Source organism: Mycobacterium paraseoulense (genome assembly GCF_010731655.1).
In the GTDB taxonomy this organism is placed as follows: domain Bacteria; phylum Actinomycetota; class Actinomycetes; order Mycobacteriales; family Mycobacteriaceae; genus Mycobacterium; species Mycobacterium paraseoulense.
This window is the reverse complement of the sequence record NZ_AP022619.1, coordinates 5937161-5992739: the sequence shown is the minus strand read 5'-3', so window position 1 is coordinate 5992739 and position 55579 is coordinate 5937161. Positions and strand designations below refer to the sequence as shown.

Annotated in this window: 56 protein-coding genes (2 of these 56 cut by a window edge); 14 read left to right on the top strand and 42 right to left on the bottom strand. The window is 70.0% G+C overall.

All coding sequences use genetic code 11. The annotated features are described in order from the left end of the window. On the bottom strand, positions 1-652 hold the 5' portion of the coding sequence (locus G6N51_RS28205) for a trypsin-like serine peptidase (protein ID WP_083173735.1). 188 nt of this gene lie to the left of the window's left edge; only the first 652 of its 840 coding nucleotides appear in the window; the start codon lies at positions 650-652; its stop codon lies beyond the left edge, outside the window. A 198-nt stretch (positions 653-850) separates the two neighbouring features. Here G6N51_RS28205 and G6N51_RS28200 point away from each other — a divergent pair, with 198 nt between their 5' ends. Genes G6N51_RS28200 through G6N51_RS28190 form a run of 3 tightly spaced genes read left to right on the top strand, consistent with a single transcriptional unit; the run spans position 851 to position 3635 of the window. Further along, positions 851-1825, top strand: coding sequence for a proteasome assembly chaperone family protein (locus G6N51_RS28200; RefSeq protein ID WP_083173734.1), 975 nt, complete (start codon positions 851-853; stop codon positions 1823-1825). Positions 1826-1870: 45 nt separating this feature from the next. Further along, the gene (locus G6N51_RS28195; protein ID WP_083173733.1) at positions 1871-2902 is read left to right on the top strand and encodes an alpha/beta fold hydrolase; all 1032 of its coding nucleotides are present in this window, start codon (positions 1871-1873) and stop codon (positions 2900-2902) included. 46 nt (positions 2903-2948) lie between these two features. Next, positions 2949-3635 (top strand): PhzF family phenazine biosynthesis protein, encoded by a 687-nt coding sequence (locus G6N51_RS28190; protein WP_083173732.1) that lies wholly within the window; start codon positions 2949-2951, stop codon positions 3633-3635. Positions 3636-3661: 26 nt separating this feature from the next. Here the strand turns inward: G6N51_RS28190 and G6N51_RS28185 are convergent, their stop codons facing one another. The 3 genes from G6N51_RS28185 to G6N51_RS28175 form a co-directional block, all read right to left on the bottom strand. After that, the gene (locus tag G6N51_RS28185; protein ID WP_083173731.1) at positions 3662-4147 is read right to left on the bottom strand and encodes a peroxynitrite isomerase; all 486 of its coding nucleotides are present in this window, start codon (positions 4145-4147) and stop codon (positions 3662-3664) included. A 38-nt stretch (positions 4148-4185) separates the two neighbouring features. Next, the gene (nrdR, locus tag G6N51_RS28180; protein WP_083173730.1) at positions 4186-4650 is read right to left on the bottom strand and encodes a transcriptional regulator NrdR; all 465 of its coding nucleotides are present in this window, start codon (positions 4648-4650) and stop codon (positions 4186-4188) included. Between the two features lie 110 nt (positions 4651-4760). Beyond that, positions 4761-5255, bottom strand: coding sequence for a LysM peptidoglycan-binding domain-containing protein (locus G6N51_RS28175; protein WP_083173729.1), 495 nt, complete (start codon positions 5253-5255; stop codon positions 4761-4763). A gap of 288 nt (positions 5256-5543) precedes the next feature. Here G6N51_RS28175 and lexA point away from each other — a divergent pair, with 288 nt between their 5' ends. Next, a complete protein-coding gene (gene lexA / locus G6N51_RS28170; RefSeq protein ID WP_083173728.1) occupies positions 5544-6242 on the top strand; it encodes a transcriptional repressor LexA in 699 nt (232 codons plus the stop codon). A gap of 24 nt (positions 6243-6266) precedes the next feature. Here the strand turns inward: lexA and G6N51_RS28165 are convergent, their stop codons facing one another. From G6N51_RS28165 to G6N51_RS28130, 8 genes are all read right to left on the bottom strand, one after another. Further along, positions 6267-8501, bottom strand: a complete 2235-nt coding sequence (locus G6N51_RS28165; protein WP_438502045.1) for an LGFP repeat-containing protein — start codon at positions 8499-8501, stop codon at positions 6267-6269. Between the two features lie 573 nt (positions 8502-9074). Then, complete coding sequence (locus G6N51_RS28160; protein WP_083173725.1) at positions 9075-10235, bottom strand: acyl-CoA dehydrogenase family protein; 1161 nt, start codon at positions 10233-10235, stop codon at positions 9075-9077. Between the two features lie 93 nt (positions 10236-10328). Then, on the bottom strand, positions 10329-11750 hold the full coding sequence (hflX, locus tag G6N51_RS28155) for a GTPase HflX (RefSeq protein ID WP_083173724.1): 1422 nt from the start codon (positions 11748-11750) through the stop codon (positions 10329-10331). A 46-nt stretch (positions 11751-11796) separates the two neighbouring features. Beyond that, positions 11797-12669 (bottom strand): diaminopimelate epimerase, encoded by an 873-nt coding sequence (gene dapF, locus G6N51_RS28150; RefSeq protein WP_083173768.1) that lies wholly within the window; start codon positions 12667-12669, stop codon positions 11797-11799. A gap of 13 nt (positions 12670-12682) precedes the next feature. Then, entirely contained in the window at positions 12683-13606 is a 924-nt protein-coding gene (gene miaA, locus G6N51_RS28145) for a tRNA (adenosine(37)-N6)-dimethylallyltransferase MiaA (RefSeq protein ID WP_083173767.1), read from the bottom strand. 7 nt (positions 13607-13613) lie between these two features. Then, positions 13614-14303, bottom strand: coding sequence for a class III extradiol ring-cleavage dioxygenase family protein (locus G6N51_RS28140; RefSeq protein WP_083173723.1), 690 nt, complete (start codon positions 14301-14303; stop codon positions 13614-13616). Positions 14304-14337: 34 nt separating this feature from the next. Beyond that, positions 14338-15306, bottom strand: coding sequence for a DMT family transporter (locus G6N51_RS28135; RefSeq protein ID WP_083173722.1), 969 nt, complete (start codon positions 15304-15306; stop codon positions 14338-14340). Between the two features lie 225 nt (positions 15307-15531). Beyond that, the gene (locus G6N51_RS28130) at positions 15532-16434 is read right to left on the bottom strand and encodes a DMT family transporter (protein WP_083173721.1); all 903 of its coding nucleotides are present in this window, start codon (positions 16432-16434) and stop codon (positions 15532-15534) included. Positions 16435-16664: 230 nt separating this feature from the next. On the opposite strand from G6N51_RS28130, the gene G6N51_RS28125 reads away from it, so the two are divergent. After that, entirely contained in the window at positions 16665-18026 is a 1362-nt protein-coding gene (locus tag G6N51_RS28125; RefSeq protein ID WP_083173720.1) for a DUF349 domain-containing protein, read from the top strand. On the opposite strand, the gene G6N51_RS28120 is transcribed toward G6N51_RS28125, so the two are convergent. The 7 genes from G6N51_RS28120 to G6N51_RS28090 form a co-directional block, all read right to left on the bottom strand. Further along, positions 18023-18661 carry an Rv2732c family membrane protein gene (locus G6N51_RS28120; RefSeq protein ID WP_142275113.1) on the bottom strand — a complete coding sequence of 213 codons (639 nt, stop codon included), beginning with the start codon at positions 18659-18661 and terminating at the stop codon, positions 18023-18025. The genes G6N51_RS28125 and G6N51_RS28120 overlap by 4 nt on opposite strands. Further along, complete coding sequence (miaB, locus tag G6N51_RS28115) at positions 18649-20226, bottom strand: tRNA (N6-isopentenyl adenosine(37)-C2)-methylthiotransferase MiaB (RefSeq protein ID WP_232078599.1); 1578 nt, start codon at positions 20224-20226, stop codon at positions 18649-18651. The genes G6N51_RS28120 and miaB overlap by 13 nt, the downstream gene beginning before the upstream one ends. A 61-nt stretch (positions 20227-20287) precedes the next feature. Next, positions 20288-20812 (bottom strand): recombination regulator RecX, encoded by a 525-nt coding sequence (gene recX / locus G6N51_RS28110; RefSeq protein WP_083173718.1) that lies wholly within the window; start codon positions 20810-20812, stop codon positions 20288-20290. Then, on the bottom strand, positions 20778-21830 hold the full coding sequence (gene recA / locus G6N51_RS28105; protein ID WP_083173717.1) for a recombinase RecA: 1053 nt from the start codon (positions 21828-21830) through the stop codon (positions 20778-20780). Before recA ends, recX begins: the two co-directional genes overlap by 35 nt. 278 nt (positions 21831-22108) lie before the next feature. Further along, on the bottom strand, positions 22109-22303 hold the full coding sequence (locus G6N51_RS28100) for a DUF3046 domain-containing protein (RefSeq protein WP_067747316.1): 195 nt from the start codon (positions 22301-22303) through the stop codon (positions 22109-22111). A gap of 43 nt (positions 22304-22346) precedes the next feature. Then, on the bottom strand, positions 22347-22610 hold the full coding sequence (locus G6N51_RS28095) for a DUF732 domain-containing protein (RefSeq protein WP_083173716.1): 264 nt from the start codon (positions 22608-22610) through the stop codon (positions 22347-22349). Between the two features lie 31 nt (positions 22611-22641). Beyond that, entirely contained in the window at positions 22642-23808 is a 1167-nt protein-coding gene (locus G6N51_RS28090) for a glycosyltransferase (RefSeq protein ID WP_083173715.1), read from the bottom strand. A gap of 53 nt (positions 23809-23861) precedes the next feature. Between G6N51_RS28090 and G6N51_RS28085 the strand changes: the two genes are divergently transcribed. After that, entirely contained in the window at positions 23862-24293 is a 432-nt protein-coding gene (locus tag G6N51_RS28085; RefSeq protein WP_083173714.1) for a limonene-1,2-epoxide hydrolase family protein, read from the top strand. 4 nt (positions 24294-24297) lie between these two features. Here G6N51_RS28085 and pspM read toward each other — a convergent pair whose 3' ends face one another. The 4 genes from pspM to pgsA all read right to left on the bottom strand — a co-directional run bounded on the left by pspM (position 24298) and on the right by pgsA (position 27097). After that, positions 24298-25107: a phage shock envelope stress response protein PspM gene (pspM, locus tag G6N51_RS28080; protein WP_083173713.1), complete on the bottom strand. Its 810-nt coding sequence runs from the start codon at positions 25105-25107 to the stop codon at positions 24298-24300. 9 nt (positions 25108-25116) lie between these two features. Continuing rightward, positions 25117-25944 carry a phage shock protein PspA gene (gene pspA, locus G6N51_RS28075; protein WP_083173712.1) on the bottom strand — a complete coding sequence of 276 codons (828 nt, stop codon included), beginning with the start codon at positions 25942-25944 and terminating at the stop codon, positions 25117-25119. Positions 25945-26071: 127 nt separating this feature from the next. Next, the gene (clgR, locus tag G6N51_RS28070) at positions 26072-26410 is read right to left on the bottom strand and encodes a transcriptional regulator ClgR (RefSeq protein WP_083173711.1); all 339 of its coding nucleotides are present in this window, start codon (positions 26408-26410) and stop codon (positions 26072-26074) included. A gap of 117 nt (positions 26411-26527) precedes the next feature. Continuing rightward, positions 26528-27097 carry a CDP-diacylglycerol--glycerol-3-phosphate 3-phosphatidyltransferase gene (gene pgsA / locus G6N51_RS28065; RefSeq protein WP_142275112.1) on the bottom strand — a complete coding sequence of 190 codons (570 nt, stop codon included), beginning with the start codon at positions 27095-27097 and terminating at the stop codon, positions 26528-26530. Between the two features lie 68 nt (positions 27098-27165). On the opposite strand from pgsA, the gene G6N51_RS28060 reads away from it, so the two are divergent. Continuing rightward, positions 27166-27693, top strand: a complete 528-nt coding sequence (locus G6N51_RS28060; RefSeq protein ID WP_083173709.1) for an amino-acid N-acetyltransferase — start codon at positions 27166-27168, stop codon at positions 27691-27693. A 16-nt stretch (positions 27694-27709) separates the two neighbouring features. On the opposite strand, the gene G6N51_RS28055 is transcribed toward G6N51_RS28060, so the two are convergent. Then, the gene (locus G6N51_RS28055) at positions 27710-30304 is read right to left on the bottom strand and encodes an FtsK/SpoIIIE family DNA translocase (RefSeq protein ID WP_083173708.1); all 2595 of its coding nucleotides are present in this window, start codon (positions 30302-30304) and stop codon (positions 27710-27712) included. Positions 30305-30391: 87 nt separating this feature from the next. Between G6N51_RS28055 and G6N51_RS28050 the strand changes: the two genes are divergently transcribed. The 3 genes from G6N51_RS28050 to G6N51_RS28040 are packed head-to-tail and all read left to right on the top strand — an operon-like array spanning position 30392 to position 32403. Continuing rightward, entirely contained in the window at positions 30392-30706 is a 315-nt protein-coding gene (locus tag G6N51_RS28050) for a putative quinol monooxygenase (protein ID WP_083173903.1), read from the top strand. After that, entirely contained in the window at positions 30703-31524 is an 822-nt protein-coding gene (locus tag G6N51_RS28045; RefSeq protein WP_083173952.1) for a mycofactocin-coupled SDR family oxidoreductase, read from the top strand. The genes G6N51_RS28050 and G6N51_RS28045 overlap by 4 nt, the downstream gene beginning before the upstream one ends. A 6-nt stretch (positions 31525-31530) precedes the next feature. After that, positions 31531-32403 carry an SAM-dependent methyltransferase gene (locus G6N51_RS28040; protein WP_083173904.1) on the top strand — a complete coding sequence of 291 codons (873 nt, stop codon included), beginning with the start codon at positions 31531-31533 and terminating at the stop codon, positions 32401-32403. Positions 32404-32410: 7 nt separating this feature from the next. Here G6N51_RS28040 and G6N51_RS28035 read toward each other — a convergent pair whose 3' ends face one another. The 9 genes from G6N51_RS28035 to G6N51_RS27995 all read right to left on the bottom strand — a co-directional run bounded on the left by G6N51_RS28035 (position 32411) and on the right by G6N51_RS27995 (position 41610). Continuing rightward, complete coding sequence (locus G6N51_RS28035) at positions 32411-34087, bottom strand: ribonuclease J (protein ID WP_083173905.1); 1677 nt, start codon at positions 34085-34087, stop codon at positions 32411-32413. Between the two features lie 19 nt (positions 34088-34106). Next, positions 34107-35009 (bottom strand): 4-hydroxy-tetrahydrodipicolinate synthase, encoded by a 903-nt coding sequence (dapA, locus tag G6N51_RS28030; RefSeq protein ID WP_083173906.1) that lies wholly within the window; start codon positions 35007-35009, stop codon positions 34107-34109. A 61-nt stretch (positions 35010-35070) separates the two neighbouring features. Further along, on the bottom strand, positions 35071-35823 hold the full coding sequence (thyX, locus tag G6N51_RS28025; RefSeq protein WP_083173953.1) for an FAD-dependent thymidylate synthase: 753 nt from the start codon (positions 35821-35823) through the stop codon (positions 35071-35073). A 10-nt stretch (positions 35824-35833) separates the two neighbouring features. Next, on the bottom strand, positions 35834-36895 hold the full coding sequence (locus G6N51_RS28020) for a restriction endonuclease subunit S (RefSeq protein WP_083173907.1): 1062 nt from the start codon (positions 36893-36895) through the stop codon (positions 35834-35836). Beyond that, entirely contained in the window at positions 36892-38265 is a 1374-nt protein-coding gene (locus G6N51_RS28015; protein ID WP_083173908.1) for a class I SAM-dependent DNA methyltransferase, read from the bottom strand. Before G6N51_RS28015 ends, G6N51_RS28020 begins: the two co-directional genes overlap by 4 nt. Beyond that, a complete protein-coding gene (locus G6N51_RS28010) occupies positions 38265-39473 on the bottom strand; it encodes a winged helix-turn-helix domain-containing protein (protein ID WP_083173954.1) in 1209 nt (402 codons plus the stop codon). Before G6N51_RS28010 ends, G6N51_RS28015 begins: the two co-directional genes overlap by 1 nt. Positions 39474-39527: 54 nt before the next feature. Beyond that, positions 39528-40229: a DivIVA domain-containing protein gene (locus G6N51_RS28005; protein WP_174814431.1), complete on the bottom strand. Its 702-nt coding sequence runs from the start codon at positions 40227-40229 to the stop codon at positions 39528-39530. 86 nt (positions 40230-40315) lie between these two features. Continuing rightward, positions 40316-40813, bottom strand: a complete 498-nt coding sequence (locus tag G6N51_RS28000) for a dihydrofolate reductase (RefSeq protein ID WP_083173910.1) — start codon at positions 40811-40813, stop codon at positions 40316-40318. After that, complete coding sequence (locus tag G6N51_RS27995) at positions 40810-41610, bottom strand: thymidylate synthase (protein ID WP_083173955.1); 801 nt, start codon at positions 41608-41610, stop codon at positions 40810-40812. Before G6N51_RS27995 ends, G6N51_RS28000 begins: the two co-directional genes overlap by 4 nt. A gap of 110 nt (positions 41611-41720) precedes the next feature. Here G6N51_RS27995 and G6N51_RS27990 point away from each other — a divergent pair, with 110 nt between their 5' ends. Continuing rightward, complete coding sequence (locus tag G6N51_RS27990; protein WP_083173911.1) at positions 41721-42470, top strand: dienelactone hydrolase family protein; 750 nt, start codon at positions 41721-41723, stop codon at positions 42468-42470. On the opposite strand, the gene G6N51_RS27985 is transcribed toward G6N51_RS27990, so the two are convergent. The 3 genes from G6N51_RS27985 to G6N51_RS27975 are packed head-to-tail and all read right to left on the bottom strand — an operon-like array spanning position 42459 to position 45555. Further along, complete coding sequence (locus tag G6N51_RS27985) at positions 42459-43586, bottom strand: acyl-CoA dehydrogenase family protein (RefSeq protein WP_083173912.1); 1128 nt, start codon at positions 43584-43586, stop codon at positions 42459-42461. The genes G6N51_RS27990 and G6N51_RS27985 overlap by 12 nt on opposite strands. Then, on the bottom strand, positions 43583-44776 hold the full coding sequence (locus tag G6N51_RS27980; protein ID WP_083173913.1) for an acyl-CoA dehydrogenase family protein: 1194 nt from the start codon (positions 44774-44776) through the stop codon (positions 43583-43585). The genes G6N51_RS27985 and G6N51_RS27980 overlap by 4 nt, the downstream gene beginning before the upstream one ends. A gap of 2 nt (positions 44777-44778) precedes the next feature. Beyond that, positions 44779-45555: an SDR family oxidoreductase gene (locus G6N51_RS27975; RefSeq protein WP_083173914.1), complete on the bottom strand. Its 777-nt coding sequence runs from the start codon at positions 45553-45555 to the stop codon at positions 44779-44781. Between the two features lie 90 nt (positions 45556-45645). Between G6N51_RS27975 and G6N51_RS27970 the strand changes: the two genes are divergently transcribed. After that, positions 45646-45993, top strand: coding sequence for a PE-PGRS family protein (locus tag G6N51_RS27970; protein ID WP_083173915.1), 348 nt, complete (start codon positions 45646-45648; stop codon positions 45991-45993). A gap of 11 nt (positions 45994-46004) precedes the next feature. On the opposite strand, the gene G6N51_RS27965 is transcribed toward G6N51_RS27970, so the two are convergent. Both G6N51_RS27965 and G6N51_RS27960 read right to left on the bottom strand, forming a co-directional pair. Then, positions 46005-49235, bottom strand: a complete 3231-nt coding sequence (locus G6N51_RS27965; RefSeq protein WP_083173916.1) for an acetyl-CoA carboxylase family protein — start codon at positions 49233-49235, stop codon at positions 46005-46007. Next, positions 49232-50767, bottom strand: a complete 1536-nt coding sequence (locus G6N51_RS27960; RefSeq protein ID WP_174814349.1) for a class I adenylate-forming enzyme family protein — start codon at positions 50765-50767, stop codon at positions 49232-49234. Before G6N51_RS27960 ends, G6N51_RS27965 begins: the two co-directional genes overlap by 4 nt. A 39-nt stretch (positions 50768-50806) precedes the next feature. On the opposite strand from G6N51_RS27960, the gene G6N51_RS27955 reads away from it, so the two are divergent. Beyond that, positions 50807-51640, top strand: a complete 834-nt coding sequence (locus tag G6N51_RS27955; protein WP_174814348.1) for a thioesterase family protein — start codon at positions 50807-50809, stop codon at positions 51638-51640. On the opposite strand, the gene G6N51_RS27950 is transcribed toward G6N51_RS27955, so the two are convergent. The 3 genes from G6N51_RS27950 to dapB are packed head-to-tail and all read right to left on the bottom strand — an operon-like array spanning position 51637 to position 53301. Continuing rightward, entirely contained in the window at positions 51637-52104 is a 468-nt protein-coding gene (locus tag G6N51_RS27950; RefSeq protein ID WP_174814347.1) for a flavodoxin family protein, read from the bottom strand. The two genes, G6N51_RS27955 and G6N51_RS27950, sit on opposite strands and share 4 nt — an antisense overlap. Continuing rightward, entirely contained in the window at positions 52104-52556 is a 453-nt protein-coding gene (locus G6N51_RS27945) for a hypothetical protein (RefSeq protein WP_083173917.1), read from the bottom strand. The genes G6N51_RS27950 and G6N51_RS27945 overlap by 1 nt, the downstream gene beginning before the upstream one ends. 7 nt (positions 52557-52563) lie before the next feature. Then, positions 52564-53301 carry a 4-hydroxy-tetrahydrodipicolinate reductase gene (dapB, locus tag G6N51_RS27940; RefSeq protein WP_083173959.1) on the bottom strand — a complete coding sequence of 246 codons (738 nt, stop codon included), beginning with the start codon at positions 53299-53301 and terminating at the stop codon, positions 52564-52566. A gap of 103 nt (positions 53302-53404) precedes the next feature. Between dapB and G6N51_RS27935 the strand changes: the two genes are divergently transcribed. Next, positions 53405-54751 carry an HNH endonuclease signature motif containing protein gene (locus G6N51_RS27935; protein ID WP_083173918.1) on the top strand — a complete coding sequence of 449 codons (1347 nt, stop codon included), beginning with the start codon at positions 53405-53407 and terminating at the stop codon, positions 54749-54751. A gap of 1 nt (position 54752) precedes the next feature. On the opposite strand, the gene G6N51_RS27930 is transcribed toward G6N51_RS27935, so the two are convergent. Next, positions 54753-55579 carry the 3' portion of an NAD(P)H-dependent amine dehydrogenase family protein gene (locus G6N51_RS27930; RefSeq protein ID WP_083173919.1) on the bottom strand. Its footprint extends 253 nt past the window's final position, so only the last 827 of its 1080 coding nucleotides appear in the window; its start codon lies beyond the right edge, outside the window; the stop codon is at positions 54753-54755.

Here is a 55579-nt window from a genome sequence, read left to right as displayed (position 1 = left end):
TGCCGTCCACCAGCCCCTCGCACGGAAACGAGGGGAACCCGCCCTCGGTCAACGACGTGCTGGCCTGACACCCGATGGGCGCACCGCCCACGCCGGCCGGATAGCCCATCACGGTGACGTGGCTACCCGGCGGCGGCGTCGTGCCCAGCGTCAACGCCAGGCCGGTCCTTGACTCGACCGAGTCCCCGGCGTCGTTGCTCAGCCGCGCGATTGCATAGTCCGCGTTGGGGTCCTTGCTGGCGGTCCAGCGGGGGTCGAGATAAACGGCGTCGGCCTTCCACACGTCGGCCGGAGCCGGGGGCGCGTCGCCGGCGAAGCCGGGCACGAAGGTGATCTTGGAGGCCCCGGCCAGGCAGTGCGCAGCGGTGATCATCAGGTTGCCGCCCGCCGAATGCACGACCGAGCCCGTGCACACGTGCAGCGGGCCGCCGTCGATGAAGATCGCGCCGACGCGCTTGTCGGGGTCCACCGGCCCCGCCACCGCCTTCTGCTGCGGCTGACCGAGCCGCTGCACCGGCGCGCTGCTCCGCGGAGGCGCGGCCGGCGGGGCCGACGCATGATCGCCCGGCGGCCGCTTGCACGACGTCACTGACGTCGCCACGGCGACCACCAGGCACAGCATCACGGTCGGTACGCGCATCGGTTTCATCATGCCTGACACCCGCACGGCGAGCCGACTTCAACGCGTCGCGTCCCTCCCGACCCGCAAGCGACTCGCCCTGCCAACCCCCGACGTGTTCTCTTCTGGATGAAACGCGAACTTCACATTGCTGTTTGATATTGATGCCCACTGATTCGGGGGACACTGGTAGGGCACCCATGGAGAAACCCCCGAGAGGAGGCGATCCCGATGGCTCACGATGAGGACCCGCAGGAGCCGGACTACCAGCCGGGACAGGCCGGCATGTACGAGCTCGAGCTGCCGGCGCCGCAGTTGTCGACGTCGGATGGCCGAGGCCCGGTGCTGGTGCACGCGTTGGAGGGTTTCTCCGACGCCGGTCACGCGATCCGGCTGGCCTCGTCGCACCTGAAGGCGGCTTTGGACACCGAGCTGGTCGCGTCCTTCGCCATCGACGAATTGCTGGACTACCGGTCGCGGCGGCCGCTGATGACGTTCAAGACCGATCACTTCACGAACTATGACGAGCCGGAACTGAGCTTGTACGCGTTGCGTGACACCATCGGTACCCCGTTCCTGCTGCTCGCCGGCATGGAACCGGATCTGAAGTGGGAGCGCTTCATCACCGCGGTGCGCCTGCTGGCCGAGCGTCTGGGCGTGCGGCAGACCATCGGCCTGGGCACGGTCCCGATGGCGGTCCCGCACACGCGGCCCATCACGATGACGGCGCACTCCAACAACCCCGAGCTGATCGCCGAGTTCACGCCGTGGATCTCCGAGATCCAGGTCCCGGCCAGCGCGTCCAATCTGCTGGAGTACCGGATGGCCCAGCACGGTCACGAGGTCGTCGGCTACACCGTGCATGTGCCCCACTACCTGACGCAGACCGACTACCCGGCCGCCGCCGAGGCCCTGCTCGAGCAGGTGGCCAAGATCGCGTCGCTCGAGTTGCCGCTGACGGCGTTGACCGAAGCGGCGGCAGTGATCCGGGCCAAGATCGACGAGCAGGTCGAGGCGAGCGCGGAGGTTGCTCAAGTGGTGACCGCGCTCGAGCGCCAGTACGATGCCTTCATCGACGCTCAGGAGAACAGGTCGTTACTAACTCGGGACGAGGACCTGCCTAGCGGCGACGAGCTTGGCGCAGAGTTCGAGCGATTCCTCGCCCAGCAGGCGGAGAAAAAGCGGGACGACGACGACCAGGTCTGACCTTTCCACCCGGCCTCATCGCGGCCCGAGACCAAGGTTGGCGACATGAGCGAGCGGAAGCGCAAAAGCACTCTCCGCCCGGTGCGTGAGGTCGCCGCCCCGCGGCTGGAGTTCCGTACCATTCACGGCTACAAGCGGGCCTACCGGATCGCCGGTGACGGGCCGGCGATCCTGCTGGTCCACGGCATCGGTGACAACTCGACGACGTGGAATACCGTGCAGGCCAAGCTCGCCCAGCGGTTCACTGTCATCGCCCCCGACCTGCTGGGCCACGGGCGATCGGACAAACCGCGCGCCGACTACTCGGTCGCCGCCTACGCCAACGGGATGCGCGACCTGCTCAGCGTCCTCGACATCGAGCGGGTGACCATCGTGGGCCACTCGCTGGGCGGCGGGGTGGCCATGCAATTCGCTTACCAGTTCCCGCATTTGGTGGAGCGCCTGATCCTGGTCGGCGCCGGGGGCGTCACCAAGGACGTGAACTTCGTGTTGCGGTGGGCCTCGTTGCCGATGGGCAGTGAGGCCCTCGCGCTGCTGCGACTGCCCCTGGTGCTGCCGGCCGTCCAGATCTTCGGGCGGGTGCTGGGCACGATGCTGGGCAGCACGGGGCTGGGCCGCGACCTGCCCAACATGCTGCGCATCCTCGACGACCTGCCGGAGCCGACGGCCTCGGCGGCCTTCAGCCGCACGTTGCGGGCGGTGGTGGACTGGCGCGGGCAGATCGTCACCATGCTGGACCGCTGCTATTTGACCGAGGCCATCCCCGTGCAGATCGTCTGGGGCGCCAAGGACTCGGTCGTCCCGGTGGGGCATGCGCGGATGGCCCACGCCGCCATGCCCGGCTCCCGCCTGGAGATTTTCGAAGGCTCCGGCCACTTCCCCTTCCACGACGACCCGGCCCGCTTCATCGACGTGGTCGAGCGCTTCATCGACAGCACCGCGCCCGCCGAATACGATCAGGCCGCCCTGCGCGCGTTGTTGCGCACCGGCGGCGGCGAGAAGGCCGTCAGCGGGCCGGCCCCCACCCGCGTCGCCGTGCTGAACGCCATGGATTCCGACGAACGCAGCGCCACCTGAACCACCTTGGTCGGTGCCGCGGCGGCCGGGGCCGTACAGTCGGGCCATGGGTATCGACGTCACCGTGTTGCGGGTGTTCACCGATCAAGACGGGAATTTCGGCAATCCACTCGGCGTCGTGGATGCCCGCCAGGTGGGACCGGCCGACCGGCAACGGCTGGCCACTCAATTGGGATACAGCGAAACGGTTTTCGTCGACGTTCCCGCCGCCGGGTCAACCACGGCACACGCCAGCATCTACACCCCGCTGATCCAGATCGCGTTCGCCGGACACCCGACCGTCGGTGCGGCGTGGTGGCTGCGGGAGCACGGGACGCCGATCAACACGCTGCAGGTGTCGGCGGGGCTTGTGCAGGTGAGCTACGCCGCCGAGCGCACCGGAATCAGCGCCCGCTCGGAGTGGGCGCCCGAGGTCGGCCTCCACGAATTCGGTTCGGCCGACGAGCTTCTCGCCGCCGACCCGGGAGACTTTCCCGACGACACGGCGCACTACCTGTGGGCCTGGACCGACCAGGCCACCGGATCGCTGCGCGCCCGCATGTTCGCCGCGAATCTCGGAGTGCGGGAAGACGAGGCGACCGGCTCGGCCGCGATGCGCATCACCGACTACCTCAGCCGCGACCTCCACGTCACCCAGGGCAAGGGATCGATCATCGAAACCACGTGGAACGCCGAGGGCTGGGTGGGGGTGGCGGGACGCGTCGTCAATGACGGTGTGCGGCATCTGAACTGACCCCGGGCCGGCCGACCCGGGAGGGCTCAGCCCTGCCGGTGCAGGACCGCGGCGAGGTGGTGCTGCAACGGCTGCCCGACCGCACCCATCCGCACCGAATACGAGAGCTCGTCGCCGTCGATGCGGAACGAACGGCCCAGCGCGGTCACCTCTTTGGCGGTCGGGGTCAGTCCGACATCGGTTGTGGAGAGCTCGATTTCGACCAGGGCACCGGTGACCGAGTACGTACCCACCTCGATCTCGGTGATGCCGCTCGGATGGGCCAGGACCAGTTCGACGTGACCGGGCTGCGGCGCGCGCAGGTATCCGGTCTCTGCGTGCAACGGCTTGCCGTCGGCCGGCGCCCTGGTCTTTTGCGCGTACGCCAGAAACGGCTTGCCGACGTGGGAGAAGACCACTTCCTCCAGGTAGTCGAAGGGCTGGATTGTCGGGTACTCGCCCGACCCCCGGCCGGCCCAGGTCCCGAGGAGTGGTGCCAGGGCCGCGAGGTCGGGATGCAAGTCGATAGGCATGAAAACGAGCCTAGGCCCGGACGGCGTGGGCCGGGTCGTCAGCTCGGGGTGGTGACCTGGCGGTGTTCGCGCAGCGCCTGAATCTCGCGCTCGAAATCGTCCGCGGACTCAAACGAGCGATACACCGAAGCGAACCGCAGGTAGGCCACCTCGTCGAGGTCGCGCAGCGGACCGAGGATGGCCAGCCCGACCTCGTGGCTCGCGACCTCCGGGGACCCCGCGGCGCGCACGGCGTCCTCGACCTGTTGGGCGAGCAGGTTCAGCGCGTCGTCGTCCACCTGCCGGCCCTGGCAGGCCCGGCGGACACCGCTGATGACCTTCTCCCTGCTGAAGGGCTCGGTGACTCCGCTGCGTTTGACCACGGCCAGCACCGCGGTCTCCACGGTGGTGAAACGCCGTCCGCACTCGGGGCACGATCGGCGGCGCCGGATGGCCTGCCCCTCATCGGTTTCCCTCGAGTCGATCACCCGGGAATCGGGATGACGGCAGAACGGGCAATGCATGACCGCTCCTTCGCCGTGCCGACTACCAGGTACCGCAGCACTTCGAGCGTACCCGTGCGCTTACCCGCACGCGCATACGCGGCCGATAAGCGGTCCCGGCACGGCGGTCCTCAGCCGACCGGGGCGATCAGGGTCTGACCGGCCACCACACTCGGCGAGTTCATGTCGTTGAGCTCGCGGATGCGGTCGGCCACCTGGCGGGCCGGCGCGTCGGGCGCCACCCGGTGCGCGACGTCCTGCAGCGACTCCCCCGCCTCGACGCGCACGACGGCCAGCCGGTCGGGCACGTGCGCTCCCGAACTCCCGGAGGCGCCGTTGAGCACCTGACCGACATTCCCTACGAGGCCCAGCCACAGAGTGATCGCACCGGCGGCCAGCGCCAGCCAGACGGTGGTGGCCACCGTGACGGGACGCTTGCGGTGCGGCGCGGCGGACATCGCGACGCCCGTGCCGCGGTAGCGCATGGGCGCGCCCGCCGGTCGCGACGGGACGGGGCGGCGCGAACGGGCCAGCGCGTCCCGGCCGTAGCCGAGGCCCTCCACCGGTCCGTTGACCGGACGCCGGGGGCTGCTGGTACGCGGCGCCAGCGTGTGGATGGTTGTCATCTGCGTTCCTCCGGTCAACTAGATTCGCTCAGCTGTTCGACTGTATCGCTCGTGTGTTCGAAATCCGAACATGTGAGCGAAGCGTGTCGCACGAGTCGAACGCTAGACCACGCCACCGACAAGTCCGTGGTCCCCAGAGCTGACATGCGGCTGAAATACCCGATCCGCCGAAGAGTTACACCTTTGTGATTAACGATGTCGATGGCGATTTTGTGCCCGTCCGCCACGGCGACACGCCAGTCGAACACATGTTTGATTCTTGGGCGCGGTGGGGCTACATTCAGTGCCATGAGCGACAGCAACGACACCTCATCGGCCGGCGCGGGCGGTCGACTGCACGCCGTCGATTCATCACTGACCGAACGGCAGCGCACCATCTTGAACGTCATCCGCGCGTCGGTCACGAACCGCGGCTACCCGCCGAGCATCCGGGAGATCGGCGACGCCGTCGGCCTGACGTCGACATCGTCGGTGGCTCATCAACTGCGCACCCTGGAACGCAAGGGATACCTGCGTCGCGACGCGAACCGCCCCCGGGCGGTGGACGTCCGCGGCGCCGATGACGACGTGGCGGCGCCGGCCACCGACGTCGCCGGGTCGGACGCCCTGCCGGAGCCGACCTTCGTCCCGGTCCTGGGGCGCATCGCGGCCGGTGGGCCCATCCTCGCCGAGGAAGCCGTCGAGGACGTCTTCCCGCTGCCGCGCGAGCTGGTCGGCGAGGGCACGCTGTTCCTGCTCAAGGTCGTCGGCGACTCGATGATCGAGGCGGCGATCTGCGACGGCGACTGGGTGGTGGTGCGACAGCAGAACGTCGCCGACAACGGCGACATCGTCGCGGCCATGATCGACGGGGAAGCCACCGTCAAGACGTTCAAGCGGGCGGGCGGTCAGGTGTGGCTGATGCCGCACAACCCCGCGTTCGATCCGATTCCCGGCAATGACGCGACCGTGCTCGGCAAGGTCGTCACGGTGATCCGCAAGGTCTAGCCCCGTGGCGCGACCCCGCCCGGCTCAGTCCGCCTTGACGAAGCCGTTGGCCTGGGCCACTTCCTCACTGGACAGCCAGATTTCGGCGAGCGTGTCGTGGTAGAGCTCGCTGCCCGGCGTGTAGTACAGCCCGAAGCGGGCGCTCGCCTTGATCGGGTATCCGTCGGGCGCCTGGTAGGGATCGTCGAGCGGTAGGTGGATGGTCGGGCGCCCGGCCGGCCCGGCCCCCGCGCCGCTGTCTTCGTCGTCCGCGGCCGCGTGCCGCCCCCCGCGCTGCTCGGATGGGGTGACCGCCGGCGCGGGCGCTTCCGCATCCGTGGCGGCGGCCTCGGCCTCGGCCTCGACCTCGGCGACGTCCGCGGGCACGTGCGCCACCGCGATGTCCGGATACTCCGCCTCGGGCGCGGCGGCCTCGGCTGCACCGCCGTCGAATCCGGCGTCCGCAGGCGCGTGCGGCACGGCGACATCCCGGTACTCGGCCTCCAGATACTCGTCGTCGGCGTGGTCGTCGGCGTGGTCGGCGGGCTCGTGCTCATCGCCGGCGTACTCGGCGTCGGCGTAATTCGCATCGGCGTAGTCGGACTCGCCGTACTCGGACTCGCCGTATTCGGATCCGGCGTATTCGGCCTCTATTTCGGGGTAGCCGGCCTCCGACAGGGCCGCAGGCGAGACGACGGAGAAGGAGTCGGTGTCCACCGCGTCGGGGTCCTCCTGCTCGCCCGCGAATGGACCCTCGTCCGCGCCGCCGCGCCGCCAGCTGACCCGCCCGGCGGCCTCGGCTTCGGGGGCCCCCACCTGGTGGCCGAACTGTTCGGTGGTGACGTCCTCGTGCCCCCAATGCTGGTCGCCCACGGCGTCGTACCCGCCGGCGAAGTCGGGGTGCGGCTCGTAGTCGGCATCCTCCTGCGCGGCACGACGCCGACGCCACCCGAAGGCCAGCAGCCCCGCCAATACGATCAGCACGACCACCGGAATGACGGCCAGCAACCACCACGACTGCCACGTGAACTTCTTGGGATGGGCCGGCATCGCCGAATTACTCGGCTGGTTCTGGCCCGACACCTGCAGGCCGGACAGCAACGGCGCGAGGTTGGCCGGTTCCGTGCTGAACGTGTTCTTCGCCCGGTTCCAGGAGATCTTGCCGCCGGCGAACTGCTGGGAGACGACGTCGCCGTCGAGGGCCTGGTCAGCGACGGGAGCGCCCAGCTTGCCGGCCGGCCCGCGGAGCTTGTCCCACGCCGCCTTCATGGCCCCGCGCACCACGAACGCGCCGTGCTCCGAAGTCCAGAAGATCACCGGCTTGTCAGCACCGGAGAAGGTGACGACGCGGCTGGACGGGATGCCGCCGTCGGACTCGGTGGCGGTGGGGAATCCCAGGTCGCTGCCGGCGGGTCCGCCCAGCGACTCGTACTTGGCCAGGATGTTGCTTTCGACGGCGTTCGCGCCGGTGGCCGGGCTGAAGTACACCTTTCCGTTAGCGAAGTCCTGGGCGATCCCGTCGCCGCCGATCGGATACTGCGCGCCCTTCTTGACCCCCAACGGCCCATTGGGGCCGCCGGCGGCACGCCATGCCATGTTGATGGCCGCGGTGGGGTCGATCGCCACCTGCAGGCCCTTCAGCTGGTCGGCCAAAGCCGGGGGCTCGGTGGTGAACTGCTTCGTCTGCCTGTTCCACGAGACCTGGCCGCCGCTGAACTTCTGGGCGGACACCTCGCCGTTGTAGGTTTCGTCGCCGACCGGGACCCCGAGCACGCCGCCCGAACTGCCGAGCTTGTCCCACGCGGCGTTGATCGCGCCGCGCACGACGAACGCCCCGTGGTCGGGCGTCCAGAAGATCACCGGCTTGTCGCTCGCCGAGAAGGTGGCCACCCGGCTGTCGGGTCCGGCCAGGCCGGGCACTTCGTTGATGGCCGGGAAACCCAGATCGCTGCCGGCGGGGCCGCCCAGCATCTCGTATTTGTCCAGGATGGGCCCGTAGACGAATTTGGCGCCGGTCGCCGGGGTGAAGAACATCTTGCCGCCGTCGAAGTCGAGCGCGAAACCGTCGCCGGCCGGGTACACATCGCCCTTGCGGGCGCCCAGAGGCGAACCGTCACCGCCGGCCTTCTCCCACGCCGCCATCATGGCCGCCTCGGCGTCGCCGATGGGGGACGCCGCTGCGGGGGGCGCCAGCAAGGCGGCGGCGGCAATTGCCGCGGCGGTCAAGCTGACCAGCGCGCTCCCGACCAGCCTGCGCATGTGACCTCTCTGCCCGTTCACCAAGCCTCCCAGCCGACGGCTATTCCCCTATCAGCGGCTACGCCCGCGCCTGCACAGCCGGCGAGCGAGCCGCGGTACCACCGCGGGGAAACAACCCCGTTCCGAACCGCATTTTTGCCGGGCTCGCATAACTTTGCTCCCGCCAACGAAAAATGCGAAGTCAGATCACGAATATTACAAAAACGGATACCACGCCGATGTCGAAATGATGCCGAGCCACGCTCAAATCGCGGCCAACCGCACCGTCGCTCGCGCGATGTTCGGATAATCGTGTCGAAACCCGCAGCCGACAACCGCGTGTGCAATAAGCAACGGCCGCCGTCCTGCGTGACGACCGGGCGCCCGCAGGCGGTGCCGAACTTCACCAGGTACCCGGCGGCGTCATGCTTTTCGGCTCGGCAGTCGGCCATTACCCGGGCGACGTACCCGAAACACATGTCCCGACGGTACGTGAGGCCATTAACTCTTTCACGATCTACCCGAGAAAACCGGCCGCGTGGCGGGCACCGATCGGGTTTGCCGTAACCGTGCGAATTGGCCGGCCGATCGCGTTGTCGACCAACGGTGTTTGGGCTAGACCCCCAGGCTGCGGCCGATGATCTCTTTCATGATCTCGGTCGTACCGCCGTAGATGGTCTGCACCCGCGCGTCCAGATAGGCACGGGCGACGGGGTATTCGCGCATGTAGCCGTAACCGCCGTGCAGTTGTAGGCACCGGTCGATCAGGTGTACCTGCTTTTCGGTGGAGTACCACTTGGCCATCGCCGCTTGCTCGGCGGTCAGCTTCTTGTCCAGGTGCAGCCGGATGAACTCGTCGACCATCATGCGCACCACGGTGGCTTCGGTCGCCAGCTCGGCAAGCACGAAACGGCTGTTCTGGAAGCTGCCGATCGGCTTGTTAAATGCCTTGCGCTCCTTGGTGTATTGCAGCGTCTGCTCGAGCACCTGCTCCATCGCCGCGGCCGCCATGATGGCGATCGAGATGCGTTCCTGCGGAAGGTTCTGCATCAGGTAGATGAACCCCAAGCCCTCCTGCCCCAGCAGGTTTTCGGCGGGCACCTTGACATCGGTGAACGACAATTCGGCGGTGTCCTGTGCGTCCAGCCCGATCTTGTCCAAGTGGCGGCCGCGTTCGAAGCCCTCCATGCCGCGTTCGACCACGAGCAACGAAAAGCCCTGCGCCCCTTTGTCGGGATCGGTCTGCGCGACCACGATCACCAAGTCGGAGTTGATTCCGTTGGTGATGAACGTCTTTGCGCCGTTGAGCACGTAGTGGTCACCCTGCTTGACCGCGCGGGTCTTGATGCCCTGCAAGTCGCTGCCGGTTCCGGGTTCGGTCATCGCGATCGCGGTGATGAGCTCGCCGGTGCAGAACTTCGGCAGCCAGCGCTGCTTCTGCTCCTCGGTAGCCAGGGCCAGCAGGTACGGCGCCACGATGTCGTTGTGCAGGCCGAAACCGATGCCGCTGTAGCGGCCGGCGGTGGTCTCCTCGGTGATGATCGTGTTGTACCGGAAGTCGGAGTTACCGCCGCCGCCGTATTCCTCGGGCACCGCCATGCCGAGGAAGCCCTGCTTGCCGGCTTCGAGCCACACGCCCCGGTCGACGATCTTCGCCTTCTCCCATTCGTCGTGATGGGGCGCGACATGACGATCGAGGAAGGCCCGATAGGACTCGCGGAACAGCTCGTGCTCCGGCTCGAAAAGCGTGCGCTGGTACTTGACGGCACTGCCCATGTGGATGACCTCCGGCGGCTGGGAACTCTGTCGCCCAACATATACCAACCAGACGGTTGGTCGGCAGACGGCGGGGTCGGGCCGCCGCGGAGATCAGCGGGCGGCGAACTCTTGCAGGCGCCCGGCCAGCGCCACCGGGACCCGGGCCTTGATCCGGGTGCCGTCGGGGTGGTGCTCCTGCTGCTGCACGCGCCCGTCGGCGTGCAGCCGCGCCACCAGGTCGCCGCGGTGGTACGGAATCACCACGTCCACGGCCGTGTCGGTGGGAACGGCGAGCTCCCCCATCCGGCGCCGAAGCGCGTCGATGCCCTCGCCCGTCCGCGCCGAGACGAACACCGCGCCGGGCAGCGCGTGCCGAAGCTTGGCCAGGGTCAGCCCGCTGGCGGCGTCGACCTTGTTCACCACCAGCAGCTCGGGCGGCGGGTCGCCGTGATGGTCGGCGATGACCTCGGAGATCACCTCGCGCACCGCGTTGATCTGGGCCAGCGGGTTGGCGTCCGAGCCGTCGACAACGTGCAGCAACAGGTCGGCGTCGACGACCTCCTCCAGCGTCGAGCGGAACGCCTCGACCAGCTGGGTGGGCAGGTGGCGGACGAACCCGACGGTGTCGGTGAGCACCAAAGGGCGACCATCGGAGAACTCGGCGCGGCGGGTGGTGGGCTCCAGCGTGGCGAACAGCGCGTCCTGCACCAGGACCCCCGCCCCGGTCAGCGCGTTGAGCAGGCTCGACTTGCCGGCATTGGTGTAGCCGACGATGGCGATCGAGGGCACGTCGCTGGCCAGGCGCCGGCTGCGCTGGGTGTCGCGGACCTGCTTCATGTCCTTGATCTCGCGGCGCAGCTTGGACATTCGTTCGCGGATGCGGCGGCGGTCGGTCTCGATCTTGGTCTCACCGGGACCGCGCAGGCCCACGCCTCCCCCGCTGCCGCCCGCGCGGCCACCGGCCTGCCGGGACATCGACTCACCCCAGCCGCGCAGCCGGGGCAGCATGTACTCCATCTGGGCCAGCGACACCTGCGCCTTGCCCTCCCGGCTGGTGGCGTGCTGGGCGAAGATGTCCAGAATCAGCGCGGTGCGGTCGATGACCTTGACCTTCACCGCCTTCTCCAGCGCGGTCAGCTGCGCCGGCGACAGTTCACCGTCGCAGATCACCGTGTCGGCGCCGGTCGCCAGCACCACTTCGCGGAGCTCCTGGGCCTTGCCCGAGCCGATGTAGGTCGACGGGTCGGGCTTGTCGCGGCGCTGGATGAGGCCTTCGAGCACCTGCGAGCCGGCGGTCTCGGCGAGGGCGGCCAGCTCGGCCATGCTGGCCTCGCTGTCGGCGGCGGTGCCGTCGGTCCACACGCCGACCAGCACGACGCGTTCCAGCCGCAGCTGGCGGTACTCGACTTCGGAGACGTCGGCGAGTTCGGTGGACAGTCCGGCGACGCGGCGCAGCGCGGACCGTTCTTCCAGGGCGAGTTCGCCGGTGCTTGGCTCCGCAGGAGCGTGAGTTTGGAATTCAGGTTGTGTCATAGGCAATACACGATGATGCACGGCGGATCGGCGTCGCGCACTCGAATTAACGCGGCTGCGCGTTCCACCATTCCTCGCTGATCTCCCCGTGCGCCACCAGTACCGAGGGCCCCCGCAGGTAGCTGGTGGCGTCGGTGACGGTGACGACGACGTCGCCGCCGGGCACCCGCACCGTCAGGCTGCCGGTGGCCGCACCGGCGGCGGCGAGCGCGGCCACGGTGGCCGCGACCGTGCCGGTGCCGCACGAGCGGGTCTCGCCTACGCCCCGTTCGTGCACCCGCATCCGCACCGCGCCGTCGGCCGGTGCCGTCAGGACTTCGACGTTGACCCCCTCCGGGAACTGGGCGTGGTCGAAGGCAACCGGCGCCGCCACGTCCAGCGTCGCCAGTTCCTCGTCGGTCAGGTCCGGATCGACGCACGCCAGGTGGGGATTGCCCACGTCGACCGCCAGGCCGGTAAACCGCCGGCCGCCGACGAGCGCGCTTCCCGGACCGAGCGTGTTGGCCTTGCCCATCTCGACGCTGATGTCGGCGCGGGCCGCGCCGGCGTGGTGCACGGTGACCGGCCGGGGCCCGGCGAGCGACCCGACCACGAATTCGTCGCGGGCCTCCAACCCGCTGGCCCGCAGGTAGTGCGCGAACACCCGGACGCCGTTGCCGCACATCGGGGCGAGCGAGCCGTCGGCGTTGCGGTAGTCCATGTACCAGTCGGCCGAGGCCACGCCGTCGGGCAGCCGGTCGAGCACGCCGGCCGAGAGGGCGGCACCGGCGGTGGTCACGCGCAGCACCCCGTCGGCGCCCAGCCCACGCCGCCGGTCACACAACGCCGCCACCCGGGCCGCGGTGAGGTCGAGCGTGGCCTGCGCGTCCGGGAGCACCACGAAATCGTTCTCGGTGCCGTGGCCCTTGGCGAAGATCATGTGCGCCACCCGCTCAGGATACGTGGCGCCAGGCCCGCAGGGCCTCGTCGACGAGCCGGGCGCCGTCGTCCGCGTCCAGCCAGCGGACCCGGTGGTCGCGGCGGAACCACGACCGCTGGCGTCGCACATAGCGTCGGGTGCCCACGTACGTCTGCTCGCGCGCGTCGCGCAGCCGATCGGCGCCGCCCCCGGCGTCCAGCGCCTCGATCACCTGCGCGTAGCCCAGGGCGCGCGACGCGGTGACACCGTCGCGCAGGCCCGTGGCGAGCAGCGCACTCACCTCGTCGACCAGGCCGTGGTCGAACATCGCGTCGGTGCGGCGGGCCAGCCGTTCGTCGAGAAGCGTTGTCTGGCAATCCAGGCCGACGATGGCGGCGTCCCACCTCGGGGTGCCGATGCGGGGTGCCGACGCGGCGAACGGCCGGCCGGTCAGCTCGACCACCTCGAGCGCCCGCACGGTGCGCCGCGCGTCGGTGGGCAGGATGGCCGCGGCCGCGGCGGGGTCGCGACGGGCCAGCTCGGCGTGCAGGCCCCCCACCCCCACCTCGGCCAGCCGCTGTTCCCAGCGTGCCCGCACGGCGGGATCGGTGGCGGGAAACGACCAGTCGTCGAGCAGCGACTGGATGTAGAGCATGGAGCCGCCCACGATGACGGGCACGGCGCCGCGGGCGGCGATCGCCTCGACGTCCGCGGCGGCGGCGGCCTGATAGCGGGCGACCGTCGCGGTCTCGGTGACGTCCAGGACGTCGAGCTGGTGGTGCGGGATGCCGCGGCGTTGGTCGACGGGCAGTTTGGCGGTGCCGATGTCCATTCCCCGATAAAGCTGCATGGCGTCGGCGTTGACGATCTCGGCGCGGCCCCCGACCCGTTCGGCGACGTCGAGCGCCAGCTGCGACTTGCCGGTTCCGGTGGGGCCGATGATCGCCAGCGGTCGCACGGCCACCTCAGAGCTGCCAGGCACCGGCGAAGTAGCCCACGCCGTAGGGGGCACCGCGGTACAGCTCCTTGGCCGATCGCGGGCCCGGCTCGGCCAGGCCGGCCAGCACCTGAAAGGCGACCCGGCCCAGGATCTGCCGCGGCAGTCGCGCCAGGGCCGCGACGTCACCGGTGGCCAACGCGTCGTCGAGGGCCAGCTGCGCATCGGCGTTGCCGGGGTCGTAACCACCGGGGGCGGCCGGAGTCAGGGTGTTCGCGCCGTCGGCCACGACCAGGACCCCTATCGGCTCGGGAGACCGGTCGATCTCGGCGCGCAAGCGCCTGCCGCGGGCCAGCGCGGTGTCGGCGTCGTGGTCGGCGGCGTAGACCCGTGCCTGCGCGGTGGCGTCCGGCCGGACTTCGCCCCGGACCCACGCGGCCAGCAACGCGCACACCGGCAGGTCGGCCGGCGCCCCGACGTCGGCCCGCGGGGAAAGCCCGACCCGTATGTCCGCGCCGAAACCCGCGAAAGTGCCGGCCGCGCCGGGGCCGAACGCGTCGTCGCGCCCGGCGGTCCCGATGACGGTCCAGCGCGCGGGCAACAAGACGGCCGCCGCCAGCACCGCGGCGGCCAGGTCGGTCACCTCCGCGGCGGCCGCTCCGGCGAGCTCGGGCACCAGCAGCGGAGCCGACGGAACGATCGCGATGCCGCTGAGCACGCCACCAAACTAACGTTTCGCCCGGGCGGCGCGCTCAGGCCTCGGCCGTCGCCGCCAGGATGGGATCGTTACAAGGGCCGGCCTCCCCGTCTTCGGACGACCACACGCCCGGCGCGATGTCTCCGGCGTCGCGCCCGACCTGCGCGACCATGGTGGCGGCCTCGCCGCGGGCCAGCGCGATCGTCGCCACGATCACGACCGCCACCGCTGCGACCAGCACGAAGGCCTTGGGCCCGGCGGCGCCCAGCGTTTCGCCGAGCACGAAGATGCCGAGCAGACCGGCCACCACGGGCTTCGCCACGGTCATCGTCGGCATGGAAGCCGTCAGCGCTCCGGCACGGAACGCCGACTGCTGGAAGATCATCCCGGTCAGCGCCAGCAACAGCCAGGGAACGAACTCGGGCGCGCTCAGGACGGCCAACGGGCCTTCCTCAGCCAGCTCGACGATGCCCTTCGTGAGCACCGCGAACAACGCCAAGGCCGAACCCGCCACCACCGCGAGCAGGGCGGCCGCGATCGGGCTGCCCGACCAGAGTCGTGCGGCCACCACGCACGCCACCAGCAGCGGCACCATCACCGCGGCGACCACGGCCCAGGTGCCGACCGATGCGCGCTGACTGCCGGCGGCCGGGTCGCCGATGATGATGACCACGGCCAGGGCACCGGCCAGAGTCACCGCCCACACCCACTCCCAGCGGGTCACCCGGCGCTTGGTCAGCCGGGCGTAGATCGGCAGGGCGAACAGCAACGCCGTCACCTGCAGCGCGGTCACCAGCACGACCGAGCCCCAGGCCAGGGCCCCGGCCTGCAGGCTGTAATTGACGACCGCCGCCAGGCCGCCCAGCCACCACCGGGTGTCCCGCAGCGACATGCGGAACAACTCGAGATGGCCAACCTGCTTGTCCGTGATCTCCTGCGCCGAGCGCTGACGGATCACATCGCCGACCGCGGATGCCAGCGCCGCACACACCGCGATCAACGCCGCAATATCAACCTTGGACACGGACGACCCCTCACCTCACGAGATTTCCACCAGGCGTTCCCCCGGAGAGCCGGTATACACGTGGCGTTTGCGGCCAGTTCAACTACAACTGTATGGCTATGCGCACTGCGTTGACCGCCTGGTAGGTAACCGTTTCATTGTTACTTCACAAAGCTAGGTAACGACTGTGGGAACTCTATGTATTCACATACGCCCGCCCGGGCGGGCGGGACCGGCGCGCGGCTGTCACGCCGGTTGACCGGCGGCACCCGCAAGGGCCTGGTCGACCCCCGTCCGGGTGGCCACCGCATCGCCGCGCGCGAGCTCGACGGTGGCCACCGTCATCGCCAGCGCCGCAACGACCAGGGCGACCGCGCCGGAGCGACCCGTGTTCAGTGTCTCGCCCAGGACGACGACGCCCAGCACAGCCGCCACGACCGGCTGGGACACCTCCAGGGTCGGCATCGACGCGGTGAGCGCTCCGGCCCGGAACGCCGACTGCTCCCAGGCGAATCCCGCCAGCGCGACCAGCACCCAGGCGTACAGCTCGGGTGTCCGGAACACCGCCCATCCCCCGTCGCCGAGCCGGTGGACGGCGCCCTTGGTGAGCACCGCGAACACACCCCACAGCGAACCGGACACGAACGCGAGCAGCACCGCGGCTGCGGCACCGCCCAAGACCCGGGCGGCAACGACGCATCCGAGCAGCAGCGGAGCCAGCACCATCAGCACGGTGGCCCAGGTCCCCGGCGACGCGGTCGAATGACCCGCCTGCGGGTTGCCGACCGTCACGATCACGGTCACCGCGGCGGTCAGCACGACGGCCCAGGCCCATTCCCGGGCGGTCACGGCGCGATCGGCCAGCCTGGCACTGATGGGCAGCGCGAACAGCAGCGAAAGGACGAGCAACGCCTGCACCAGCAACACCGAACCCTGAGCAAGCGCGGCCGCCTGCAACGCGATGCTGACCACGAGTATTAAGGCGCCCCACCGCCACCGTCGATTGCCGAGCAGCCTGCGGAAGAGCGCGAGCTGCCCGACCGATGGGTCGGCGATCCGGTGTGTCGCGCGCTGCTGCAGTACATCGCCGATCGCGACACAGAGCGCGGAGGCTAACGCGAGCAAAGCGGCAATGTCCGCCTTGGCCATGGTTTCTCCGTCCGAGTCGGGGTATGGACATGTGTCATACCCCATGTGTCTGCGCCGGTGCATCCCGAGCCGGAAGGTCAGGGTGGCGGCGCGTGGGCCGCCAGGCTGCTTGAATACTGTTAAGCAGCTGCTGGACGGGCCGCGAGGGCCACCCACCGGCGCAGCACACGGTGCCGCTACGCGCGGCAGGTGCGCGGAACAGCGACCGCGCGAAGGGTAGGTGACGAGCGATGACGGCTGACGATCCGAACGGCGGAACTCCGGCGGGGCCGGTGCCCCAACCGGTTTCGCGCCCGGTGCCACGCCCGGGACCGCGTCCCGGTCCCCGGCCGGCGAACTCGGGGCCACGGCCCTTCACCCACGCGGTGCCGGCTCCGCCGGCCAGCGATCCGCACCGGTTCGGGCGCGTCGACGACGACGGGACGGTGTGGCTGATCACCGCCGGCGGCGAGCGCATCGTCGGCTCCTGGCAGGCCGGTGACTCCGAAGCGGCCTTCGCCCACTTCGGCCGCCGCTTCGACGACCTGAGCACCGAGGTCACGCTCATGGAGGAGCGGCTCGCGGCGGGAACCGGTGACGCCCGCAAGATCAAAGCCCACGCGTCCGAGCTCGCCGAAACACTGCCCACGGCGGCCGTACTGGGCGACATCGACGCGCTGGCCCGCCGGTTGACCAGCCTCATCGACCAGGTCGAGGCCACCGTCGCCGAGGAGCGATCCCGCCGCGACGAGCATCGCGCCACCCAGACCGCGCGCAAGGAGGCGCTGGCCGCCGAGGCCGAGGAGTTGGGCGCCAACTCCACGCAGTGGAAGGCGGCCGGTGACCGGCTGCGGGCCATCCTCGACGAGTGGAAGACCATCAACGGCCTGGACCGGAAGGTCGACGACGCGCTGTGGAAGCGCTATTCGGCGGCCCGGGAGGCGTTCAACCGGCGGCGAGGATCCCACTTCGCCGAACTGGACCGTGAACGCCTGGGCGTTCGGCAGGCCAAGGAACGACTCTGCGAACGCGCCGAGGAGTTGTCAAGCTCGACGGACTGGACCGCCACCAGCGCGGAGTTCCGCAAGCTGCTCACGGAGTGGAAGGCGGCCGGCCGCGCGGCCCGGGATGTCGACGACGCGTTGTGGCGGCGGTTCAAGGCAGCCCAGGACGTCTTCTTCACGGCTCGCAACGCGGCGACTGCGGAGAAGGACACCGAACTGCGCGCCAACGCCACCGCCAAGGAGGCGCTGCTGGCCGAAGCGGAGAAGATCGACACCGGCAATCACGACGCGGCCAGGGCGGCGCTGCGCGCCATCGCCGAAAGGTGGGACGCGATCGGAAAGGTGCCGCGGGAGCGGTCGGCCGAATTGGAGCGTCGGATGCGCGCGGTCGAGAAGAAGGTGCGCGATGCGGGCGAGGCCGATTGGTCGGACCCGCAGGCGCAGGCCCGCGCGGAGCAGTTCCGTACTCGCGCCGAGCAGTACGAGCAGCAGGCCCAGAAGGCCGCGGCGGCGGGGCGTACCAAGGAGGCCGAAGAGGCCAAGGCCAACGCCGACCAGTGGCGGCAGTGGGCGCAGGCGGCCGCCGAGGCGCTGACCCGCAAGCCCTAGGCTCCGGGCTCCCGGGGCGCTCGGTCCATCGACTCGCCGTTCCCGTTCGGTGCGCCCGGTCCGGGATCGTCCAGGCTGTCGAGCAGCGTCATCGACTGCTGCTGCGCCGCGACCCGGCGCCGCTCCTCCTCGGCCGCGAGTTGCACGATGGTCCGCGACCACACCACCCGGGCCCATTGGTAGGACAGCACGAGGACGACGATCCACGCCACGATCAGCCCCACCCCGGGGCCGGGATGCCCCGCGGCCACCGTCTGGCGAGACCAGATGGCCAACAGCCCCGCCGCACCGGCGAGCGCCGAACCCGCCAGCGCGACCCAGGCCAGCGCCCAACGCCGCGTCACCAACGCCAGCATCGAGAACCCGACGCCGAACACCAGCGCCAGCCAGGCGAATACCCGCGACGGCAGCGCCACCGCTGCCGCGCCGGCGCCGTGGCTGCTGAACAGCACGTCCCAGCCCCGCACCGCGCCGGTGTGCGGGAGGATGAAAGATCCCAGCAGCACGAAGACCAGGATCGCCACGACGAAACCGCGGGGGCCCGGGTCGAATCCGCGCGCCACGCGGCGCTCGGCGGCCTCGATTTCGGTCCGCAGGGCGTGGAAATGCGGGTGTTCTTCATTCATCGGGCACATCCAAGGGGTTCTCTGGGTTCTCTGGGTTCTCTGGGTTCTCTGGGTTCTCTGGGTTCTGTGGGTCCTGCGGGTTCGGTGCGGCCGGCAGGCGGTCCGACGGCGGGCATGCCGAGACCGATGCCGCCCGGGCGCTGCCCGGCGGCGTGCGCGTCTCCCGCGCGGGTTTGGCGATGACTGAGAATTCCGGCGTCGGCGATGAGGTGGTGCGGTGCGGCCTGGGTGACCACCACGGTGACCACGTCGCCGGGTCGCACCCGGTCGTCGGCGCTGAAGTGCACCAGGCGGCCGTCGCTGGCGCGGCCCGTCATCCGCGCGGTGTGGGTGTCCTTGCGTCCCTCGCCGGCGGAGACCAGCAATTCCACGGTCTGACCCACCAGCGCGCGGTTGCCCTCGAGCGAGATCTGCTCCTGCAGCTCGACCAGCCGCTCATAGCGTTCCTGCACAACGGCTTTCGGAAGCTGCCCGTCGAGTTCGGCGGCCGGGGTGCCGGGCCGCTTGGAGTACTGGAAGGTGAACGCGGCGGCGAACCGGGCCTGCCGCACCACCTCCAGGGTGGCCGCGAAGTCGTCCTCGGTCTCACCGGGGAAACCGACGATCAGGTCGGTGGTGATGGCGGCGTGGGGCATGGCCGCGCGGACGCGCTCGATGATGCCGAGGTAGCGCTCGGCGCGATACGAGCGGCGCATCGCCCGCAGCACCCGGTCGGACCCCGACTGCAGCGGCATGTGCAGGGCCGGGCACACATTCGGCGTCTGCGCCATGGCCTCGATGACGTCGTCGGTGAATTCGGCGGGGTGCGGGGAGGTGAACCGCACCCGTTCCAGCCCGTCGATGTCCCCGCAGGCCCGCAGCAGCCGCGCGAAGGCGCCGCGATCCCGGGGCAGCGCCGGGTCGGCGAAGGAGACGCCGTAGGCGTTGACGTTCTGGCCCAGCAGCGTGACTTCGAGCACGCCGTCGGCCACCAGCGCTCGCACCTCGGCCAGGATGTCGGCCGGGCTGCGGTCGACCTCCTTGCCCCGCAGCGAGGGGACGATGCAGAAGGTGCAGCTGTTGTTGCACCCGACCGAAACGGAAACCCAAGCGGCGTAAGCGGATTCGCGTGCGCTCGGCAGTGACGACGGGAATTGCTGCAGCGACTCGGCGATCTCCACCTGGGCGGACTTGTTGTGCCGGGCCCGTTCGAGCAGGGTGGGCAGCGAGCCGAGGTTGTGCGTGCCGAAGACGACGTCGACCCAGGGCGCCTTGCGCAGCAGCGCGTCCCGGTCCTTTTGGGCCAGGCAGCCCCCGACCGCGATCTGCATCTCGGGGTTGCCGCGTTTCCGCGGGGCCAGGTGGCTGAGGTTGCCGTACAGCTTGTTGTCGGCGTTTTCGCGGACGGCGCAGGTGTTGAAGACGACCACGTCGGCGTCGGCGTCTTCGGCCGCCCGCCGGTAGCCCGCCGCCTCCAGCAGGCCCGCCAACCGCTCGGAGTCGTGGACGTTCATCTGACACCCGTAGGTGCGGACCTGGTAGGTGCGCGCAGGCCCCGCACCGCCGGGCGCGCCCGCCGCGTCCCGCACCACCATCGAAGTCACGGGGCCATGGTACGGCGACCGGTCGGCGGGCGAGAAACCGCACGTCACCGGGCTAGACCCGGCGGCGCTCCCGTTCGGCGGCCAGTTCGGCGAGCACGACCTCGCACGCCAGGTTCTGGCTGTAGCCACGACGCGCCAGCATTCCGACCAGCCGGCGGGTCACGCGCGCGTCGTCGTCGCCGTCCAGTTTTTCCCGGCGCAGCTTGGCCCGCACCAACTCCTCGGCCCGGTCCCGTTCGGCGCCGGCGTCGATCCCGGACAGCGCCGTGGCGATCACGTCCCTGTCGACGCCTTTGGTGTGCAGTTCGGCCGCCAGGGCTCGCTTGCTCTTCCCCGCCTTTGCCCGGCGGGCCGCCACCCACTGTTCGGCGAAGTCGGCATCATCGACCAGGCCGACGGTGGCGAGCCGGTCGAGCACGGAAGCGCTGACATCCTCGGGGTATCCGCGTTTGGCCAGCTGGCCGTGCAGCTCGGCCCGGGTGCGTGCTCTCGCGGTGAGCAGGCGCAGGCACAGCGTCCGCGCCTGCTCCTCGCGGGAGGGCTCAGAAATCGACGGGGGCGGGCAGGACGCTGTCATCGGACAAGCCATCGGTCACGACCGCGCCAATGCCAAGCTTCTCCTTGATCTTCTTCTCGATCTCGTTGGCCACGTCGTCGTTTTCCATCAGGAAGGTGCGGGCATTCTCCTTGCCCTGACCGAGCTGCTCGCCCTCGTAGGTGAACCAGGAACCGGACTTGCGGATGAAGCCCTGTTCCACACCCATATCGATCAGCGAGCCTTCCCGGCTGATCCCTCTGCCGTAAAGGATGTCGAATTCGGCCTGCTTGAACGGCGGCGACACCTTGTTCTTGACGACCTTGACGCGGGTGCGGTTACCGACCGCGTTGGTGCCGTCCTTGAGCGTCTCGATCCGGCGCACGTCCATGCGCACCGACGCGTAGAACTTCAAGGCCTTTCCACCCGTGGTGGTTTCCGGACTGCCGAACATCACCCCGATCTTCTCGCGCAACTGGTTGATGAAGATCGCGGTGGTGCCCGAATTGTTCAGCGCGCCAGTCATTTTCCGCAGGGCCTGGCTCATCAGCCGGGCCTGCAGCCCGACGTGGCTGTCACCCATCTCGCCCTCGAGCTCCGCGCGCGGCACCAGCGCCGCCACCGAGTCGATCACCAAAACGTCCAGCGCGCCGGAGCGGATCAGCATGTCGGCGATCTCGAGGGCCTGCTCCCCCGTGTCGGGCTGGCTGACCAGCAAGGAATCGGTGTCCACGCCGAGCTTTTTGGCGTAGTCGGGGTCCAGGGCGTGCTCGGCGTCGATGAACGCCGCGACGCCACCGGCGGCCTGGGCGTTGGCCACCGCATGCAGGGCGACGGTGGTCTTACCGGAGGATTCCGGGCCGTAGATCTCCACGACCCGGCCGCGGGGCAGGCCGCCGATGCCCAGGGCCACGTCCAGTGCGATGGATCCGGTCGGGATGACCGAGATCGGCTGACGCATCTCGTCGCCGAGACGCATCACCGAGCCTTTGCCGTAGCTCTTTTCGATCTGGGCCATCGCCAGTTCGAGAGCCTTCTCGCGGTCGGGGGCTTGCGCCATGGTGCCTCTCCTATGGTTCGGTGTGTTCGGTGACCGGTGTCGGTCGGTTGGCCGTGACACTAGAGAGGCCCACCGACAAGTTGACTCACCGAACGTTCTCCACAGTAGCCGAACACCTGTTCGATTCAAGCGGACACGCCGAACCCAAGCACCCGCGTGTGGCAACGTCTGCCGCCGACCGCGATCTCCGACGAGCGAAACCGCGGCCCGCGGCGCCGTCCGCCCCGCGGCTCTCCTGCGGCAGAACGAATACCCGCCCTAGGAATGATCTTCGGGCGTCACCACTGGTCGCGCGGCACGTCGAAGTCGACGCACAGGGCCCGCCACACGTCGCGGGGCTCAACCCCGTCCTCGATCGCCTGGGCGGCGGTGCGGCCGCCGAACCCGGTCAGCACGTGGTCCGCCAGCACCGAAGAGCCGTATGCCGCACCGAATCGCAGCACGACGCGCTCGTTGAATTCCGTTAGCCGCACGCCAGCAAGATACCCAGCGGCCGGCGATCGGACACCGGGCGCGTCACCGCCAGCTCGCCGGCAGGTCCGCCAGGTGGTTGGGGCAGTAGTCCTGCACCGCCACGGACATGATGGTCCGCGCCCGCTCCGCCGACATCCTGGAACGCAATTGCATGAAGGCGTATTCGACCGGCGCGAGTCCCTGCTCGGCGGCCGCCGGATCGTCCATCAACTGGCAGGCCTGCTGTTCGTCGCCGCTATCGGCGTGGGCGACGCCCGCGCTGAACATCAGGGCGAGAAGCAGCCCGCCCGCCGCGATCGTCCTCATTTCGATACCCTCCTGTCGCGGACCCGGCCGATCATCCCGTAAGGGCGAGCGCTTCGTGGCACACCCGGACCGGATCGGCCACGCCGGCGATGCTAGCGGCGGCGGCCTGGGCGGCCTGCCGGTAGCGGGGCGAAGACAGGACCTCGGTCACGGCGGCCACCAGGGCTTCCGCGGTCAGCGGCCGGATCAGCCGCCCGCTGCCCTGCCGGACCACCCGGTTGGCCATCTCCCACTGATCCCCGCCCCCGGGCACCGCCACGAGGGGCACCCCCGCCAGCAGCGTCTTGGCCACCATGCCGTGGCCGCCACCGCAGATCACCAGGTCGGCGTGCCTCAACAACTCGGCCTGGCTGCCCAGCCCGACCACCGCCCACGGCGGCACCTGAAGATCCGCGCCCCCCAGCCGCGAGACCACCAGCCGCGATCCGGCCGGCAGCGTCTCCCCCGGCCGCAGCTGGGCCAGCGCGAGCTCGGCCAGCCCCTCGGTCCCGGTCGACGCGGTCGACGGCGCGACCACCAGCACCGGCCCGGGGCCCGCCGGGATTTCCAGCACCCGCTCGGTCGGTTCGAAGTGCAGCGGGCCCACCAACACGGCCTCCGCGGGCCAGTCCGGCCGGGGCACCTCGAGGGCGGGCAACGTGGCGATCAGGCGGCGCAGCGGCCCGGGGTCGCGGGCCGGCAACCCGATCTCGACCCGCACGGCGGCGCGCTGGCGCAGGCCTGCGCGCCAGGACCGCGCGGTGAGCGCGCGCATCGTGGCGTCGCGGAGCCGGCCGCGGATGCCGGTGCCCGGGGCCAGCCCGCTGCCGATCGGCGGCAATCCCTTCGACGGCAGGTAGAGCGGATGCGGGTCGAGTTCGATCCACGGGATGCCCAACAGCTCGGCGGCCATGCCGCCGCCCGCCGTGATGACGTCGGACACCACCAGGTCCGGCGCCAGGTCGCGCAGCGCGGGCACGTTGAGCACGGCCATCCGCGCCGCGCGCCGATGGATTCGGGCCCCGGCGTCGACGTCGTCGTCGGTGGCCGCCAGCCCGTCCAGCGGCGCGGCGGCGATGCCGGCGGCGCGGGCGGTGTCCACCCATTCGGCGCCGGTGAACAGCGTGGGCTCGTCGCCGGCTGCGGCGAAACGTTGGCACAGCGCGATCGCGGGGAACGAGTGACCGGGATCCGGCCCAGCGACCACGGCGACACGCATCGGCCTTACCCTGCCACAGCGCCCGGCCGCGACGCTCGCCTACGCTGGCAATCATGACCGAGCCGACCGGAACCGCCGTTGCGAACACCCGCACGGTCGAGGGCTTCCTGAACGCCCTGCAGGACGCGGATTACGACGCCGCTGACGCGGCATTGGACGACAACCTCGTCTACGAGAACGTCGGGCTGCCGACCATCCACGGCCGGGCCAGGGCGATGAAGCTGTTTCGCCAGATGGACGGCCGCGCCGCCTTCGAGGTGAAGATCCATCGCATCGCCGCCGACGGCGGGGCGGTGCTCACCGAGCGCACCGACGCCCTGATCTTCGGCCCCGTGCGGCTGCAGTTCTGGGTATGCGGCGTGTTCGAGGTCCACGACGGGCGAATCACCTTGTGGCGCGACTACTTTGACTTCTTCGACATGTTCAAGGCCACCCTTCGCGGCCTGGCCGCCGTGGTGCTGCCCTCGCTGAAAGCGACCTTCTAGCCCGCTAGCTGGCGCCGCGCAGGCCGCCGAGCTCGTCGAACGCCTGCGCCCAGCCGACCAAACGGTCGGTGGCCCCGGCCAGCTCGGCGCGGTAACGCTGTGCGGCGGCCAGCTGGTCGCCGTGCGCCGACGACACCAATTGTGCTGCGGCGGTGACCATCTCGTTGTACTGGCGAACGCCGGCGCTCAGCTGCGCGGTGAACGCGTTGATGGTGGGCACCAGGTAGGTCCGCGACGATTCGCTGGACTGGGCGGCGCGCTCCATCGACACCACCTCCGCGGCGGTGGCCGCCATGGCCGCCGAGGATTTGTTGGCCGCCGCGGTCAGGTCGCGGATCTCGGCGGTCGGCAACATCGAGCCCCGCTCGATGACGTTCAACAGCGACAGGAACCCGCGTTCCGAGGCGCCCAGCGCGTACATCGCGGGCCGCGCCGCCGAGCCGGGTGGCGGCAGCCGGCGCACACTCGTCGGGCGGGGTGTGGGCAGCGGCTCGGAACGCAGCCACCGGTAGCGCAGCAACAGCAGCGTCGCCGGGATGGCCATGACGACCGAGACCGCGCCGGTGATCTCCAGCAGCAGCGCGAACCATCCCCAGGCCGCCAGCAGCATCGTCACCGCCGCCCAGAACACGCAGCCGGCAGCGAATATCAGGCCCCACAGCAGGGCGCGGCGACGCCGGCGCAGCAGCCGCGCGCGCGGATCCGCGGCGGCACTGAGCTTTCGGGCCACCAGGTCGGAGAGGTCGGCGGCGGTGGCCAACCCGCGTCCCAGCAGCGTGCGCAAGAGCCCGCGCTGCGTCTCGCTCACCGACACGGCACCGGGTTACTGGCCAAAGGGCTTCTCGGTGGCGGCGCCGCCGGTGGTCTCGGCGGGCGCGGGTGTCGCCGGCGCGGCCCCGGCGGCGGGGGTCCCGCCGGTCGGCAACGCCTCGCCGCGCATCGACGCGCGGATCTGCTCCAGCCGGGAGTGACCGGCCATCTGCACGCCGGCCTGTTCGACCTCGAGCATGCGGCCCTGCACCGATCCCTGCGCGAGCTCGGCGGAGCCGATCGCGTTGGCGTAGCGGCGCTCGATCTTGTCGCGCACCTCGTCGAGGCTGGGCACGTTGCCGGGCGCCGCGATTTCGCTCATCGAGCGCAGCGACGCGCTCACCTGTTCCTGCATCTTCGCCTGCTCGAGCTGGCTGAGCAGCTTGGTGCGTTCGGCGATCTTCTGCTGCAGCACCATCGCGTTCTGCTCGACCGCCTTCTTGGCTTGCGCGGCCGCGCTCAGCGCCTGATCGTGCAGCGTCTTGAGGTCCTCGACGCCCTGCTCGGCGGTCACCAGCTGGGCGGCGAACGCCTCCGCGGCGTTGTTGTATTCGGTGGCCTTGGCGGCGTCACCGGCGGCGGTGGCCTGGTCGGCCAACGTCAACGCCTGACGCACGTTGACCTGCAACTTCTCGATGTCGGCGAGTTGCCGGTTCAGCCGCATCTCCAGCTGGCGCTGGTTGCCGATCACCTGCGCCGCCTGCTGGGTCAGCGCCTGATGCGTGCGTTGCGCTTCCTCGATGGCCTGCTGGATCTGCACCTTGGGGTCGGCGTGCTCGTCGATCTTCGCGTTGAACAGCGCCATGAGGTACTTCCACGCTTTGACGAACGGATTGGCCATGAGTGAGCTCCACCTTCGCTTCTTGTGGGCCGGAGGGCCCCTGGATGGGCCGTCGCTTGTCGCTCAATTTAGTGGGTCGACGCCGATCGCCCTACCCCTGGCGCTGGATCCCTGCGCCGGGCGGCGCTCAGGCGATCGCCAGCGAGGCCACCGGCGGGATGACGACCTTGGTGTCGGCGTCGATGCTGGGACCACGCAACCCGTCGGCGGGCGCCCCGCGGGCGGCCCGTTCCACCCCGGCCATCCGCTCGCCGGCGTCGGTCAGCACCGACGACAGCGGCACCTCCAACGCCTCGCAGATCGCGTTGAGCAGTTCGCTGGAGGGCTCCTTGCGCCCGCGCTCGACCTCGGACAGATAACCGAGGCTCACCCGAGCCGAATCGGACACCTCGCGCAGCGTCCGGCCCTGTGTCATCCGGGCCTCCCGCAACACGTCGCCGACGACCTCGCGCACCAATGGCGGCATTTCTGCCCTCCTTCGTCCAGTCAGCCCGCCCGGAGCGAAATCGACCCCAGTCCGGCAGGCGCTCATTAGGTGAAACGCGAGCGGCGGGGTGTTGGTTCCCGTTCGGCGGCCCGAGAATCAGGCGGCCGTCCGGCGCACTTCCCTGACGGTCGACACCACGTAGTCGATGCCGGTGACGACCGTCAGCACGACGGCCACTCCCATCACCACGGCGGCCGTCACCCGGAAGGGACCCGACAGCGGCAGGATGAACAAGCCGATCGCCACGGCCTGCACCACGGTCTTGATCTTGCCGCCCCAACTGGCCGGGATGACCCCGCGGCGAATCACGGCCAGCCGCAGCACGGTCACCCCGATCTCGCGCGCCATGATCACCACCGTGACCCACCAGGGCAGGTCGCCGAGCATCGACAGCCCGATCAACGCCGACCCGATCAGCGTCTTGTCCGCGATCGGATCGACGAATGCGCCGAATTCGGTTGCCATTCCGTAGTTGCGGGCCAGCAGGCCGTCCAGCCGATCGGTGATGACCGCGACCGTGAAGATCACGAAAGCCACGATCCGGAAGGCGATCTCGTGGCCGTCCTTGGCGAACAGCGCGAGCAGGAAGACCGGGACCAGCACCAAGCGCAGCAGCGTCAGCGTGTTGGCGAGGTTTGCGATGTGGACGCGCCCTGGCGGTCCCATTAGCGGACCCGTTTGCGGCTGCCCCGACACCGCAACAGAATAACTGTTGACCAGCGCACCCGTGCCCGATGCCGATACTGTTAGCCGTGACCGAAAGTTCGCAGGACCCTGTGGTGCGGCGGGCGCGAACCTCCGATGTCCCCGCCATCAAGCGACTCGTCGACACCTACGCAGGCAAGATCCTGCTGGAGAAGAACCTGGTGACGCTGTACGAGGCCGTCCAGGAATTCTGGGTGGCCGAACGTGACGGCGAGGTTGTCGGCTGCGGCGCGCTGCACGTGATGTGGTCCGACCTGGGCGAGATCCGCACCGTCGCGGTCGACCCGGCGATGACGGGCCACGGCATCGGTCACGCGATCGTCGACCGGCTGCTGGAGGTCGCGCGCGAGCTGCAGCTCAAGCGGCTGTTCGTGCTGACGTTCGAGACCGAGTTCTTCGGCAAGCACGGGTTCACCGAGATCGAGGGCACGCCGGTGACCGCCGAGGTGTTCGAGGAGATGTGCCGCTCCTACGACATCGGTGTCGCCGAGTTCCTGGACCTGAGCTACGTCAAGCCCAACATCCTCGGCAACTCCCGCATGCTGCTGGTGCTCTGAGCAGGAGGGCTGGCGATCAGTCGTCGTCGGCGGCGCCGCCGGCGGCGTCACCGCCGCGGATCAACGCCAGCGTTCCGGCCAGCTCGTCGGGCTTGACCAGCACCTCGCGCGCCTTGGAGCCCTCGCTGGGTCCGACGATGCCGCGGGTCTCCATCAGGTCCATCAGCCTGCCGGCCTTGGCGAAGCCGACGCGCAGCTTGCGCTGCAGCATCGAGGTGGAGCCGAACTGGCTGGACACCACCAGCTCGACGGCCTGCAGGAAGACGTCCATGTCGTCGCCGATGTCCGGGTCGACGTCGGTGCGTTCGCTGGTGGTCTTGGCGGCGGTCACGCCCTCGGTATATTCGGGCTCGGCCTGGTCCTTGCAGGCGGTGACGACGGCGTGGATCTCCTCGTCGGTGATGTAGGCGCCCTGCAGCCGGACGGTCTTGCTGGCGCCCATCGGCAGGAACAGGGCGTCGCCCATGCCGATCAGCTTCTCCGCGCCGGCCTGGTCCAGGATCACCCGGCTGTCGGTGAGCGACGACGTGGCGAACGCCAGCCGGGACGGCACGTTGGTCTTGATGAGCCCGGTGACCACGTCCACCGACGGGCGCTGGGTGGCCAGCACCAGGTGGATGCCCGCCGCGCGGGCCTTCTGCGTGATCCGCACGATCGCGTCCTCGACGTCGCGCGGGGCGGTCATCATCAGGTCGGCCAGCTCGTCGACGATCGCCACGATGTACGGGTAGGGCCGGTATTCGCGCTGGCTGCCCAGCGGCGCGGTGATGGCCCCCGACCGCACCTTCTCGTTGAAGTCGTCGATGTGGCGCACGCGGGAGGCCTGCATGTCCTGGTAGCGCTGCTCCATCTCCTCGACCAGCCAGGCCAGCGCGGCGGCGGCCTTCTTGGGCTGGGTGATGATCGGGGTGATCAGGTGCGGGATGCCCTCGTACGGCGTCAGCTCCACCATCTTCGGGTCGATCAGGATCATCCTGACCTCCTCCGGGGTGGCCCGGGTCAGCAGCGACACCAGCATGGAGTTGACGAAGCTGGACTTGCCGGACCCGGTCGAGCCCGCGACCAGCAGGTGCGGCATCTTGGCCAGGTTGGCCGAGATGAAGTCGCCCTCGATGTCCTTGCCCAGCCCGATCACCAGCGGGTGGTGGTCGCGGCGGGTGGACGGCGCGGTCAGCACGTCGGCCAACCGCACCATTTCCCGGTCGGTGTTGGGCACCTCGATGCCCACGGCGGACTTGCCGGGGATCGGCGCCAGCATCCGCACGCTCTCGGTGGCCACCGCGTAGGCGATGTTCTTCTGCAGCGCGGTGATCTTCTCCACCTTCACGCCGGGGCCCAGCTCGACCTCGTAGCGGGTGACGGTCGGGCCCCGGGTGCAGCCGGTGACGGCCGCGTCGACCTTGAACTGGGTGAGCACCTCGCCGATGGCCTCGGCCATGACGGTGTTGGCGGCGCTGCGCTTCTTGGGCGGGTCGCCCGCCACCAGCAGGCTCATCGACGGCAGGGTGTAGGGGCCCTCGACGACCCGGTCCAGCACCTCGGTCTTCTTCCTGTCGCGTCGACGGCTCTTGCCGATGGCCGGCTCCGGCGTGGTGGGAATGTCGTCCTCGTTGTCCCGCAGCGCGGGGGCCGGGTCCGCCGTCGGCCAGGCCGGCGGCCCGGCGGCCGGTGGGCCCTCGTCGTAGTAGCCGTCGGAGAAGTCTTCGGCGGCAAGGGATTCCGCGTCGTCGTAATCGCCATAGTCGCCGTAGTCGTCGTAGTCGTAATCGTCGTCATCGCCGAGCAGCCGGGCGCCGAACATGTTGCGGACCGCGTCGGGCACCTCGCGGATGGTGGTCCCGGTCAGCAGCAGCAGGCCGAACATGAAGCCGATGAACAACAACGGCGCGGCGATCCAGGCCGTCAGCCCGTCCGACAGCGGACCGCCGATGGCGAAACCGATGAATCCCGCCGCGCGGCGGCGCGCCTCGGGGTCTTCGGGCGAGCCGGACCACAGGTGGCGCAGGCCGAGCGCGGACAGGGCGATCAGGGTGGCGCCCAAAATCAGCCTGGGCCGCGCGTCGGGGTTGGGCTGGGTGCGCATCAGCGCGACCGCCACCGCGGCCGTGACGACGGGCAGTGCCAGGACGCCCGCCCCGATGAAGGTGCGCAACAGCGTGTCGACCCACGCGCCGACGGGGCGGGCGGCGTCGAACCAGGAGCTCGCCGCGACCACGACGGACAGGCCGAGGAGCATCAGCGCGATCCCGTCGCGGCGGTGTCCCGGGTCGATGTCGCGGGCCCGCCCGATCGACCGGGCCGCGCCGCCGGTGCTGCGCGCGGCCATCAGCCAGGTGGCGCGCAGGGCGCGGCCGCCGGTCAGCCCGGCGGCCACCAGCAGCGAATGGTTGCGCCGCCGGGCGGGCCTGCCCGGCCGCTTGCGGGGTGCCGCCGGCCGCGCGCGTCCCGACCCGCTCCGCGAAGGGGCCTTTGACCTGCTCGTTCTGGCTTTGGAGCGGGCGGCGGTCTTGTTAGCCATGACGGCAAGGGTAGTCGCATCGACATCATCTACACCACCCGCCACACTGGTAACGGTTTGGCGTTGTGGGCCATCTGGCGGCTTGGCGGGCATGTCGCGTGAGTAGGGTAGGCAAGCGGTGATTTAGATAACAGAAGTCATGCGCGTCACCCACCCCGTTTGCCCCCAGGAGGCCCCAGCATGCCCGTCGTCGTCGTCGCCACCATGACCGTCAAACCCGAGTCGGTCGACACAGTCCGTGACATCCTCACGCAGGCGGTGGAGGAAGTGCACAACGAACCGGGCTGCCAGTTGTACTCCCTGCACCAGTCGGGCGAGACCTTCGTCTTCGTCGAGCAGTGGGCCGACGAGGAGGCGCTCAAGGCCCACAGCACCGCGCCGGCCATCGGCAAGATGTTCGGGGCGGCCGGCGAGCACCTGGCCGGGGCGCCGGACATCAAGATGCTGCAGCCGGTTGTCGCGGGCGACCCGGACAAGGGTCAGCTCCGGTCCTGATGACCCGGCCACTCGAAGGCAAGGTCGCGTTCATCACCGGCGCGGCGCGCGGGCAGGGACGCGCACACGCGGTGCGGCTCGCCGCCGACGGCGCGAACATCATCGCGATCGACCTGTGCGAGCAGATCGCCAGCGTCCCCTACCCCTTGGCCACCGAGGACGACCTGGCGGAGACCGTCAAGCTGGTCGAGGACACCGGCGCCCGGATCGTGGCCGCCCGTGGCGACGTGCGTGACCGGGCGTCCCTGTCGGCCGCGTTGCAGCAGGGCCTGGACGAGTTCGGCCGGCTCGACATCGTCGTGGCCAACGCCGGCATCGCTCCGATGCAGTCCGGCGACGACGGCTGGCGCGACGTCATCGACGTCAACCTCACCGGCGTCTACAACACCATCAAGGCTGCCATCCCGACCATGGTCAAGCAGGGCACCGGGGGCTCGATCGTGCTGATCAGTTCGAGCGCCGGCCTGGCCGGCGTCGGCAGCCCCGACGCGGGTTCCGTCGGCTATGCCGCCGCCAAGCACGGTGTGGTGGGCTTGATGCGGGTATACGCGAACCTGCTTGCAACGCAGTATATTCGGGTTAACTCGATCCACCCGTCCGGAGTCGAAACCCCGATGATCAACAACGAGTTCACCCGGGAGTGGCTGGCCAAGATGGCCGCCGCAACCGACACGCCGGGAGCCATGGGCAACGCCATGCCGGTGGAGGTGCTGCAGGTCGAAGACATCGCCAACGCGGTGGCGTGGCTGGTGTCCGACCAGGCCCGCTACATCACCGGCGTGACGTTGCCCGTCGATGCCGGTTTCCTGAACAAGTAGCCGCGCATGGCACGAAATCCCGCCGCGCAGACCGCCTTCGGACCGATGGTGTTGGCGGCCGTCGAACACAACGAGCCGCCGGACCGACGCCTGGTGGACGACGACCTCGCCGAACTGTTCCTTCCTGCGCCGCTACGCTGGCTCGTCGCGGCGACCCGAGTGGCGGCGGTGCGCCGCTTGATGATCCGCGGATCGGAGTGGACGGGCCGCGGTTTGTGGGCGAACTTGGCCTGCCGCAAGCGGTTCATCGGCGACAAGCTCGCCGATGCGCTCGACGGCATCGACGCGGTGGTCATCCTGGGGGCCGGATTGGACACCCGCGCCTACCTGCTGACGCGGCAGGTCCGCATCCCCGTCTTCGAGGTCGACCTGCCGGTCAACGTCGCCAGGAAGGTGCAGACGGTCCGGCGGGTGCTGGGCGGGCCGCCGATGTCGGTGCGGCTTGTGGCATTGGACCTCGAGCGCGACGACCTGCTCACCGCCCTGGCCGAGCACGGATATCACACCGACTACCGGGCGTTCTTCATCTGCGAGGGCGTCACCCAATACCTGACCGAAGCCACCGTCCGCCGCACGTTGGAGGGGCTGCGCGCGGCCGCGCCGGGCAGCCATCTGGTTTTCACCTACGTCCGGCGGGATTTCATCGACGGCACAAATCGCTACGGCACCCGCACGCTCTATCGCAGCGTCCGCCAGCGGCGGCAGCTGTGGCACTTCGGGCTACAGCCCGACGAGGTCGGCGCGTTCATCGGCGAATACGGTTGGCGGCTGCTGGAGCAGGCCGGTCCCGACGAACTCCTCCAGCGCTACGTCGAGCCCACCGGTCGCAAACTCACCGCCTCGCAACTGGAGTGGTCGGCCTACGCCCAGAAGTTGTAGCGCCGGTTCAGACCTCGATGACCGTCGGCACGATCATCGGTTGCCTGCGGTACGTCTCGCCCACCCACTTGCCGACGGTGCGGCGCACGGCCTGCGCGATGCGGCCGGGGTCGGTGATGCTCTCGGCGGCCAGCAATTCCAGCTCCTCCTCGACGCGGCGCCCGGCGGGCTCCAGCGCCTTGGGATCTTCGGAGAACCCGCGCGAATACAGGTGCGGCGCGGTCACCGGACGCCCGGTGCCGCGCTGGACGACCACGGTCACCGCGACGAAACCCGACGACAGAATGAGCCGTTCCCCCAGCGTGATGTCGCCGACGTCGCCCTGGATCAGGCCGTCGACGAACATCTTGCCGACCGGCACCGCCCCGGCGATCGACGCCGCGCCGGCGACCAGGTCGACGCTGACGCCGTTCTCGGCCAACAGGATCGACTCCTCCGGCACCCCGGTGCTGGCCGCCAGCTTGGCGTTGGCGCGCAGCATCCGCCAGGTGCCGTGCACCGGCATGACGTTGCGCGGCCGCACACCGTTGTAGAGGAACAACAGCTCGCCGGCATACGCGTGACCCGAAACATGCACGCGTGCTTGGGCATTGGTGACCACGCGGGCCCCGATCTTGGCGAGCTCGTCGATCACCCCGTAGACCGCCTCCTCGTTGCCGGGGATCAGCGACGACGCCAGGACGATCAGGTCCCCCGCGGTGAGCGTGATGCTGCGATGCTCGCCGCGCGACATCCGCGACAACGCCGACATGGGCTCGCCCTGGGTGCCGGTGGTGATCAGCACCACCCGCTCGGGCGGCATCTCTTCGGCGGCGCCGATGTCGATCACGTCGGAATCGGCCACCCGCAGGAATCCCAGCTCGCGGGCGATGCCCATGTTGCGCACCATCGACCGCCCGACGAACGACACCCGCCGGCCCAGGGCGACGGCGGCGTCGATGATCTGCTGCACCCGGTCGACATTGGAGGCGAAGCAGGCGACGATGACGCGGCCCTCGGCGCCCCGGATCAGGCGGTGCAGGGTCGGCCCCACTTCGCTCTCCGACGGCCCCACACCCGGGATCTCGGAGTTGGTGGAGTCGCACAGGAACAGGTCCACCCCGGCGTCACCCAGGCGGGACATGCCGGGCAGATCGGTGGGCCGGCCGTCGAGGGGAAGCTGGTCGAGCTTGATGTCGCCGGTGTGCAGGACGGTGCCCGCGCCGGTGTGCACGGCGATCGCCAGCGCATCGGGGATGGAGTGGTTGACGGCGAAGTATTCGCACTCGAAGACGCCGTGCGTGCTCCGCTGTCGCTCGCTGACCTCGACGAACACCGGCTTGAGCCGGTGCTCGCGGCATTTGGCGGCGACCAGCGCCAGGGTGAACTTCGACCCGACGACCGGAATGTCCGGCCGCAGCTTGAGCAGGAACGGGATGCCGCCGATGTGGTCCTCGTGCGCGTGGGTCAGCACCAGCGCCTCGATGTCGTCGAGCCGGTCGGAGATGTGGCGCAGGTCGGGCAGGATCAGGTCCACCCCGGGCTCGTCATGGGTGGGGAACATCACCCCGCAGTCGATGATCAGCAGCCGGCCGAGATGCTCGAAAACCGTCATGTTGCGGCCGATTTCGCTGATGCCGCCCAGCGCGGTGACCCGCAGCCCGCCAGTGGTCAAAGGACCGGGCGGGGCGAGGTCTACATCCACTTACCGGCCACCCTTTGGCTCACCGGAGCACCGACGCCGCGCGCATGTCGGCGGCCAGCGCATCGATCTGCTCGGGCGTCGCCGGCATCTGCGGCAACCGGGGATCGCCAACCTCGATGCCCTGCAGGCGCAGGCCCGCCTTGGACATCGTCACGCCGCCCAGCCGGCTCATGGCGTCGCACAGCGGCGCCACGGTGACGTTGATCTTCCGCGCGGTGGCGATGTCGCCGGAAGCGAAGGCGGACAGCATCTCTCGCAGCTGACCGGCCGCCAGATGCGAGATCACGCTGATGAAGCCGGTGGCGCCCATGGCCAGCCACGGCAGGTTCAGCGCGTCGTCGCCGGAGTAGTAGGCCAGCCCGGTCTCGGCGATGATCTGGCCGCCGCTGTGCAGGTCGGCCTTGGCGTCCTTGATTCCCACGATGTTCGGGTGGGCGGCCAGCGCACGGATGGTCTCGGTCTCGATGGGGATCACCGAGCGCGGCGGGATGTCGTAGAGCAGGACCGGCAACTCGGTGGCGTCGGCGACGGCGGTGAAATGCGCGACCAGCCCGCTCTGCGGCGGCTTCGAGTAGTAGGGGGTGACCACCAGCAATCCGTGGGCGCCCTCGGCCGCGCAGGCCCGGGCCAGCCGGACGCTGTGCGCGGTGTCGTAGGTGCCCGCGCCGGCGATGACCCGGGCGCGGTCACCCACCGCCTCCAGCACGACGCGCAGCAGCTCGCGCTTCTCGTCGTCGGTGGTGGTGGGCGATTCGCCCGTGGTTCCGGAGACCACCAGGCCATCGCACCCGGCGTCGACCAGGTGGTTCGCCAGTTGTGCCGCCATGGCGGTGTCGAGCGAGCCGTCGGGAGCAAATGGTGTCACCATCGCGGTCAGTACGGTTCCCAACCGCGCCGGGGCGTCGAATCCGACGGTGCTCACGGTCTTCAGGTTACCTGGCGGCGGCAAGGTCTTTAGCAACGGCGCGGGCCAGCCGGGGAACTCAGGCCTCGGTGGCCAGCGGGCTGGTGGCCACCTCGGTCCCGTCGGCCAGCGTCGAGATCTCGAAGTCGGCGAACACGGCGGGCGCGGCGTCGGCAAGCTGGCGCAGGCACTCGATGGCCAGCCGCCGGATCTCGACGTCGGCGTGCTCGCTGGCGCGCATGGCGATGAAGTGCCGCCAGGCCCGGTAGTTGCCCGTCACCACGATGCGGGTCTCGGTCGCGTTCGGCAGCACGGCACGCGCGGCCTGGCGTGCCTGCTTGCGGCGCAACACCGCATTGGGCTGGTCGGCGAATTTGGCCTCGAGCCTGGCCAGCAGCTCGGCGTAGGTGGCCCGGCTGGCGTCGGCGGCCTCGGTGAGGATGCGCTGGAGTTCGGGGTCGTCCTGTAGGCCCGGTGGCACGACGACCCGCGAGTCGCCCTCGGGCACGTAGCGCTGCGACAGCTGCGAGTACGAGAAATGCCGGTGCCGGATCAGCTCGTGCGTGAGCGAGCGGGAGATGCCCGTGATGTAGAACGACACGTTGGCGTGTTCGAGCACGGAGAAATGCCCCACGTCGATGATGTGCTTGATGTAGCCGGCGTTGGTCGCGGTCTTGAGATTGGGTTTGGACCAGCTCTGATAGCAGGCACGGCCGGCGAACTCGACCAGCGCCTCGCCCCCGTCGGCGTCGGTGGTCCACGGGACGTCCGGCGGCGCCAAAAACTCGGTCTTGGCGATCAGTTGCACGCGTAGCGGCGCGGTCTCGGCCACGGCGCTCACCTTAACGTGGCGGCCGTAGCGACAGCTCACCCGATATCAGCTTCGGCAGCAGCGCGTCGCGCAACGCGGACAGCCGCGCGCTTTCGGTGCGGCGGGCGTGGCACAGCGCCCCCAGGCCGGTGATCGTTTGCCGGGCCGCGGCGCTCAGCCGCCGGACGTCCGGGACCGCAACCTCCATCAGGTCACGCGGCGGAATGCGCTGATGGCTCCCGGAGGTCCCGGCGACCCGACGCTGCAGCCATTCGGAGACTTCTGGCTGCCGCACGGCCGCCCACAGGGCCGACGCGTCGACGCGCCTCGGCATCAGGACGACGAACTCGCTGCTGGCCAAGGCCATTTCCGGCGGCATGCTCACCACGTTCCAGATCCGCGGGATGCGGGGATTGAGCTTCGCGAACAACACGCACGGCTGCCTCAGGAGAAGCTTGGCGCTCCTGATCGACTCGGCGCGCACGACGCGCGGGTTCGCCCCGTCGTCGAACGCCGGCAGGCTGAAGTGCGCGACCACGTCGTCGAATTCGGCCACGTTGAGCGATGCCGTCGACCGGCCGGCCAGGCCGGACAGCGGCACGCGGTCACGCACCGAGTCCGCGACGGCCACCATCAGGTTCTCGGCCGTCTCGATCACCCGCGCGTTGGCGGAGATCTTGTCGTCGAGGGCGCCGAGCAGTTCGGCGATCGCCCCCCGCTGCGGCGCGCCCACGCTGCGCACCGCGACGGCACGCAGGATCCGCTGGCTGAGCAGCGGCTGTCCCGATCCGGAGCGGTGATCGTCCAGCCGGCAGGTGTGCAACGCGTAGTACCAGTACCGCGTCTCACCAGGGTCTTTGGCCCGGCACACCAATGCGTTCTCGGTGACCCAGACATCGGAGACGCAATACCGCAGGCTGCCGCACTGGGACCCGACGCGCCCGACGACGATCAGCGGACCGGCCGCGTTGCGCTCGGCGGCGTAACCGATGGCCCCGTTGGCGCCGTAGACGCGGAACCCTCCGCCCGGTACCCCGGGCGGAGCGCTGCTCCCGCTGCCGAAGAGCAGGTGGTCGCCCAGCGTGGTCGTCAAAGCAGGCGCTCCAGGTGTTGGCGCACAACGCCTTCCAGGCGGGCGGATTCGTCGAGCGCCGTCAGCAGGTCGCCGCTCAGCCGGGCGATCTTCTCCTCGGCCGGCTCGCCGTCGTCCTCGGCGGCGGGCGCCCCGACGTAACGGCCGGGCGTCAGCGTATAGCCGGCCGCGGCGACGTCGTCGAGCGATACCGACCCGCAGAATCCCGGAATGTCCTCATAGGCAAGGCCTTTCGAGGTGGCTGATGGCGATGTGCGCCACGCGCGATAGGTGTCGCCGATGCGAACGACTTCCTCGTGGGTCAGCGCACGCTCGGCGCGGTTCACCAGGTAGCCGAGCCCGCGGGCGTCGATGAACAGCACCTGCCCGGACCGCTCGCCCTTGTCCGTGTCGAAGAACCACAGGCACACCGGAATCGACGTGCTGCGGAACAGCTGCGCGGGCAGGGCGACCATGCACGACACCAGGTCGGCGTCGACGATCCGCGCGCGGATGTCGCCTTCCCCGAGCGCATTCGACGACATCGAACCGTTGGCCATGACCACGCCGGCCTTTCCGCCCCGGGCCAGTTTGGACAGGATGTGCTGGATCCATGCGTAGTTGGCGTTGCCGGCGGGCGGTACGCCGAAACGCCAGCGCGGGTCGTGTTCGTCGCGGGCCCAATCCTTGACGTTGAAGGGCGGGTTGGCCATCACGTAATCCATTTGCACGCCGGCGTGCCGGTCCTCGAGGAACGTGTCGCCCCAACGCGCGCCGAGGCCGCTGTCGTCGATGCCGTGCACGGCGAGGTTCATCTTCGCCATCCGCCAGGTCTGCTCGACGCTTTCCTGTCCGCAGATCGTGACGTTCACGGGGTCGCCGTCGTGTTCGGCGATGAACCTTTCGGTTTGCACGAACATCCCGCCCGAGCCGCAGCACGGGTCATAGACTCGCCCGCCGGCGGGCTCCAGCATCTCGACGATCACCCGGACCACGCTGGGCGGGGTGAAGAACTCGCCGCCCCGACGGCCCTCCGCGCGCGCGAAGTTGCCCAGGAAGTACTCGTACACCTCGCCCAACAGGTCCCGGGCGCGGCCAGGTTCGCCGAACCGCGCGGTGTCGAGGAGACGCAGCAACTCAGCGAGCCGGCGCCGGTCGAGGTTTTCACACAGCCGTGGCAGCGACATCGCCTGCATCGCGTCGTCGACGAGGCGGCCGATGTCGGGCGATTCCGCGTTGCGCGTCAACGACTTCCATTGCGCGCCGCAGGCGTGCTTGAGGAACACCAGCCCGAGGATGACGTCCTTGTACTGGCTGGCCGACAGGGAGCCGCGCAGCTTGGTGGCCGCCTTCCAGAGCGTGTCTTTGAGGTCTTTGTCGGTGGCCCGCATCAGCTGACCGCCCGCAGGTCGGCCGCCAGGTCGCCACGGGTGGCGACGCTGAAGCTTCCCAGGCCCAGCCACGACGCCATGGACTGCAGCTCGCCGGCCAGCGCGGCGACCACCCGCGCCCGGGGGGCGTCAGCCTCGCCGAACGCACCCAGGACGCGCAGCGTGTCGCCGGCCCGGTCCGCTTTGAGGTCGACGCGCGCGACCAGGTGCCCGTCCATCAGCAGCGGCCACACGTAGTAGCCGTATTGACGCTTGGCGGCCGGGGTGTAGATCTCGATGCGGTAATGAAACCCGAACAGCCGCTCCACCCGGGGCCGGAAGAAGATCAGCGGGTCGAACGGGCACAGCAACGCGGTGCCGCGGTCGGTGCGCGGCACGGCGCGTCCCGCCCGCAGGTAGGCCGGCGCGGGCCAGCCGTCCACGTCGACACGCTCGATCTCGCCCGCCGCCACCAGGCCGGCGATCGCCGGTTTGACCTGCTGCGCGGACAACCGGAAGTAGTCGCGGATGCCGGCCTCGGTGGCCACGCCCAGCGCGCCGGCCGCGCGCAGTGTCAGTTCGCGGACGGCCTGTCCGTCGTCGACCTCACGCGCCAGCACGCTCGCCGGCAGCACCCGCTCCACCAGGTCGTAGTGGCGGGCGAAGCCCACCCGGGTCGCCGTGGTGAGCACACCGGCCGCGAACAGCGCCTCGGCGACCCACTTGGTGTCGCTGCGGTTCCACCACGCGCCCTTCTTCCTGCGCGGTTCGGCGGCCAGGTGCGCCTCGATCTGCCCGGCCGTGCTGGGCCCGAGTTCCGCGACGGCGGCGACGACGTCCCCGGCCAGTCGGGGGTTGGCCTTGACGACGTGGGTGCCCCAGCGGCCGTGCCGGTACTGGCGCATCCGCCAGCGCAGCAGCGGCCAGTCGTCGACGGCCATCAGTGCGGCCTCGTGCGCCCAGTACTCGGCCAGCAGCCGCGACGACCGCGGGCCCCAGGCGGCGCGGTCCAGCACGTCGCGGTCGTAGGGGCCGAGCCGGCTGAACACCGGCGCGTAATGGGCGCGCACCGCGACCGACACCGAATCCAGCTGCAGCACTTGGATTCTCGATATCAGCCGCTTCAGGTGGCCGCGGGTGATCGGACCGGACGGCGGCGGCTCGCGAAAGCCTTGCGCCGCGACGGCGACCCGCCGGGCTTGCGCGGCCGACAGCCTGGGGGTCCGGATCGACACGGCGCCGAGAATACCGCTCGGGTACGACGGCGCTGGGCGGCGACGCGGCTAGCCCGCGTTGACCTTCCCGTCCAGCGGCACCACGACGCTGGGCTCCGGCGCGTTCTTCTGCTCCTGGTAGGCCGCTTCGAGCGCGGCCGGGACGGCTTCGAGGTCGCGGTACACGCCCATCAGCTGCTCGAGGACGTCGATCCGCTGCTGAATCGCCTCGTCCGCCGCGCGCCGCGCCTGCTCACGATAGTGATCGGCCTCGCGCTGGGCGTCGCGCCAGGCCTTGTCGATCGCCGCTTCGGTTTCGGCCCGCATCCCGGCCAGTTCGGCCTCGAGCTGCTTCTTGGTTTCCTCGTAATCGTTTTCCATGGCTTGTCGTTGGGCGGCCATCTCCGCCAACTCCTCTTCGTGCTTTCGCTGCGCCGCCTCGACCTCCGCCTGGGCCGCCGCGATCAGCGCGTCCGCCTCGCTGCGCGCCTCGGCCTGCATCTCGGCCACCTCGTCGACCGCGCGGTTGAGCATCTGCGCCATCCGGCGCTGCACCGCGTGGGGTGAGGCCGAGGTGTCGGTGAGGACGGCGACCTCGTTGCGCAGCGCGGCCGCCTGGTCACCGGCTTCCTTCAGCCGGGTCCGCAGGCTCTCGACGTCGTCGAGCAGCAACTGCTGCTTGGTGGTCAGCATCTCGATGTGGGCATCGACCGCGGACGGGTCGTAGCCCCTGAACATGCGGTTGAACGTCTTCATGGGTTCGGTTATCACTGCCATTTCCCCCTCCTGGCAACACGTGGTGACGTGGTGAGACCGACCCCCGCGTCCGAGTATGGCACGGTCGCGGGGACCAACGCTCATGCCCGCCGGTAGCTGTGCAGCCGGTACCGCAGCCCCGTGCGGCTGACCTGCCACTCCCCTGTCTCACCGAGCCAGCTGTCGTCGAGCACCGGAGCCAGCGCGTCGTCGTCGTCGCGCCGCAGGTCGACTTCGACCTCGGTGACCTCGCACCGGGTGGCGCGCGGCAGCGCGAGCAGATAGACCTGCTCGCCGCCGATCACCCAGGTCTCGGGCTCGTCCCCGGCACCGGCCAGAGCCGCGTCGAGCGACTCGACGACCTGCGCCCCGTCGGCCGCAAAGTCGCTCCGACGCGAGAGTACGACATTTCGGCGGCCCGGTAGCGGCCGGACCTTCGCCGGCAACGACTCCCACGTGCGCCGGCCCATGACCACGGTGTGCCCGATGGTCAGCTCCTTGAAGCGGGCCAGGTCCTCGGGCACTCGCCACGGGATGTCACCACCACGGCCGATGATGCCGGACGTCGACTGAGCCCACACCAGACCGAGGTCGGTCATACAGCGACGGGGGCTTTGATCGCCGGGTGCGGGTCGTAATTCTTCACGACGACGTCGTCGTAGGTGTAGTCGAAGATCGAATCCCGCTGCGCCAGTGCCAGTTCCGGGTAGGGCCGTGGCTCGCGGCTGAGCTGGGTCCGCACCTGCTCGATGTGGTTGTCGTAGATGTGGCAGTCGCCGCCCGTCCAGACGAACTCACCGACCGCCAGACCGGCCTGGGCGGCCATCATGTGGGTGAGCAGCGCGTAGCTGGCGATGTTGAACGGCACCCCGAGGAACAGGTCGGCGCTGCGCTGATACAGCTGGCAGCTCAGCCGGCCGTCGGCCACGTAGAACTGGAAGAACGCGTGGCACGGCGGCAGTGCCATCTGCGGGATCTCCCCGACGTTCCACGCCGAGACGATGATGCGCCGGGAGTTCGGGTCGGTGCGCAGCAAGTCCAGCGCCGCGCTGATCTGGTCGATGTGTTCGCCCGACGGCGTCGGCCAGGACCGCCACTGCACACCATAGATCGGCCCGAGATCTCCTGTTTCACTTGCCCATTCGTCCCAGATGGTGACACCGTGCTCGTGCAGCCAGGCGACGTTGGAGTCGCCGCGCAAGAACCACAGCAACTCGTAGACGACCGACTTCAGATGCACCTTCTTGGTGGTGATCAGCGGGAAGCCGGCCGACAGGTCGTAGCGCAACTGCTGGCCGAACAGGCTGCGGGTCCCGGTGCCGGTGCGGTCGGATTTGGCGGTGCCCCGCTCGAGCACCAGGCGCAGCAGGTCCTCGTAGGGCGTCGAAATCGGCACTGCGATCGGCACGCGGCCAGCTTAGCGGCGATCGCAAGCGCGGCGAAGCCGGGCGCGGCGGGTCGACGCCAATAAATCCCCCGTCGATCGCACAGAGTAAAACGGGTGCCATGCCGAACATCATCGACACCATCACCACCGCTGACGGAACCTGCACCGTCCACTTGTTCACCCCGGACGGCCCGGAAGCCAAGGTTCCTTGGCCCGGCGTGGTCATGTACCCCGATGCCGGCGGGGTGCGCGACACCTTCGAGCAAATGGCGGCCAGACTGGCCGGATACGGCTACACCGTGCTGCTTCCCGACGTGTACTACCGCAGCGGCGATTGGGCACCGTTCGACATGGCCACCGTGTTCGGCGACGAGCGGGAACGCAGGCGGCTGTTCGGCATGATCGGCAGCGTCACGCCGGACAAGATGGCCGGCGACGCAGCCGCCTTCTTCGACTACCTGGCGGCCCGGCCCGAGGTGTCCGGTGAACGTTTCGGCGTGTGCGGCTACTGCATGGGCGGGCGCACGTCGCTGATCGTCGCCGGCCGGGTGCCCGAGCGTGTCGCCGCCGCGGCGTCGTTCCACGGCGGCGGCCTGGTGACCGACACCGCGGACAGCCCACACCTGCTCGCCGACCGGATGAGCGCCACGGTGTACGTGGGTGGCGCCAAGGACGACGCCTCCTTCACGCGCGAGAACGCCGAGCAGCTCGAGAAGGCGCTGACGGCGGCCGGCGTGCGACACACCGTCGAGTGGTATCCGGCGGGCCACGGGTTCGCGGTTCCCGACAATGCGCCGTACGACCCGGCCGCGGCCGAACGGCACTGGCAGGCCATGACCGAGGTCTTCGCTTCCGCGTTACCGCGCTGAGCCGCTCGGCGGCAGGTCCACCAATTCGGCCAGCCGGGCGCGGTGACGGTACGCGGTGCCGAAGATCAACTGGTCGCTCTTGGCCCGCTTGAGGTACAGGTGCGCGGGATACTCCCACGTCATGCCGATACCGCCGTGCAGTTGTACGCACTCCTCGGCCGCGTGCACGGCGACGCCGCTGCAATACGCCTGAGCCAGGGCCGCCGCGACGGCCGCGTCTCCCCCGCAAGCGGGAGGTGCCCCCACGTCGTCTTGGGCGCAGGTGTCGGCGGCGTAGCGGGCGGCCGCCGTCGCGGCGCCGACCTCGAACCACAGGTCCGCGAGCCGGTGTTTGATCGCCTGGTAGGAGCCGATCGCACGGCCGAATTGCTTGCGCTGCTTGGCATAATCGAGCGTGGTCTCAAAACACCACTGGGCGACTCCGAGTTGCTCGGACGCGAGCAGGGCGGCCCCGGTACGCAGCGCCTCGCCGACCGGTCCGTCCGCCGGCCCGACGCGCGAGGACTCCGCGCCCGAGAACCTCACGTCGGCAAGGGGTCTCGTCATGTCCAGCGCCAGCAGCGGCGACACCTCCACACCGGCCGCGGTGCGCGAGACGGTGTGCAGCTCGAGTCCGTCCGGGCCGGCGACCGGTATTACCAGGACGTCGGCCTCGGCCGCACCGGCGACGCTGGTGACCGATCCGCTCAGCCCGTCGGCGCCGCGGGCCACCGCCGCGACCGGATCGCCGGGCGCGGTGGACACCGCCACCGCCAACGCGGCGGTCAGTTCGCCGTGGGCCAGCGCGGACACCGTCTCGGTGTCGCCGGCACGCAACAGCGCGACCGTGGCCAGCACCGCGCTGGACAGGAACGGCACCGGTGCGACGGCCCGCCCGATCTCCTCCATGACGACCGCGGCCTCGCGCGCACTTGCGCCCGCGCCGCCGAGGGATTCGGGAACCAGCAGCCCGGCGACCCCCAGCTCGGCGGCCAGCGTCCGCCAAACGCCCGAAAAGTCCTGCGGTTCGGGGTCATAGGCGTGTGCCACCGATTCGGGCGGGCAGCGGTCGGCGAACAGATGCCGGACGCTGTCCCGCAGCGCCTCTTCGGTGTCGGAGTAGAGCAGGTCGCTCACCGGTTCAGGTCCTTCCACGCGACGTCTTTGTCGACGCGATGCTCACCCGGCAGGCCCAGGATCCGCTCGGAGATGGTGTTGCGCAGGATCTCCGAGGTGCCGCCCTCGATCGAGTTGCCGCGGGCGCGTAGGTAGCGATAGCCGGGCTCGCGCCCGATCAGATCGACGACTTCGGTCCGGCGCATGGTCCAGTCGTCGTAGCGCAGCCCCGACTCGGCGTGCAGCTCGATGTCGAACCCCGAAATGGCTTGCGCGAGGCGGGCGAAGGCCACCTTCATGCCCGCGCCTTCCGGGCCGGGCTGGCCGGCCTGGGCCTGTTGCCGCAGCCGCTCACCGGCCAGCCGAAGGACCTCGGCGTCGACCCACAGTTTCATCAGCTCGTCGTGCATCGCGGGGTTGCGCAGCCCGGGCTCGTCCCGCCACGCCTTGGCGACCTTGCCGATGATGCCGCCCTCGCGCGGCGTTCCGGCGCGGGTGCCGATGGCGACGCGCTCGTTGTTGAGCGTGGTGGTCGCGACCCGCCACCCGCCGCCGACCGGGCCGAGCCGGTTCGCGTCGGGCACCCGCACGTCGGTGAGGAACACCTCGTTGAATTCCGCCTCGCCGGTGATCTGGCGCAGTGGCCGCACCTCGACGCCCGGCTGCGTCATGTCGCACAGGAAGTAGGTCAGGCCAGAGTGTTTGGGCACCGTCGGGTCGGTGCGTGCGACCAGGATGGCCATCTGCGCGTGCTGGGCCATCGAGGTCCACACCTTCTGCCCGTTGACGATCCAGTCGTCCCCGTCGCGCACCGCGCGGGTGGCCAACCCGGCCAGGTCCGAGCCCGCGCCGGGCTCGCTGAACAACTGGCAATAGACCTGCTCACCGGTGAACAAGGGGCGCAAGAACTTTCGCTTCTGCTCGTCGGTCCCGAAGGCCGCGATGGTGGGGGCCGCCATCCCCATTCCGATGAAATTCTTGGCGGTGCCGCCCACCGGCGCCCCCGCGGCGGCCAGCTTTGCGTCGACGAGTTCCTGGGCCTTGCGCGGCAAGCCCAGCCCGCCGAAGCCGTGCGGCAGATACACCCAGGCCAGGCCCGCGTCGTACTGGGCGCCAAGGAATTCCCGCGGCTCGGTGGTGGCGGGGTCGTGCTCGTCCAGCAGCGCCTGCACCCGCGCCTCGAGGTCGACCCCCTGATCGTCGGAGCTCACGGCTAGCCCTGCGGTCGAGTCTGGAAGCCCTGGGCGGCACCGAGCAGCAGGCCGCCGTCGATGACCATCGTCTCGCCGGTGATCCAGCTCGCGGCGTCGGAAACCAGGAAGGCCACTGCGCCGGCCACGTCGGCGGGCTCCCCGATGCGACCGAGCGCGATTGAGGAGGCGAGCGGGTCCTCGTGGTCCTTCCACAGCGCCTCGGCCAGCCGGGTGCGCACCACCCCGGGGGCGATGGCGTTGACGCGAACGCGGGGTGAGAGCTCGAGGGCCAGCTGCTTGGTGACGTGGATCAGCGCGGCCTTGGTCGCGTTGTACATCCCCATGGCCGGTGACTGGTGCAGGCCGCCGATGGAGGCGGTGTTGACGATCGCGCCGCCGTGCTCGCCCATCCAGGCCTTGACGACCAGCGAGGTCCACAGCAACGGTGCCCACAAGTTGACGTCGAAGATCTTGGTGAACCGGGCGTGGTCCTGGTCGACCAGCGGACCGTAGGCCGGGTTGGTGCCCGCGTTGTTGATCAGGATGTCGGCGCTGCCGAAACGCTCGCATGTGAGGTCCACGCACCGCCGGGCGGCGTCCTCGTCGACCGCGTGCGCGCCGACGCCGAGGGCGTTGCCGTCGACCTGCGCGGCGGCCTCGTCGGCGGCCTCCTGCTTGCGGGCGGTGAGCACCACGTTGGCCCCGGCGCCCGCCAGCTGCTGGGCGATCGCGAGCCCGATCCCGCGCGAGGCGCCCGTGACGATCGCGGTTCGGCCGGTCAGATCCAGTGAGGTCATCGTGATGCGCCTTCCGTCGCGCGATAGCCAGCGGTTTCCCGTTTCGCTAGATGGATGTTTACACCTGCCCGTGCGTGGTATGCGAAGCGCATGTCCTCGAAATTAACCCTCACGAAAAGACTGGTGATGGGCGGGGCTGCGGCCGCGGCAATCGCGGTGGCGCCGATCGCCGTCACCGATTCTGTTGGTCCCGCACCTGCGCCGTCCGCGGCGCCCACGCACGTGGTGTTCAAGGACGACCCGGGCGGCGGGGGCTGCGACGCCAACGGCAACTGTGGTTCCGGCGGCCAGTTCAACGGGCCCGGCGGCGGTCCGGGCGGCCAGGGCTGCGTGCCGGGCGTCGGCTGCGGCTCCGGTGGCCAGTTCGCCGGTCCCGGCGGCGTACCCGGCGGCCAGGGCTGCCTGCCCGGCGTCGGCTGCGGCGCCGGCCACGCATAACCGTCGCACCCTCAGCCTCCCTGGAGCCTGGCAATCCAGGCCCGGGAGTCGGCGGGGTCGATGACGTCGTCAAGCTCGAACGTGGTGGCCGCCCGCAGCGCCTTGCCGTGCTCGTAGGCCGCCGCCACCAGCTTGTCGAACAGCTCTTGGCGCCGGACGGGGTCACCCTCGGCGGCCAGTTCCTTGCTGAACCCGAGCCGCACGGCACCTTCGAGTCCCATCCCGCCGATCTCCCCGGTCGGCCAGGCGACGGTGAACTGGGGGGCGCGGAATGATCCGCCGGCCATCGCCATCGCGCCAAGCCCGTATCCCTTGCGCAGGATGATCATTCCGAGCGGTACGGTCAGCCGCGCGCCCAGGACGAACATCCGCCCGAACCGCCGGACCGCCGCCTGGATCTCCGCGTCGGGGCCGACCATGAAGCCGGGGGTGTCGCACAGCGAGATCACCGGCAGCCGAAACGATTCGCACAGGGCGAGGAAGTCGCCGGCCTTGTCGGCGGCCTCGGCGTCGACGGCGCCGCCGAGGTGGTGGGTGCTGTTGGCGATCAGCCCGTACGGCGCCCCCTCGACGCGCACCAGCGCGGTGACGATGCCGACGCCGTAGTCGGGCCGCAGCTCCAGCACCGAGCCGGTGTCGACGATCGCCTCGATGGCCCGGTGCACGTCATAGGCGCGTAACCGGTTCTGCGGCACCACATGCCGGGCCAGCCGCGGATCCGGCGCCGCCCAGTCCTGCAGGGTGCCCTGGAAATACGACAGATAACGCTTGGCCAGCGAGACCGCGTGCGCCTCGTCGCGGGCGACCAGACCGACGACGCCGTTGCGCCGCTGCACGCCGATCGGCCCGATCGCCTCCGGCGGGTACACGCCGAGCCCGCCGCCCTCGATCATGGCCGGCCCGCCCATCCCGATGTTGGCGTCGGGCGTCGCGATGATCACGTCGCACACCCCGGCCAGCGCGGCGTTGCCGGCGAAGCACCGGCCGGAGACGATCGCTATCAACGGGACCCGACCGCTCAGCGCGGCCAGCATCCGGAAGGTCGGCACGTCCAGCCCCGCGGCGCCGCCGACGTCGGTGTCGCCCGGCCTGCCACCGCCGCCCTCGGCGAACAGCACCACCGGCAGCCGCCGTCGGGCGGCCAGGTCGAACGCGCGGTCGGTCTTGGCATGGTTGCGCATGCCCTGGGTGCCGGCCAGGACGGTGTAGTCGTAGGACACCACCACCGCCTCGGCCGCGGCCCGCCCGAAACGATCCGCTCCGATCGTGGCCAGGCCCGCCACCAGGCCGTCCGCCGGCGTGTTGGCGATCAGGTCTTCTTCCGAGCGCCGGCTGCGCTGTGCGGCGATCGCCAGGGCGCCGTATTCGACGAAGCTACCGGGATCGATCAGATCGGCGATGTTCTCCCGCGCGGTGCGGCGACCTTGGCTGTGCCGCTTGGCCACCGCGGCCTCGCGCCCCTCGTCCAGGGTGAACAGATGCCGTCTGCGCACCTCGTCGAGGTCGGCGCGCGGCCGGTCGAGATCCGTTGCGGCCGCTGATGAATCGCCACCGGCGGCGGTGCCCGTGCGGGTGAAGACCAGCAGCGGGTCGCCGGTTCCGACGACCTGCCCGGCGGTCACCAGACTGCGAACGGTCCGCAGCGCATCCGGCGCGGCGAGCACATGCTGCATCTTCATCGCCTCGAGGACGACGAGCTGGGAGCCCGCCGGGTATTCGGCCCCCTCGGGCACCACCTCGACCACGGTGCCGGCCAACTGAGCCCGCAGCACGTCCTCGCCGGGGTAGAGCTCGACCGGCGCGGCGCGGACGTCGTGCTGGTGCGACACCACCACCGCGGCCGCCAGCTCGGGCAGCTTCTCGTCGAGGAAACCCGTGCTCACGCAACCGGATTCGACGGCGGGGTCACGCAGTAGCTCGCGCAGGAATTCGACGTTGGTGCGGACGCCCTCGATGCCGAACTCGGCGAGGGCGGTCCGCGCCTTGCGTACCGCCGCGCGCGGCGACGACCCGTGCACGTGAGCGACGACCTTGGCCAGTAGTGAGTCGTATTGCGGGTTGGCGACCAGCCCGGCCCGGCCGTGGGTGTCGACGCGGATCCCCGGCCCGCTCGGCGGCGAGAACGCGGTGAGCGTCCCGGCGGAGGGCACGACGGACAGGTCGGGGGCGAAAGTCTCCATGTTGACGCGGACCTGGATCGCGATGCCGCGATGCGCGACGGGCTCGCCGATGACTTCGTTGCCGTCGGAGGCGATACCGGCCGGCAGCCCGAGCTGGTAGTAGGAGGCACCCCCGGCGATCGCCAACTGGATCGCCACCAGGTCGAAACCTGTCGTCTCCTCGGTGACCGTGTGCTCCACCTGTATTCGCGGATTGACTTCGAGGAACACGAAATCCTCACCGGTGACCAGGAATTCGACCGTGGCCAGGCCGCGCAGGCCGACCCGCGCGCACAGCCGGGCCGCGGCCTGGTGCAAGTCGCGCCGCAGCCCGTCGGAAAGCGCCTGGGCGGGCGCGATTTCGACGAGTTTCTGGTAGCGCCGCTGGATGCTGCAGTCGCGGTCGCCGAGCGCGAGTGCGCGGGTCTGGTGCCCGGCCGGGGCGGCGACGACCTGAACCTCGATGTGCCGCGCACCGTCGAGCAGCGCCTCGGCGTACAGCGCCGGGTCGCCGAAGCCCAGTTGCGCCTCCGCGGCGCACTGTCGGTAGGCGTCGCCGATCTCCCCGGCGCCGCGCACCGTGCGCATTCCCCGCCCGCCCCCGCCGGCGAGCGCCTTGATGATGATGGCGCCGCCGTGGGCGGCAAAGAACGCCTCGATGTCGGCGATGCTGCTCGGCCCGTCGGTCGCGGTCAACACCGGCACCCCGGCGGCGACGGCGGCGCGGCGGGCGGCGGACTTGTTGCCCACGAGCTCGAGCGCGTCGGCGTCCGGTCCCACGAACGTGTACCCGGCGCCGGCGCAGGCGCGGGCGAATTCGGCGTTCTCACTGAGGAACCCGTAACCCGGGTGGATGAGCTCTGCGCCGGAGCTCTTGGCCGCGGCCAGCATCGCGGGCTGGTCCAGGTAGGCCCGCGGCCCGGCGCCCGCGAGGCCGATTGCCTCGTCGGCGGCGTGCACGTGGGGGCTCTCGGCATCGTCCTCGGCGTAGACGGTGACCGTTCGCATGCCCAATTCTGTTGCCGTGCGCACGATTCGGAGCGCGATCTCGCCGCGATTGGCGACCAGCACGGTCGCGCTCATCGCAGCGGCTCCCCCCACCGCACCTGCTCACGGAGTTCGCCCTTCAGCAGCTTGCCGCCGGCGTTGCGGGGCAGCGCTTTGTCGACCACCGTGACGTACTGCGGCACCTTGAAGTCGGCGAGCTGCTCGCGGCAGTGGTCGAGCACCGCCGGCACGTCGATCTCGTCGGCGCCACCGAACAACACCGCGCCGACCTTCTCCCCCATGACGTCGTCGGGAACCGCAAGGACGCACGCGTCCGCGACGTGGGGCGCCGCCAGCAGCACGGCTTCCACCTCGACGCTGGACACGTTCTCACCGCCGCGGTTGATGATGTCCTTGAGCCGGTCGACGATGTGCACCCGGCCCGCTTCGTCGACCCGTACCACGTCACCGGTGTGCAGCCAGCCGTCCACGATGGTGGCCGCGGTCGCCTCCGGGCGGTTCCAGTACCCGGCGGTCACGTTGGCGCCGCGCACCACCAGCTCACCGACGCCCGGCTCGTCGTCGCCGAACCGGACCAGGCCGAGGTCGACGGACGGGACGGCGTACCCGACCGAGTCGGCGTGCTCGACGGCGTCGCGGCTGGGCAGCACGGTCATCAGCGATGCCGTCTCGGTCATCCCGTAGCCGTTGAACACCGTCGCTTGGGGGAAGGCATTCTGCACCGCCTGCACCAACGACGGGGCTATCGGGGCCCCGCCGTAACCCACCCAGCGGACGCCGGACACGTCGGCGTTGGCGAAGGCGTTGTGCCGCAACATCAACGCGTAACCCGCGGGAACGGTGACCATGACGGAGATGCGCTCGGCGCTCAGCGTGGCGATCAACGCGTCCAGGTTGAGGGCGGGCATGATCACCGAGGCCCCGCCCAGCCGGGCGGCGACCAGAAGCTGCGTGTTGCAACCGGTCACGTGGAACAGCGGCACCGAGATCAGCGTGCGCATGCCTTCGCCCAGGTCGCGCGGCTGGTCGAGACAGCGGATCGCGTTCTCCGTGTTGGTGAGGAAGGCCTCGTGGGTGGTCGGCACGCCCTTGGGGTGGCCGGTGGTGCCCGAGGTGTAGAACAGCGCGGCCACGTCGGCGGGCCCGAGTCGCTCGGTGACGTACGGCTGTCCATCGGGCAGCGGGGCGCCGGCCCCCAGGTCCACCGCCGCCCCGGAGTCGGAGAGGACGAAATCGACCTCCGGTTGCGCCGAGCGCGTATTGACCGCCACCGCAACGCCGCCGGCCATCACCGTGCCCCAGAACGCCAGCACCCAATCGATGCCGGCGGGGTAACGCACCGCCACGCGGTCACCGGGTCGCAGCCCGGCGGCGCGCAGTCCGCCGGAGACGCGCGCCGCGCGGTCCCACAGCTGCCGGTAGGTCAGCCGACCGGCACCGAGTTCGACCAGCGCCTCGCTGCCCGGGCGCCGCTCGACCTGCTCGGCGAGCATGTCCAGCAGGGTGGCCGGGAGTTCGTCGTAATGCGGGATGCCGTCGGCGCCACGGGTCACGCCGGTGGTGGGGAACGGGTTGTGGCGGCGCGGGATTTCGATCACTTCAGGCATGCCCGGTCCTTGCCATCCCCCTGTCCTATCGTGATAGCGGTGACGATCGAGGATTCCGCCATCATGCCCGAGGCATTCTTCACTGTCGATGGCGACTCTTACCTGCCGGGCGCGATGACGCGGGGACCGTGGGGCGCAGCGCTAGGGGGCCAGAACGTCGGCGGCCTGCTGGCGTTCGGCATAGAGCGCTCGGGGATCGATCCCGACCTCCAGCCCGCCCGCCTGACGGTCGACCTGTTGCGCCCGGTGCCGCCCGAGCCGGTGCGGATCCAGACCTCGGTGCAGCGGGAGGGCCGGCGGATCAAACTCGTCGACGCCGCGCTGGAGCAGAACGGGCAGATCGTCGCGCGGGCCAGCGCGCTGTTCCTGCGGCGAGGGGACCATCCTTCCGGGGAGGTGTGGTCCGGCCCGGTCGAGATGCCGCCGCTTCCGGTCACCTCCGATGGCTTCCCGGTGGACATGCCGTTCCTGATCTGGGGCTACGGCGCCACACCCGGGGGCGCACCGGGCATCGCGGCCGGCGAGTGGGAGCAGGCCCATTCCCAGAAGTTCGCGTGGACGAGGCTGTTCCGCCCGATGGTGCAGGGCCACCCGCTCACACCCTTCACCCGCCTGGCATTTGTCGGTGACATCACAAGCTCGCTGACCCATTGGGGCACCGGCGGTTTGCGCTACATCAACGCCGACTACACCGTCACCGCCAGCCGCCTGCCGGACGGTGAATTCCTCGGCCTGGCGGCCCAGAGCCATTACGGCACGGCGGGTGTGGCCACCGGCACCGCGACCCTGTTCGACCGGCACGGGCCGCTCGGCTCCAGCACGGCGCTTGCGCTGGCCCAGCCGGCCGAGGCGTTCCAGCCGACCTACAGCTAGACCATCAGCTGGGCGGCCACCGTCGCGCCGAGTTCCCAGCAGGCCTGTAGGTCGCTCTTGTCCGGCTTGCCCGAAACCACCACTGTCTCTGCGGCTTTCGCCCAGCCCAGCCCGGTGGTGATCGACATGACGCCCCGCTCGGCGCCCTCGGTGCCTTCGTTGCCGTGCAGGTACAGCCCGAACGGGCGTCCGCGCGTCGAGTCCAGCAGCTGGTAGTAGGCGCAGTCGAAGGCGTGCTTGAGCGCCCCGCTCATGTAGCCCAGGTTCGCGGGGCTGCCCAGCACGTAGCCGTCGGCCGCCAGCATCTCGGCCGGCGACACCGTCAGCGCCGCCCGCCGCACCACCTCGACACCCTCGATCTCGGGGTCGGTCGCACCGGCCACGACCGCCTCGAACATCTCCTGGCAATGCGGCGACGGCGTGTGGTGGACGATCAGCAGCGTCTTGCTCATCGGCTCGCTCATCACCGGCCCTGCAATTCGAGCGCCGTCTTCATGGCTTCCCGCGCCCGGCGGCGGTCCCCCGCATAGTCATAGGCGCGGGCCAGCCGATACCAGCGGCGCCAGTCGTCGGGGTGGTCTTCGACCTCGGTGCGCACGGAGGCGAACAGCGCGTCGGCGGCGTCCCGCTCGATGCGGCCGGACGCGCGCCGCGGCAGGGCGCTGGTGTCGAGCTCCATCCCGTCCGCCGCGATCAGGTGGGCCAACTTCTGGTGGGCGAACCCGGACCTCAGCGTCGCCACCATCGCCCACAGCCCGATGAGGGGCATGACCAACACCGCCAGCCCGAGCCCGACGGCGGCCGCCCGGTCCGAGGCGATCATCGCGACGGCCATCCGCCCCAGCAGCACGAAGTAGGCCAGCATCGCGACGCACAGGAACGCGATGAGCAGCTGGGTGCGCAGGGCGGCGTTCATTGGAGGTTCACCGCAGGTCGAGCAGGGGCTCGAGCCCCACGGTGAGGCCGGGCCTTTCCTTGACGCGCCGCACCGCCAACAACACGCCCGGCACGAACGACGTGCGATCCAGGCTGTCGTGGCGGATGGTGAGCGTCTCCCCCTCGGTGCCGAACAGGATCTCCTGGTGGGCGACCAGCCCGGCCAGCCGCACCGAGTGCACGGGGATGCCGTCCACGTCGGCACCGCGGGCGCCGGGAAGGCTGGTGCTGGTGGCATCGGGATTGGGCGGCAGTCCTTTTCGCGCTTCGGCGATCAGCTTGGCGGTGCGCGCGGCCGTTCCGGACGGGGCGTCGGCCTTGTGCGGGTGGTGCAGCTCGATCACCTCCACCGAGTCGAAGAAGCGCGCCGCCTGCGTGGCGAAATGCATGGACAGCACCGCCCCGATCGCGAAGTTGGGTGCAATCAGCACCGAGGTGTTGGGGCTTTTCGCCAGCCAGGCCTCAACCTGTTCCAGGCGGCCGGCGGTGAAGCCGGTGGTGCCGACGACGGCGTGAATCCCGTTGCCGATCAGGAACTCCAGATTGCCCATCACCACGTCGGGGTGGGTGAAGTCGATGACCACCTCGGTGTCCGAATCGGTGAACAGGCTGAGTGGATCGCCGGCGTCCACCTCCGCGGACAGGGTCAGGTCCTCGGCGGCCTGCACGCCCGCCACCATCGCCGAACCGACCTTGCCCTTGGCTCCCAAGACGCCTACCCGCATGGGCTTCACCCTAGACCGGGCCGGTTCATCCACAGTCGGGTGTTTATCCACAACGGTCGCTTTTCGGGTGGTCGGCGCCGGCGTGGCCGGATAGTGTTCGAACATGAGTTCGATCGAGGTTCCGCCCGAAGTGGCCGTCGCGCTGGACGCGTTGGACGCGGCCGACGAGGCCGTGCGCGGGCTGAACTTCGGCGCGCTGAGCCCGGTGATTCGGCTGCGGGTGCTCGAGCACCTGGAGACCTCGCGCCGGCGTCAGGTCGCGACGAGCCACGGCGTGATCGCGGGCCTGGCGCGGGAGGATCCCGCCGATATCGGCGGTCCGGTCCACAAGGTGATCGGCGACTGGTTGCGGATCAGCTACGCCGAGGCGTGCCGGCGGGTTCGGGACGCCGGGCAGCTTTCGCCGCGCGTGACCCTGACCGGTCAGGAGCTGCCACCGGAGTTGCCCGCCACCTCGCGGGCGTGGCGGGAGGGCGTCCTCGACGGAGGGCACCTGCGGGTGATCCAGGGTTTCGTGCGCGGCCTCCCGGACGCCGTGCCAGCCGAGACGGTGGCGGCCGCCGAAGAATTCCTGGCCCGGCAGGCGGTCGGGTTGCGTCCCGATCAGCTGGAAAAGGTCGCGCACCAGTGTGCGCTGCGGATCAACCCGGACGGGAAATTCTCCGACGCCGACCGCGCGCGGCAGCGCGGCTTCGCCTGGACGGGGCAGCGCCTCGACGGGATGAGCGTCGGAAAGCTGGTCGCCTCGCCGGAGCTGCGGGCCAATCTCGACGCCTGGCTCGCCCGGTTCGCGGCCCCCGGCATGTGCAATCCGGATGATGAAACGCCCTGCGTCGAAGGCGAACCCAGCGACGGGGCCGCGAGCGGCGACTCGCGCAGCCATGCGCAGCGCCAGCATGATGCGCTCAACGCGTTGGTCCGCGGCCGGCTGGGTGACCCGAAATTGGGCTCACACAACGGATTGCCGGTCACCGTCATCGTGTCCACCACGCTGCAGGAGCTGACGGCGGCCACGGGGCGGGCGGTCACGGGCGGCGGAACGGTGCTGCCGATGCGCGACGTGATCCGGATGGCCCGCCATGCCTACCACTATTTGGCGGTCTTCGACGAACACGCGGCCCGCCCGATCTATCTGGGCCGGTCGCGGCGAATCGCCAGCCCCGACCAGCGCGTCGTCCTCTACGCGAAGGACCGCGGCTGCACGCATCCGGGTTGCGACGCGCCGGGCTATTGGTGCGAGGTCCACCACGTCGACGAGTGGGCCGCCGGCGGCCTCACCGACGCCGACAGACTCACCTTCGCCTGCACGCCCCATCACAAGCTGATCGAAAAGGGCTGGCGGACAAGGAAACTCCCGAACGGTCGCACCGAATGGATCCCGCCTCCGCGTTTAGGTCGCGGCCCGGGCAGCAACGACTACCACCACCCGGAACGCTTTGCGGATCCTTGACCTAGGTCTTGAACCGGCCGGCGAACCCGCGCAGCGGTAGGTCGGCGCTGGTGATGAGGCCCGGCGGCGCCGCCACCACCGATTTGATCGCGGCCAGCGCGGGCATGCCGGTGACGGTCATGCCGATGGAGGCGAAGTTGTCCGGGTTGGACAGGTCCACTCCGGGCTTGGGGAAGATCATGTGCTTGTTGTAGACGCACGGGTCGCCCTTGATCTGGGTGATGTAGCAGCCCTTGATGTTCCAGCTCGGATCGGTGTGCGGGGTCATCTGCCACTCCAGGTGCGTCTCGACGCGCGGAACCCCGTCCACCATGCCCTGGTACTTGATGTAGTTGCCGCCCAGCGAGCCCTTGGGCAGGGTGTACCAGCCCAGGTCCACGTCCTTGGTGCAGGCGCCCAGCTCGTAGCTGAACTTCACCTCGTCGAGCGCCAGGTCGAAGCAATCGGCCATCATCAGCACGCTGTCGGCGAAGACGCGGGTGTACTTCTCCAGCTTGGCCGGGATCTCCGGGTCGTCGACCGGCTGGCCGTAGCCCACCTCGATCCAGGTGTCCTTGGAGTGGTGGCACGAGACGTCGACGGACTCGATGGTGGTGACGTTCTCGATGTCGGCGACGTCGGCCGAACACACCACGCCCAGTATCTGGTTCAGGCCCGGGTTCATCCCGGTCCCGTAGAACGTCGCGCCGCCTTTGTCGCAGGCGTCGGCCAGCAGCCGGCTCACCGGCTTGCCCGACGGGTGCGGATGGTTCTTGTCGCGGTGCCAGCCGGTGATCCAGTCGGCGGTGGTGACGACATTGATGCCCGCCTCGAGCACCTTGACGTAGA

Bases quoted from the DNA above. Each gene is read 5' to 3' on its own strand.
- G6N51_RS28200 (WP_083173734.1), top strand. From the start codon at position 851: ATGGCTCACGATGAGGACCCGCAGGAGCCGGACTACCAGCCGGGACAG.
- G6N51_RS28195 (WP_083173733.1), top strand. From the start codon at position 1,871: ATGAGCGAGCGGAAGCGCAAAAGCACTCTCCGCCCGGTGCGTGAGGTC.
- G6N51_RS28190 (WP_083173732.1), top strand. From the start codon at position 2,949: ATGGGTATCGACGTCACCGTGTTGCGGGTGTTCACCGATCAAGACGGG.
- G6N51_RS28185 (WP_083173731.1), bottom strand. From the start codon at position 4,147: ATGCCTATCGACTTGCATCCCGACCTCGCGGCCCTGGCACCACTCCTC.
- nrdR (WP_083173730.1), bottom strand. From the start codon at position 4,650: ATGCATTGCCCGTTCTGCCGTCATCCCGATTCCCGGGTGATCGACTCG.
- G6N51_RS28175 (WP_083173729.1), bottom strand. From the start codon at position 5,255: ATGACAACCATCCACACGCTGGCGCCGCGTACCAGCAGCCCCCGGCGT.
- lexA (WP_083173728.1), top strand. From the start codon at position 5,544: ATGAGCGACAGCAACGACACCTCATCGGCCGGCGCGGGCGGTCGACTG.
- G6N51_RS28160 (WP_083173725.1), bottom strand. From the start codon at position 10,235: ATGGGCAGTGCCGTCAAGTACCAGCGCACGCTTTTCGAGCCGGAGCAC.
- hflX (WP_083173724.1), bottom strand. From the start codon at position 11,750: ATGACACAACCTGAATTCCAAACTCACGCTCCTGCGGAGCCAAGCACC.
- dapF (WP_083173768.1), bottom strand. From the start codon at position 12,669: ATGATCTTCGCCAAGGGCCACGGCACCGAGAACGATTTCGTGGTGCTC.
- G6N51_RS28130 (WP_083173721.1), bottom strand. From the start codon at position 16,434: ATGGCCAAGGCGGACATTGCCGCTTTGCTCGCGTTAGCCTCCGCGCTC.
- G6N51_RS28125 (WP_083173720.1), top strand. From the start codon at position 16,665: ATGACGGCTGACGATCCGAACGGCGGAACTCCGGCGGGGCCGGTGCCC.
- G6N51_RS28120 (WP_142275113.1), bottom strand. From the start codon at position 18,661: ATGTGCCCGATGAATGAAGAACACCCGCATTTCCACGCCCTGCGGACC.
- miaB (WP_232078599.1), bottom strand. From the start codon at position 20,226: ATGGTGGTGCGGGACGCGGCGGGCGCGCCCGGCGGTGCGGGGCCTGCG.
- recX (WP_083173718.1), bottom strand. From the start codon at position 20,812: ATGACAGCGTCCTGCCCGCCCCCGTCGATTTCTGAGCCCTCCCGCGAG.
- recA (WP_083173717.1), bottom strand. From the start codon at position 21,830: ATGGCGCAAGCCCCCGACCGCGAGAAGGCTCTCGAACTGGCGATGGCC.
- G6N51_RS28095 (WP_083173716.1), bottom strand. From the start codon at position 22,610: ATGAGGACGATCGCGGCGGGCGGGCTGCTTCTCGCCCTGATGTTCAGC.
- G6N51_RS28090 (WP_083173715.1), bottom strand. From the start codon at position 23,808: ATGCGTGTCGCCGTGGTCGCTGGGCCGGATCCCGGTCACTCGTTCCCC.
- G6N51_RS28085 (WP_083173714.1), top strand. From the start codon at position 23,862: ATGACCGAGCCGACCGGAACCGCCGTTGCGAACACCCGCACGGTCGAG.
- pspA (WP_083173712.1), bottom strand. From the start codon at position 25,944: ATGGCCAATCCGTTCGTCAAAGCGTGGAAGTACCTCATGGCGCTGTTC.
- clgR (WP_083173711.1), bottom strand. From the start codon at position 26,410: ATGCCGCCATTGGTGCGCGAGGTCGTCGGCGACGTGTTGCGGGAGGCC.
- pgsA (WP_142275112.1), bottom strand. From the start codon at position 27,097: ATGGGACCGCCAGGGCGCGTCCACATCGCAAACCTCGCCAACACGCTG.
- G6N51_RS28060 (WP_083173709.1), top strand. From the start codon at position 27,166: ATGCCGATACTGTTAGCCGTGACCGAAAGTTCGCAGGACCCTGTGGTG.
- G6N51_RS28055 (WP_083173708.1), bottom strand. From the start codon at position 30,304: ATGCCCGCCAAGCCGCCAGATGGCCCACAACGCCAAACCGTTACCAGT.
- G6N51_RS28050 (WP_083173903.1), top strand. From the start codon at position 30,392: ATGCCCGTCGTCGTCGTCGCCACCATGACCGTCAAACCCGAGTCGGTC.
- G6N51_RS28040 (WP_083173904.1), top strand. From the start codon at position 31,531: ATGGCACGAAATCCCGCCGCGCAGACCGCCTTCGGACCGATGGTGTTG.
- G6N51_RS28015 (WP_083173908.1), bottom strand. From the start codon at position 38,265: ATGCGGGCCACCGACAAAGACCTCAAAGACACGCTCTGGAAGGCGGCC.
- G6N51_RS28000 (WP_083173910.1), bottom strand. From the start codon at position 40,813: ATGACCGACCTCGGTCTGGTGTGGGCTCAGTCGACGTCCGGCATCATC.
- G6N51_RS27990 (WP_083173911.1), top strand. From the start codon at position 41,721: ATGCCGAACATCATCGACACCATCACCACCGCTGACGGAACCTGCACC.
- G6N51_RS27975 (WP_083173914.1), bottom strand. From the start codon at position 45,555: ATGACCTCACTGGATCTGACCGGCCGAACCGCGATCGTCACGGGCGCC.
- G6N51_RS27970 (WP_083173915.1), top strand. From the start codon at position 45,646: ATGTCCTCGAAATTAACCCTCACGAAAAGACTGGTGATGGGCGGGGCT.
- G6N51_RS27965 (WP_083173916.1), bottom strand. From the start codon at position 49,235: ATGAGCGCGACCGTGCTGGTCGCCAATCGCGGCGAGATCGCGCTCCGA.
- G6N51_RS27960 (WP_174814349.1), bottom strand. From the start codon at position 50,767: ATGCCTGAAGTGATCGAAATCCCGCGCCGCCACAACCCGTTCCCCACC.
- G6N51_RS27950 (WP_174814347.1), bottom strand. From the start codon at position 52,104: ATGAGCGAGCCGATGAGCAAGACGCTGCTGATCGTCCACCACACGCCG.
- G6N51_RS27945 (WP_083173917.1), bottom strand. From the start codon at position 52,556: ATGAACGCCGCCCTGCGCACCCAGCTGCTCATCGCGTTCCTGTGCGTC.
- dapB (WP_083173959.1), bottom strand. From the start codon at position 53,301: ATGCGGGTAGGCGTCTTGGGAGCCAAGGGCAAGGTCGGTTCGGCGATG.
- G6N51_RS27935 (WP_083173918.1), top strand. From the start codon at position 53,405: ATGAGTTCGATCGAGGTTCCGCCCGAAGTGGCCGTCGCGCTGGACGCG.